Raw genomic sequence first — 57,671 nt, forward strand, 5'->3', positions numbered from 1 at the left:
GAGAAACAAGCTTTTCAATGACCAATACTTTTTTGAGTTCTGCTTTTGTCAATGTAATCTTCTCCTGTCCCATAGTGACATTTTCTCTGAACAGTTATAACATGACAATATCACAGAACAATAACAAACCTTGGAATTAAAACTTGAACTTTGTCCTGATTTATGTTAAATTACATATGTTAAACTCCTTAAGGAGGTGTTGATCGTGGCCATTTTTTTAAAAATTCTATTAGTCATTGTGTCTTTAGGGTTAATAGGTTCTGTTCTACTTCAGTCTGGTAAAAGTGCTGGATTATCTGGAAGTATTGCTGGTGGAGCTGAACAATTATTTGGTAAACAAAAGGCACGTGGTCTAGATGCGGTACTTGAGAAAGTAACCATTGGGTTAGCTGTAGGCTTTATTATTCTTTCCATTCTTGTTGCGTACATTGTGAAAGTGCAATAGATGATGTGTGAAAATATGAATACACTAAGATAACAGCAGGGTACTCTTGCTGTTTTTTTAATACTAAAGAAAGTAACTTTCTTTTAATTCCAAGTTTCTACATGAATCCTAAATGCTTTATTGAGAAGTTTCGTAAACGCTTAAAGATAGATGGAGATTTATTCCTTGATAAACGTTCCTACTTTGATCATTCAAGGTGAACAGGACGATCTGGTTGACCCCGAAAGAGGCAATACATCTATGAAACCATAAAGTTCCAGGAAAAGATACTTATTTTTTATCGAAATCGAGACATATCGTTTGCTGAGATGAGGAAAAAAAGAATTGGTAATCGAGGAGGCAAGTCAATTTTTACTTGGCGATGAGGAAGGTGGTATTGATGAAAATCACTAAAAAGAGTCCAGAACCTTTTTATTATCAAGGGGATAAAAGGATAGGGCTACTCTTGATACATGGATTTACAGGTTCTCCTGCTGAAATGAGATTATTAGGGGATTTTCTCCAGCAAAAGGGTTATGCTGTATATGCACCGTTATTAGCAGGGCATGGAACTTCTCCGGAAGAGATGGCAAGAACCAATCAAGAGGATTGGTGGAATAGTGTCTTAGAAGCTTATGAGTTTATGAAAAGCGAAGGATATGATCAGATAATTTCGATTGGGTTATCGATGGGAGGTATTTTATCTTTAAAATTAGCGATGGAAAAACCATTACTAGCAGTGATTCCTATGGCAGCACCCATTTTTGTCCATGACAAACGGATGGCTTTTGCTAGGTGGATTAAATACATAAAAGCTTATCAGGTTAAGGGAAAAAAGGTGGATCAGATTGAGGAAAATCTAGCAAGCTATGATCGGACTCCAATAAAATGTGTAGAAAGTCTCCATCGCTTGATAAAAGAAGTCAAACATGATTTACCCCGTGTTCATTGCCCTGTTTTCATTATGCAAGGAAAACGTGATGAAACGGTAATCCCTGAAAGTGCAAATTATATTTATCGACATATAAGCTCATCAACAAAAGAGATCAAATGGTATGAACAATCAACACATATCTTGACTATTGATCAAGAAAGGGAAAAAGTTTTTGAGGATCTTTACTTATTTATATCGCAAATTAGTCAATAATATAGGATACAACAATCTTCCTCAATTATAGGGGTGTTACGTTATGCAAGCGACGAAAGATAATATTTTAGATTTTATGCGAGAAAAACTATATAAACCAATGACGATCAGAGAATTAGAAGAGGTCTTCGCTATTGAAGGTGCTCAAGATTTTAAAGAGTTTGTTAAATTGATGAATGAATTAGAGGAAAATGGTGAAATTGTACGAACAAGGGCAAACACCTATGGTCTTCCTGAAAAAATGAATTTGATCAAAGGGAAGTTACAGAGTCATCCAAAAGGATTTGGTTTTGTCATTCCTGAGGATAAAGGGGAATCAGACGTCTATATTCATCTGAACGATATGCATGGTGCGATGAATGGTGACCATGTCTTGGCAAGGATAAGCCTAAAAACCTCTGGTACTCGTAGGGAAGGTGAAATCGTACGCATTCTAAAACGAGCAAATCGTCAAGTTGTAGGTACCTTTACCGAAGGGGAATATTATGGTTTTGTCATTCCAGATGATAAGCGAATTTACCAAGATATTTTTATTCCAAAAGCCGGTGTGAATGGGGCTGTTGAAGGGCATAAGGTAGTTGTTAGGATCACTAAATATCCTGAAGGAAGAATGAGTCCAGAAGGGGAAGTTATTGAGATTTTGGGCCATAAAAATGATCCAGGTGTCGATATCTTATCGATTATTCGCAAATATGGCTTACCAGAAGCTTTTTCCGATGAAGTGATGCAAGAAGCAGAAAAAGTACCTGATTCGATTTCAGAAGATGAGATCAAGAATAGACGTGATCTTCGAAATAAAAAAATGGTCACGATTGATGGTGAGGATGCAAAAGATTTAGATGATGCTGTCTCTATTGAACGATTAGAGAATGGAAATTATTTATTAGGAGTACATATTGCGGATGTTTCTTATTATGTAAAGGAAGGATCTCATTTAGATCGGGAAGCCTATTTTAGAGGAACAAGCGTCTACTTAGTAGATCGAGTCATCCCTATGTTACCTCATCGGTTATCTAATGGTATCTGTTCCTTAAACCCGCAAGTGGATCGTTTAGCGATGAGTTGTGAAATGGAGATTACTCCCCGCGGGGAAGTTGTGAATCACGATATCTTTACAAGCGTTATACGTACAAATGAGCGAATGACATATACCAATGTAAGAAAAATACTTGAAGAAGAACCGCCAGAATTAATGGAAAGATATAAAGGTCTGATCGATGATTTTAAAATGATGAGGGATTTAGCACTTATTTTGCGTAATAAACGAATGAGTCGGGGTGCGATTGATTTTGATTTTGAGGAATCAAAAATCATCGTTGATGAAGAAGGAAAACCAATTGAGATAAGAAAACGTGAACGCTCGATTGCCGAACAAATTATTGAAGAATTTATGCTAAAAGCGAATGAAACAGTGGCAGAACACTTTTATTGGTTACGAGTACCCTTTTTATATCGTGTCCATGAAGATCCAGATCCAGATAAACTATTTGCTTTTGCGGAGTTTATCACCAATTTTGGTTATGTGGTAAAAGGGTTAAGCAATCAAATTCATCCACGTGCATTACAAACCGTCCTTGAGGAAATTCAAGATACGCCAGAACAAACCATTATAAGTACAGTACTTTTACGTTCGATGAGGCAAGCACGATATGACGCAGAACCATTAGGCCATTTTGGTCTATCTACCGAATTTTATTCCCATTTTACTTCGCCAATTCGTAGATACCCTGATTTACAGATCCATCGAATTATTCGGGAAGTATTAGAACAAGGAGCTCTTTCACCAGAAAGACATGCATACTTGCAAAGTATGATGCCAATTGTTGCTGAACACTCCTCAGAAAGGGAACGAGTAGCGGTTGATGCAGAAAGAGAAACAGATGATTTGAAAAAAGCAGAATTCATGCTTGATAAAATTGGTGAAGAATTTGAAGGAATGATTAGCAGTGTCACCTCATTTGGTATGTTTGTAGAGTTGGAAAATTCTGTTGAAGGTTTAATCCATGTCAGCTATTTAATCGATGACTACTATTATTTTCACGAAAAACAGTTTGCCTTAATTGGTGAGAGAACAGGAAAAATATTCCGAATTGGCGATACGGTAAAGGTTCGTGTATCGAATGTAAATCTAGATGAGCACACAGTTGACTTTGAACTTGTAGATATGAAACCAAAATCCGCCAATAAAATGAAAAGGCCTAAATTAATTGAGAGTGGAAAACGAAACAGCAGAAAACCAAAAGGGAAACGATCTACTGATAAAACTGAAAGTAAAGTGATCGTGGCGAAAAATGATAAAAAGAAAAAGGCAAAAAAGAAAAGAACTCGATCATAACGAAGAATTAGATTTGAATAAATATGAAAAGAAGGGAAACGGACAACGGTTTCCCTTTTGATTTTACATTGTGGTTTTGATATAATATTTTTCTAACGATATTATATGTAAGAGGTGAGCACGAAATGGGGAAAAAGGATGGAAAAGTTGTCGCACAAAACAAAAAGGCAACCCATGATTATTTTATTGAGGATACCTATGAGGCTGGGATCGTGCTTACTGGAACAGAAATTAAATCCATCCGTGCAGGAAAAGCTAATTTAAAGGACAGCTTTGCTCGTATCTCTAATGGGGAAGTTTTTATTCATAATATGCATATTAGTCCTTTTGAACATGGGAATCGGTTTAATCATGAACCGACAAGAACAAGAAAATTACTTCTTCATAAAGAGGAGATTAGAAAATTAATTGGTAAGACTAAAGAACAAGGGTATTCTTTAGTTCCTCTTAAGCTATATTTACGCAATGGGTTTGCCAAATTAGACTTAGCTTTAGCTAAAGGTAAAAAATTGTATGACAAAAGGCATGACATTGCAAAAAGAGATGCTAATCGCGAAATGGCGCGTGCTCTGCGAGAAAAGCAAAAATATTGATGGTAAAAGGTTCAACTTTTAAAAGTATATCAATCATGATATACTATAGTATGTAGTAAGTGGTTGAAGTTAATCATTCACTTCTCACCTCTAATACGGGGGCGTTTTGGATTCGACGGGGATAGTTCGAGCATCAGTAGCGAGTCGAGGGGCAGCGGCCTCGTTAAAACGCGAAAGCCAATAATAACTGGCAAAACTAACAATAACTTCGCATTAGCTGCTTAATTCAGCTTGCGGCTCTACCACTCCATCGCCCATGTGGCGTGACTAGGGCTCAACTTTAGTGGGATACGCGGTTCACCTTCCGTCTGTAGGTGGCCGAAGAGACCAATCAGACTAGCTTATTCGAACGTTTGTTACTTGGCAGTCGGATAAGCGAATCCAAATCAAGTAACTGCACTCGGAGAAGCTGATGTGGCGTTATTTTCGGACAGGGGTTCGATTCCCCTCGCCTCCACCATACATATTAAGAAAAAAAACACCGCATGAGGTGTTTTTTTTCGCTTTTTCAGAATATTCATAGCGAATATTACCGATAATTGGTATATTATTAGTAATAGTTTCGAGTAAGTAATGAGAAGGTGAAGGATATGAGAACGATCAATTTTGATGAATATAATCAGAAAAGAAAATCCTCAAAGATAAACTTTTTGAAAATGCGAGATCAACTAGAAAGAAAACCAAGTTCTACATTTAGAAAACGTGATCCAGAAAAACAACTTCTTTTGTTTAAGATGGCGAAAAAGAGAAAAGATAGACTTTTTAAAAAGATAGGCGAACGCGAGTATGAACTTAGAAAAGAGAGGGGTACAAATGAACAATGACGTATTAAAAAGTAAGATTAAAAATATAGTTCGGTCGGATCATGACAACTTACACAAAAAGGTACAAATTATAGCAATTATTACAAAAGCTCTTGAAGTAAAAGGAATAACTCCTGTTATTGTTGGCGGACAAGCAGTTGAATTTTATACTTCTGGTGGTTATGCGACAATGGATATCGATATGCTTTGTGAGTTATCTATTTCAGAAATTGATTCTGTTTTAAAACCATTAGGTTTCTTCAGAGAGGGTAAATATTGGATAATAGAAGAAAAGGATTTTGAATTGGCCTTAGAAGTCCCATCAGGCCCCTTAGCAGGAAGTTGGGATAAGGTAATAAAGGTTAGAACGAATGAAGGAATGTTTGCTTATTTTATTGGAATTGAAGATATCATTATAGACCGTTTAAATCGATACAAATTCTGGCGAGAATTTTCAGATGAGGAATGGGTTCTTGGAATGATCATCTTAAACTATGAGGAGATTGACTGGGATTATACAAATAAAAGGGCTGAACAAGAAGGAACACTTAATGAATTAAGAGATTTTAAGGCTAAAGCAGAAGAAATATTGAACAAAAAATAGTTTTGTGTTAATACATAGACGGTATCTATCTTTGTGATAGATGCCGTCTTTTTGTTTTCTCTACCTTAAAAAGTGAATACTCTATAATGGACGAATGCGGATGGAGGAGATAAACATAGATGTGAATTATAAAACAATCCAGTGAACGGTACGAGATCAAAACAAATGGCTGTTGTTTCTAATATTGAAAACAGCAGTTTTCTCTTTGCATCATAATTTTATGTACCCATAGATTCATTATAACTTAATTTCTCGATTATGCTGTCCTAGTCTATGGGTCCATTATACTATGTTGGCTTTGCAATTTAATAATGAACTGAGGTTACTTTAATTAAAAGAAGAGAAGGCTTCCCATCTTCTTCTATTATTTAAAAGATTTTGCTTAAAAAGTCTTTTGTTCGTTCTTCATTGGGATTTGTGAATATTTTTTCTGAAGGTCCCTCTTCTATAATCATCCCTTCATCCATTACAACAACCCTATCTGCCATTTCTCTAGCAAAGCCCATCTCATGTGTTACCACAACCATCGTCATCCCATCCTTAGCTAAATCCTTCATGACCTGAAGAACCTCACCAACCAGCTCAGTATCTAAAGCAGAAGTTGGTTCATCAAAAAGCATTGCTTTTGGATGCATAGCTAGAGCCCTTGCTATAGCCACCCTTTGTTTTTGTCCACCGGATAATTGTGTTGGATAAGCTTGTTCCTTATCAGGTAATCCTACTTTATCTAATAAATCCCTGCCAATTGTCATTGCTTCATCTTTTGATATTCCTTTTACATGAATAGGAGCTTCTATAATATTTTCAATAACACTTTTGTGAGGAAACAAGTTAAAATGCTGAAATACCATTCCAACCTTTTGTCTAATTAAATTTAAATTTGTTTTTTCGGGGTCTATTACTTCCTTATCTATTTCGATCTTTCCACTTTGAGGATATTCGAGGAAATTAATACAACGTAAAAGGGTACTTTTACCAGACCCGCTTGCACCTATAAGTACCACTACTTCACTTTCATCAACATTAAGATTAATATCCTTTAGAACGTGTAAAGAACCAAAATATTTATTTAAATTCGAAATTTTAATCATATTATTTAATCATCCTCTCTTGTCAACGTCTAGCTTTGCTTCTAAAATTGAAACAATCCATGAAAAGAATAAGACCATAGCTAAATAAAAGATAGCGACAACTAAATAAGTAGGTAATTGCATAAAGATTCGTGACGCGATGCTTTGTCCAGTTCCCCATAATTCAGTTACACCGATAAAAAATACTAGAGAAGAGTCTTTAAGTCCAATAATAAATTGGTTACCTAAAGGGGGTATTGCCCGTTTAAAAGCTTGCGGGAGTATAATCCTTCTCATTGCTAATAAATATGTCATTCCTAGTGATCTTGAAGCTTCCATCTGACCCCTATCAATAGATTGAATAGAGCCACGAAATATCTCACCTATATATGCACCATTATGAATTCCTAATGCTATTACTCCTGCCCAAAAAGGAGATAAGGTTATAATTTTATAAATACCGAAGTAAAAAAGCGCAATTAATACAATCAGGGGCATACCGCGAATAACAGTTAAATATAGGTTAGCAATAGAATTAAAGATTTTTATATGAGAAATTTTAAGAAAAGCAATAATTAATCCAATGATTACTCCAAAAACTAAGGATGTTGCTGTAAGTTGAATGGTTATACCTAGTGCTTTAATTAATAAAGAAAGATTTTCATTTAGGATAGTATACATATTTGTAAAAAGTGTCATGGATGTAATTCACCTCCATAATATTTGAAAAGCGCACAGTAACATACTGTGCGCTTAAAAAAGTATTTACTCGCCTAAAATACTGCGCCCAAACCACTTTGTGCTTATTTTTTCATATGTTCCATCATTAATCATGTCATCTAACGCTTTATTTATTTTATTTAATAGCTCTGTATTCCCTTTGTTAACAGGTATCGCCATTTCATCAAGCCATAAAGGTTCTCCAATGTCCTTAATATTTAAAGTACCTTCCTTCATCACTCGGAATCCAACCATCTGATCTGTAATTACTGCATCTATACGTCCTGATGCAAGATCCTGTAATGCGGTTAAGTCACTATCATACTCTTGAACTATATCAGTAAGTTTCTTTGCTTCTGCTCCAAATGTGCTATTTTTAACTACACCAATTGCTTTACCTTTTACATCATCAACACTTTTAATTTCTGCGTTATCCCCATCAACGAAAATTTGGGCTCCTGAACGATAATATGGACGTGAAAAGTCTGCTTGTTTCTTTCTATCCTCTGTTATAGCCATACTTCCTATAATTGCATCATACTTACCAGATGTTAATCCCATAAGTATTGTTTCCCATGGATTTGTAACAGGCTCAGCTTTCATTCCCATTCTTTTCGCTATTTCCTTACCAATTTCAACATCAAATCCTACAAGTTTACCATCCTTATCTTTAAAGTTAAATGGCTTGTATAAGCCACTCATTGCGAAGCTGAATGTTTCATCTTCATTTGCTTGATCTTGAGATGTGGTGCCGCTACATCCGGTAAAAGCAAATATTAATGTTAAACTTAAAAGTACCAATATGATTTTTTTCATCTTCAAAAATTTCTCCCTTCTATTTTTGTATATAATAGAAAAACCTGAACACTCCAAGTCTTCCTTTACGGAAGAGATTAGAGTATTCAGGTTTCGCCAAACGACTCACCTTAAACCACGATATGTAGTCTACTTTTGATCCATTTGAACCAATAGGAATCCCAGTCTCTTTTATAACACATTTTTCAGATTAGATTTCAGCTGAAGCTTTAAAACTTATGTCATTGGTTGCTAACGAAAATCTACAATAAATAATAGATTCGTTGAATTTGCATACTTTCGCTCACAACCACTGCCTACCGACTAATCTTACTTCATGTCCAAAAGTAATTATAACATTTTAAAAAGATGCAAATAAATACTATATATAGCGAAATTCAATTTATTTATTAAATATATATATAATAAGTGCTACTGTCAAGAATTTTGTGTAATCGAGCTTTTTGCGTTGTGCCTTTTTCCTGTTTGGATTAATGCAGCTGAAAAAATCGTTTATTTAACGATTGAGTAGTTTTAAGCTTCTTCCTTTTGTAAGTCTAACATTCTTAGGTTCGTATAAAAGAACAAGTCATATCACATCCTAATAAAGCGGAGGTGTTGGTTTTGAAAGAAAATCAGGAAGTGTTAAATATAGACCAGCAAAATTTAGCTGAAGCATGGCAAAGAACGTTACCTCAATTATTACACTATGGAGATTCAGTTGAGGTTAAACCAATAAAAGGACGATCAAATGCCTTGATGATCCATATCAATGTAAAAGGGCGAACAGGGTACGACTTTGATTTTATGTGTACCTATAAGGATCCACGAGAAGTAGATGTGGACGTGATCAATGTGGGGACAACGGGTCTTATTGATGATCAGCATAAAAATGTAGCTAAAGAACTTATTCATGATTATACTCGACATATTCATGAATGTGCTCAGGCTGTACAATCTATGACGCACCAACCAAATTAGGTGGCAATCCATTAAGTTTGCTTACTCATTACGAATATATTTCAAGAGACCAAACTGGTAAATCAGCCTATGGACAAGTTCCAGCTTCTATTAGTTTAAGTACGATTGATCAGAATAGAACAACAGGTGAATTAGAGGTTGTTGATTTGAAAAAAGTAGATTTTTCAAAAGTAGATGGATTGTGGATACCATGTAATGGTTCTGTAACACCTTGGAATACTCACCTAAGTAGTGAAGAATACGATGCAGATGCACGTGCTTATGAAGCAGACCAAAATAAAACCTTTGTTAGTTCTTTTACAAAAAATTATTTTCAAGACGAAAATAAAGTAGGTAATCCTTATGCATATGGATATATTCCTGAAGTAGTGGTACGCCCTGATAAATCTACAACAGTTGTAAAACATTACAGCATGGGAAGATTTTCTCATGAGTTAGGTAAAGTTGCTCCAGATGGAAAAACCGTATTCTTTGGTGATGATGGTACAAATACTATGTTGTTTATGTATGTAGCGGACAATGCTCAGGATCTATCTGCTGGTACCTTGTATGCTGCAAAATGGATCCAAACAAGTGATCAAAATGGTGGGGTTGCTAATCTAAAATGGATTAAATTAGGTCATGCAACAGATGAAGAAATTAAATCATACATTGATAAAGGAATAAAGTTTAGTGATATTTTCGAAACCGCTGATCAAGATACAGAAGGGTTTAGTAAGATTAAAACGTACCCAAGCGGAAATGTAGAATGGTTAAAAGTAAAACCAGGAATGGAAAAAGCTGCAGCATTTCTAGAGTCCCGCCGTTATGGTGCGATGTTAGGAGCAACTTCCGAATTTAATAAGATGGAAGGAGTTGCTGTTAATGTTAAGGATAACAAAGTGTATATTGCTATTTCCTATTTAGAAAAAGGTATGTTAAAGGATGAAAATGGATTAGATCCACAAGATGATATTCAATTACCAAAATTAAAAGCTGGTGCCACTTATGAACTTGCTTTGAAAGCTGGACAAAAGGACAGTGAGAATAATCACATTGATAGCAGTTATGTTCCAGCAACAATGAAAGGTTTAATCATAGGTGAAGATTTGCTAGTCCCAGATGAAAAGGGAAACACTGCTGTCGTTGATAAGGTAGCAAATCCAGATAACTTATCCTTCTCTGAAGAATTAAGAACTTTATTCATTGGCGAAGATAGTGGACTTCATACTAACAACTTTGTATGGGCTTATAATGTTGATACGAAAAAGTTATCCAGAATTCTAACTTTACCTGTCGGTGCAGAAGGAACTCGTTTGCAAGCTGTTGATAATTTAAACGGATTTAGTTATATCATGAGCAATTTACAACATCCTGGCGAAGAACTTGAAGAAAAGCAAATGTCTGATTCTTTGAAAGCTGAAGTCGACAAATATATTAACGAGAATTTTGAAAATAAAAATGCAGGAATTGTAGGTTATATTAGTGGATTACCATCTCTATCCAAGGTGGTTGCAGATAGAAATAAAGAGGTTTCAAAGGTAACCGATAAAGAGAATGTTTTTGTTCCGGTTCGTCAAGTTTTTGAAGATTTAGGCGCAACTGTACAATGGAACGGAAAGACAAAAATGGTAACCATCAAAAAAGGAGAGAATACTATTTCATTTAAACTTGGTGAAAATACAGTCACCATAAATGGACAAAAGAAAACATTATCTGAAAATACAAAGCTTGTTGATAATAAAACTATGGTACCAAATGAATTGATGGAATGGTTTAAAGGCCTTTAATTAAAAGTAAATATACCATAACTACCTAAACAAAATTACATTTGCAGATTTATTAGAAAAGGTATAAGATAGAATCAAATAAGTTAAATAAATCCTTCGGGGTCGGGTGAAATTCCCAACCGGCGGTAATCAGGGATAACCTGTAGTCCGCGACCCAATACGTTTTTTGATGTGTTGGCTGATTCGGTGAGATTCCGAAACCGACAGTAAAGTCTGGATGGGAGAAGGATATGATAAGGTGAATTCTATCCATAGATGTGTAAATTCAGAAAATGCCGCTTTGTCTTTTTTTGAATTGCATTTTTTCTTGTTTTTATGGCTATATTCTATCCATTTGAAAATTCACATTATCTATCTTACTTAACATAAGACCCTGAAGCATGATGCTTTGGGGTCTTTTTTTCTAAATTTATGGGACCTACAAAAGTAATCGGAGTATGCATTTTAAAGGAAAAGGAGATAAACATGAACGATCGGGATTATATGAAAATAGCCCTTGATTTGGCAAAGGGAACCAAAGGGCAAACCTCCCCCAATCCAGTTGTAGGAGCGGTGATTGTTAATCAGGGTCGTATCGTTGGAATGGGAGCACATTTAAAAGCAGGCCAACCTCATGCAGAAGTTCATGCATTAAATATGGCAGGTTCACTTGCTAAAAATAGCACACTTTATGTAACACTTGAACCTTGTAGTCATTTTGGTCGAACTCCTCCATGTGCAGAACGAATCGTTGCTGAACAAGTCAAAAGAGTAGTTGTGGCCACCTTAGACCCGAATCCGTTAGTTTCAGGGATGGGTATTGATTTATTAGAAAAGGCTGGTATAGAAGTTACTGTAGGAGTCTTAGAACAAGAAGCAAAACAGCTTAATGAAAGCTTTAACAAATATATTACAACCCGTATGCCATTTGTTACCGTAAAAACCGCGATGACCCTTGATGGGAAAATCGCTACTTATACGGGAAGTAGTAAATGGATCACAGGGGAAAAGTCGAGAGCATATGTTCATCAACTAAGACATGAACATGATGCGATTATGGTTGGGATTGGGACGATTTTAAAAGACAATCCTTCCTTAACGGTACGAACTGAAGTAGAAGGACTTAACCCTATTCGAATTGTGGTCGATTCAAAATTGAGAATTCCATTAGATGCAAAGGTAGTAATAGATGGAAAAGCACCTACATGGATTTTCACAACGAATCAGGTATCAGAGCAGAAAATAAATGAGTTAACAAAAATGGGTATCCAAGTCATCGTAACAAAAGGGGAAGAAAGTGTTCTATTGCAAGAAGTGCTTCAATATTTAGGTAAAAATCATGTAACATCCGTATTTGTTGAAGGGGGATCAACCTTAACGGGTAGTTTGTTTGACCATGGATTGATAGATAAATATATAGGATTTATTGCTCCAAAATTAGTAGGAGGGTTTCAATCCCTAACCAGTATTGGTGGGGAAGGAAAAACAATGATGACTCAAGCCGTTCCCTTAACCAACATTTCTATCCAACAGTTTGAAGATGACTTTTGCATCACGGGGTATCCTATCTTTTCATCAAGCGAAGGGGGGGAAGGTTAATTGTTTACCGGATTGATTGAAGAAGTAGGAAGGATTAAAAACATAACTCGTTCGGGGGATGCCATGGTACTCACGATTGAAGCAAAAGAAATTTTAGAGGAGGTGTCAATTGGGGATAGTATCGCTGTAAACGGAATTTGTTTAACGGTGACCTCTTACCAATCTTTTTCCTTCACTGTCGATGTCATGCCTGAAACCATTCATCGTACGAATCTGAAGGATTTAAAGACAGGTAGTTTAGTAAATCTAGAAAGGGCAATGACACCCAATCGAAGGTTTGGTGGACATTTTGTTGCAGGACATATCGATGGAGTAGCCACCTTGCATGAAAAAAAGCCAGTAGATAATGCGATTTATTTTACTTTTCATGCGAATCCCTCTTTAACAAAATACATGGTTCCCAAAGGATCGATCGCAATTGATGGGATTAGTTTAACGCTTGTTGATGTAGAGAAAAACCAATTTTCAGTTTCGATCATTCCTCATACCCTTCAACAAACCAATTTGGTATCAAAACAGATCGGGCAAACCGTAAATATTGAGGTGGATATGATTGGGAAATTTGTAGAGAAATACGTGACCAATCTGTTGGAACAGCGATCAAATGAGAAAACTAATTTAACTGAAGATTTTTTAAAAGAGAATGGATTTGCTTAAAAAGTAGGGGGGCTTAAAATGTTTGCTACTATTGAAGAAGCAATAGAAGAGTTACAACAAGGAAAAGTGATTATTGTTGTAGATGATGAAGATCGTGAGAACGAAGGAGATTTTATCGCATTGGCAGAAAAGGCAACTCCAGAAATAATCAATTTTATGATTAGGCATGGTAGAGGCTTGGTTTGTGTACCGATTACAAAAGAAAGAGCAAATGAATTAAATTTATCACCTATGGTAGAGAATAATACGGATCCCCATGGTACTGCATTTACTGTATCTATTGATTATAAAGAAAGTACAACAGGTATCTCTGCATATGAACGTTCACAAACGATACAAGCATTATTAAATTCTAAAACAAGGTCAGAGGACTTCCGAAGACCTGGTCACGTTTTCCCGTTGATTGCACGTGAAGGCGGTGTGTTAAGACGTGCAGGCCATACCGAGGCTGCTGTTGATCTAGCAAAATTGGCTGGCGTTTATCCTGCTGGAGTGATCTGTGAAGTTATCAAGGAAGATGGAACGATGGCAAGAGTACCAGATTTACAGCAAGTTGCAAAAGATCATGAACTAAAAATGATTACGATTGCTGATTTGATTAAATATCGCAAAGAAAAAGAAACATTGGTTCAACGTGAAGTAGAAGTCAATTTGCCAACCGAATATGGAACTTTTAAAGTGATTGCTTACACTAATAAGGTGGATGATAAGGAACATCTAGCCTTAGTGAAGGGCGAGATCAATCAGGATACACCGACACTCGTTCGTGTACATTCCGAATGTTTAACAGGGGATATTTTTGGGTCATTTCGCTGTGATTGTGGTCCACAGCTTCATGCTGCATTAAGACAAATTGAAGAAGCTGGCCAAGGTGTTCTACTGTATATGCGACAAGAAGGAAGAGGGATTGGACTAATCAATAAGTTACGAGCTTATCAGTTGCAAGACCAAGGTTTTGACACGGTTGAAGCCAATCATAAGTTAGGTTTTCCTGCTGATTTAAGAGACTATGGCATTGGAGCACAAATTTTAAAAGATTTAGGAGTAGGAAAGATACGCTTATTAACCAATAACCCAAGAAAAATAAAAGGGTTAGAAGGTCATAGCTTAGAAGTCGTGGAACGTGTTCCCTTACTGATTAAGCCCAATAAAGATAATCTTCGTTATTTACAAACGAAAAAAAGCAAATTAGGCCATTTATTACATGTTTAAGAGGAGGAATTCAAATGGGAAAAGTATATGAAGGTCATTTAGTAGGAACAGGATTAAAAATGGGAATTGTGGTTTCGCGTTTTAATGAATTTATAACTAGTAAATTATTAAATGGAGCTAAAGATGCACTCATTCGTCACGGAGTGGAAGAGAAACAGATTGAAGTGCTTTGGGTACCTGGAGCTTTTGAGATTCCACTCGCTGCGAAGAAAATGGCTAATTCTAAAAAGTATGATGCAGTCATTACATTAGGAGCAGTGATTCGTGGGGCCACACCTCATTTTGAATATGTCTCTTCTGAGGTTGCAAAAGGAACGGCAGCGATTAGTTTGCAAGCAGATGTTCCAGTAATCTTTGGTGTGTTAACAACTGATTCGATTGAACAAGCGATTGAAAGGGCAGGAACGAAGGCTGGGAATAAAGGTTGGGAAGCTGCGATTTCTGCAATTGAAATGGCAAATGTGTTAAAGCAAATCTAATACCTATAAGAACAGATCGAAGCACAGAGAGTGAAAATGGCTACTACCATAACGAATTTGGTAGTAGCCATCCATATTTTTATCATATTTTTTAATTTGTAGTTTCAGGCTTCGTTTCCTTGCCAACAAACCATAAAACGATGATTCCTACCATAATCGTGATTGTGAAAATAAGGAAGATACTTTGATAACTCATTTCTTCACCTATCAATACACCTACAAGTAAGGGAGCAATAATACTACCGATTCTACCAAATCCAGCGGCTGCACCAGAACCAGATCCGCGAATAACTCCAGGGTAATTTTCAGGCGTATAGGCATAAAGTCCACCCCAAGCCCCTAAATTAAAGAAAGATAATAAGGAACCCCATATTAGTAATGAAGTGGTTTCTGAACTTGAACCAAAGAACCATGCACTTAGTGCTGTGCCTAATAAGAAAATCATCAGTACTGGTTTTCTTCCCCATTTTTCAATCAAATAAGCAGCTGTAAAGTATCCGGGAACTTGTGCAAGAGTCATCATCAACACATACTCAAAAGAACGAATCATATCAAAGCCTTTATCAACAAGGACAGAAGGTAACCATAAAAACATGCCATAATAGGAAAAGGCGATGACAAACCATAAAGTCCATAAAGTAACCGTTTCTTTGCTATATTGGGTAAATAAGAGTTTGATATTTTTGTTTTTTAATTGTTTCTTATTCTGTTGCGCTAAAAAGACAGGTGACTCAGGTACCTGTTTACGGATTAAAGCAGCATATATAGCGGGTAGACCACCAATGATTAATGCAGCTCGCCAACCTAAATTTGGATTAGGAATAACGTAATAAGCAAGGATAGCGGCTAAGATCCAGCCAATGGCCCAAAAGCTTTCTAGCAGAACAACTGCCCTTCCTCTACTATGTTCTGGAGCATGTTCACTCACTAAAGTAGAGGCAACAGGTAATTCGGCACCAATTCCTAAACCAATAAGAAAACGGAATATTAACATAACAACAAAAGTAGTCGCTAATGCACTAGTGGCTGTCGCAATACCAAATAATAATAGAGTATATAGAAAAATGGGTTTTCTTCCTATGCGGTCAGCAAGTATTCCACCTAACGTAGCACCTATAGCCATACCGATTAAATTAATCGTACCAAGCCAGCCTGATAATGATGGAGTTAGACCCCATTCTTTAGATAAAGCCACCATAATAAAAGATAATAGCCCCACATCCATCGCATCAAACGCCCAGCCAATCCCAGCAACACCAATCAATCTTTTGTATTCTTGATTTGATTCAGTCGCTTCAAATGCAGATGTACTCATTTAATCCCCCTCATTTCTATTGCTATATGTATATTTATGTGTCTTTACACATGATATTACATGATGATGAGGATATTGTCTAGTATTAAGTTGGTTTTTTTTCAATTTTTTTATTTTTCTTCATATTCTTTAGAAGCAGATTAAGTGTTATCTAACACCAAAAACAATATAAATAGTGTTAAAATAGTATTAAAAACAATAGTTTGTTGATGTAGGAGGATTTATGAAAAAAGGAATGAACTATGGGTTATTTATGATGACAACAATGGGACTAAGCCATATTCCTAATCAATCTATTGTGCTCCTTTCTTATGGAATTGGTTTTATTTGGAGTCTAACTATGGTATGGAGCAATTTGTCTAAAGTGAGATGGGATTGGTTTTTTTCAAGTACATTAACTTGGCATTTAATCGGTCTTGGCTATTATTTATTTACACGTGATATTTTTTCTGTTGTAGATTATACTGGTCAAGTAGTATCTTTTTCTTTTGCAATCAATTCTGTCTTTTCACTATTTACAAACTTGCCATTTACTTCAATGTTTGATCGTAGTTATCAGGAAAGGTATGTTCCTGTAAAAGAAGTGTTATTACATAGGCAAGCAACTATGTTTTGGAGTGTTATCATTTTTTGTAATGGAACCTTCACACTATTTCTTCAAAGATTATTGCATCATAATGTATCACTCTTATCGATGGTGATTGTTGTGATTGGTATCTTTGTGATTAAAAAATGGCTAAACTTTCGCCTTCAAAATTAATTTTTTATCTTATAGGGACTTCACTAAAGAAGGATTCGACTACGTTTTTGAGAAATCCTCAGAATAAGCAATCAGGACAACGTGATCACCTAACACATGATTTATTTTTTCTTCAAGTTGGGTGATCTCTTTTAATAGTTCGGGATGGTTTTTTAAATTAGTAAAATGGTAATTCATTAATATCCCTCCTTAGAACTAGTATGGTGGGAATTTCTAGAATTATACTTATGAATGAATTGGAATAGAGGGAATGTATGTTAAAAGTAATCTTAATGCGGCATGGAGAATCGGAATGGAATGTGTTTAACCGAATTCAGGGAATTCAGCAAGTTTCTTTAACCGATAAAGGGAAAAAACAGATTGAAAAAGCATGCTTCGATTTACTTTCGAACAGAAATATACAAGTTACCAAAATTATAACCAGCCCATTACATAGAGCAAAAGAATCGGCAAGTATTTGTCAACGTATATTAAACCTTCCACTGGTTGAGCTTGATTATTTTCGGGAACGTTCATTTGGTGAATTAGAAGGGAAAATATTACAGGAGATTCGATTACAATATAAAATCAGGGATATTGAAGAACTGGAAGACAACCGATTTAGTATCGAACCGGTCCAGAGTTTACTTGATCGAATCCATACAGGGCTCAAAGAATTAAAAGTAACTTACCCAAATGAAAACCTTTTGATTATCACCCATGGAAGTGTCATCAAATGGATCTTTGAAAAATACCAAGCTGAGAATATAGGTATTATTCCTAATGGGGAATATCGATGTATCAAGATATAATTATATTTACATGTTCGTTCCACATTTACTTGTTCTCTTCTTCAAAGGGATTATTCTCTATGGAATTGTATGCTATAAGTACATGCTTGCCCTCAAGTACTTTATTTAGTTTTTGCTCAAGTTCAGTAATATTTTGAATGAATTCAAGATTTCTTTGTAAATCAGCAATTTTATATTTCATTGTTATCACCTCCATCCAATAGTATGCACTTAACAATTATCAAAGATTCCCTAATAAAAAGGATACCCGTTTATTTTAGGTATCCAATGGCTTGAGCTTTCTAGATTTTGGAATGAGAGATGTCTAGAAACTCATTAATTCTATATTCCACTTGAGTATGATAATTTTGATTGAGTGTTTTAATGTAATACTCAATTTCTTCAAAAAATTCATCGCTTAAAATAGGATATTTTACTGTTCTGATTTGGCTATAGGGGCTATTTTGTTGAATGACGATTTCAATAGATGTGAGTAGTTTTTCTAAAAAATGTTGAGTTGGTTCAATACCCATAATGGCTTGAAAAATCTCTTTGTCTTCATTGATATCTAATAAATGATAGGGCAATTTCATATCAATATGAAAACCATCAACTAGTTTTTGATTGATTAATGTCCTCATTTTATCTGGGAAAGTACCGTTGGTATTGATAATAATCAATCCATGAAATATACTTCGGATTCTATTTAAGAAGTTGATTATGGGTTCAATCTTTTCTAATAAAAATTCTCCACCACTGAAAATAATTGCATCAAAAAAATAGCCGTTCAACTGAATTTGCTGGATCATGTCTTCTTCTGTAAAAAATTCTTCATGTTTTTTTGCTACGATTTCATCATAATTATGACAACCAAAACAGTGCATGTTACAACCAACGAGGGAATGGATAAGTAGAGAATGGTGGCTTGGTAGATCAACAAATGTTCTCATCACTTGTTTATAAAACTTCATACGCCATCCCTCTTTAAAATACCTCTGTTAAAATATCCTCGTGGTGTAATTCCTTTAAATGTTCAGATTTTATACGTTTTCGTGTATTCCAATCAAATCGTCTAGCTTTACTCCAAAAATTTTGTTCACCATTATAAAAACCCTCTTGATCTACTTTTATCTTCTTTCGAGCGATCATGCGAACATATCCAATCACTCGACTAAATGTGGCGATATCATCACTACCACAAACCGGGCATAATTCAATGTTTTTCCCATCTTCGGCCAATAATTGCTGACCACAAGTCATGCAACTTGTGATGGTGGGTGTTAAAGTAATATAATTGATCGGCTTTTGAAATAACTTGTCGATATAATCTGCTAATAGATTAGGCTCAACTTTTGTTTCTAGAAAATGATGAAGAATACTTCCTGAGGTAGCATAAGCTTGAAATTCTGCAGCATTCTCTATCTGGGCTGAAAAGTCTTCTTCACTATAGGGAAGCATACAACCAGAAGTTAAATAAACATCTTCCCCTTTTCCTTGAACAAAAATTTCTCGGTTATGTTTTTTTGCCCATTTCATATCATGGCGAGCCAGTTTGATTCCGGCATTTTCAGCAGGAGCATATTCTATTCCGCAAGCAACTTGGTCACGAACGATGAATTCATTTATGTCTTCAGTCATATATTGCATGATTTCATGGGCAAGTTTTCTTCCTTGTTCATCTTTGATTCCATCTTTAAAACCAATATTGATCAATCCTTCGTGCATACCAGTGATGGCAAATACATTAAAATAATTTTTAAGGTCTTTATTAAATGCAAAGAAAGTGGGATATAATTCTTTATTTGCTTCAATCCATTTTCTTTTCGCTTGATGACCTTTTTGCATGATTTCTAGGTATTCGCGCATTTTTTGTTTTAATAAATCTTTGTCATGGCCAAATTCCATTAGAAGGCGATTGGCGTTTAAATTAAGTACTTGCACGGCACCAGTTGATCCCGTGGAACTTCCAAAAATACCACTCCCCACTTTAGAGAGCAAGCTTAAATCGATCTGTAAACGACAGCATAAACTTCTGCTGGCTTCTGGATCCCGGGCCTTTATGAAAGGATTTAATTTTTTATAATAATCATTATCAAAGGGGAATGTACGAAAATTTTCAAAATAAACGCCGCCCCAATTATACATTTTGTCTAACAAATATAAGAATAAATCATTATCAAAGTTAAAATGATCATCAATCGGAACAGTGATTAAAGGAAAGGTAAAAGGAATGCCATTTCCTGTTCCTTCAGCCATCACATCGATAATCGCTTGATTAATACGATCAAAATATTCAGAGGGAATTTCTTTATATTTCATATTTCTTGCTTCTCCACCAATGACTATGTATTCATCTTTGATTTCTTCGGAAGGTTTGCCAAATTCCATCGTTATATTGGAAAAGGCAGATTGGGAACCGCTTCGAAGAGGCATATTCATTTCCCAAATTAAGCTTTGGAATAATTGTTTTAAATCGTTTTGGGAATACTTCTTTTGTGTTTCTGTTTCTTCAAAATATAAATACGATGCAGCCACAGTTGTCATTTGCGACAGCATAACCGCTCCAGAAACTTGTTGAGACATTAAAACAACCACATTACTAAAATGACGTAAAAGCGTATCTAGTCTCTTCGTTGGTTTAGAAGACAACATATTTTTGGCAAGGGTAGGGATTCCAAAAGTGGCGATATCTCTACACCCAACACTAACACAATAAGGACTTAGTTGTTTATCATGGATGTAGACTATTCCTTGATCATATAAATCTTTTAATTCTTTGAATCAATTTCATAATTACTTCTTTTAGAAATACAAAGACCTGCAGAATTTTAAAGATTATTTTTTAAAAACCCAATGTTGATAAATGTGTTAGTCGTCAAAACCGCTCGCTTTCCGCGGACGAACCATTGAGCCTCCTCGCTTGTTCCTCACTCGGGGGTCTCAATTGGCCCGTTTTTCCGCAGGAATCTCGCTAATTTGACTCCTTTTATTTTTATATCAACATTGAAATGGAAAAACGCCTATGAAAGAGAGATACTTCTAAGCAACTCGATCATTCACCAATAAAGCATTCATACGATCAACAGCTAATTTGGAAGCGTTATAAACTAGAATTACTAGGTCAAAATGAACTTTCGCACGCTTACCAGTACGATAACGTACATTGTTTAATTGAAAATATTCCTTTAGGTATGCATTTACGCGTTCAACAGCAGTACGTCTCTTAAAAATATCCTTCCAAGATTTTGAGCCTCTTGCTGGTGCTGTGTATTTTCTAAGATCTGTGGTAATTTTCACTTTATACACCTTTTGACAGAGAGCTTCGTTAGCTAAGGGACAGTCTTTACATTCTTTGGGTCGGGTGTACTTTAGTGTTTCATATTTAGGATCGAAACTATCATACCGATACGAATGCTCTCGAACACAAGTTGGTGCGAAATGCTTATCAAAGCCTAGAGGTTCAGGCTCATTTCGTTTATTATAAGCAATAACAGCCTGATGCCCCATTCGATGAATATGTGTATAGATTGGTTCGTAATCATACCCAGCATCCATGGTGTGATAATGCAGAGAAGGAAGAGGTAAACGTTCATGAATCCCTTTTAGTAAAGGAATAGCTGCTTTACCGTCATTCAGACTTCCAGAAGAAAAAAGGGATTGTAAAATGTATTGGCTCTTCGCTCCAACAGCTAAGTGAGCTTTATAGCCATACCAAAAGACGTTTTTCCCTTCACTATTCTTCTTTACGCCCCATCGGGGCTCTTGTGGAATTTTAGTACGCAGTTCAACTAAAGGAACATCTAACTGATCTTCAATTTTCTTTTCAAAAAGGGGAAGATTAGCTTCATGTTCTGCTTGTTCAACTAACCATTGTTCACGCTCAGCTTTTGACTTACGCCCACGTTTTTTAGGTTCTGTTTCAGGCTTTTCATCCTTTGGCGGTGCTTGATCACGTGCCTCAAAATGGGATGCATCAATAGCGATCGTATCATCGTTTATAAATTCTTCGGTGATCGCTTGAAGAAGAAGTGTTTCTTGAACTCTTTCAAGAACGTTCGATTTACTTATGATAGTAATTAACCTTGAATAGGCAGCTTCAGATGGCACCGAATCGGATACCAAAAAGCCACAGTCAAGACGGAAAATCATATCATTCTTTAATCGATGAACTAAATCTTTAACAAACGGTATTCTCTCAGTAATTCTGGCAATTAAAGAGTAAATCATCGCTGCATAATTAAGTTCCACAGGCCTACCAAAACGTGATTTCTTCGTTACCACAGCGAAGATTGGGTCAATGTCAATTGTTGAAAAAATAGATTCAAATCGTTGGGTAGGTTCTAAATCATATAATTCTTGCAGGTCAAACAGGCTTCCTTGTCGTATAATAGTCATAGGGAGTATTCCTCCAATCTCTTGTTTTTGTGTGGTAACTAAAACATTCGAGATTTGGGTAGGTACTCCTTTTTTTAGTTTTAAAAACCCTTGAGCCCGTTGGGCTCTGATTTATGAAATTCATTCTAATGAATGTTCTTTTTCGTATTCCGTTCCAGAAAGTTGAAAGTATTGTTGGGGAAAATGAGGGACTTACTATTAAAAGGATTTGGAAAGAAATACGGACGGAAGTTATTATCGTCTTTATTGCAACATTGTGGTTAGTTGGAGCGTTAATAACGGGACTTATTCAAATTCGAGCATTCAAACAATGATAATATCAGTGTTCTTCAATAAACGGTGGCGATTGTTGTACAATGGAAGTCGATTCTTATGCTAACGTGGCAGGTTTGTTTAAGAAGAATTATTTTTGAAATTGCTGGGAGGATAATATAATAGACTTTGATTTGTTAATTAGTCAAGCGTTTTTGTTAATATGGTTAGCCATATTTTATTTGGTTTTGTATTTGTTTCATAGGTTTATTCCATATGGATTTATTGTAGCACAGATAATATTTGTTTATATATGGACTTTACTGCCTTATTTCGATGTAAGTTATATAGGATATTTATATTACGATAAGGAGATACCAGTGTTTTGACTAGTTTCTTCAGTAATGCTTTTATTTTCGATTTATAAAAGAAAATAATGTTATTGTAACGGGGGCGTATCTTTACAAGCAGATACGCTTTTTTACTATTAGAGCAGAATAATTGGATAAGAACAACGGGGAAGATAAAGGTAATTTGTTAATGGAGTGAAAGTAATGGGTATTCTTGGTTGTTTGATAACAGTTGGAATTGTGATTTTAGTTATTTTACTTATGATGACTTTAGATGCAGGTTCTTGGTGGAAAGACCTAAAGGGATTATCGAACAAACAGAAAATTTTTGGATTAATTTTACTTATTATCATTTGGCTGATTGTAGGATTGTTAGTTGGTAATATTAATTTTTGATATTGAGCTAACGGGGGCACGCGACAAGTTCTGTAATAAGCGCTTGCAGCGTGAAATACAGGAAGTTTACTATATATAAACTTCAACTTTACAACGGAGGATGGGAATGATAGAACCATGTTTCTTGAAACCATCCCGTCAATACTCCTGCATGCGTCATAGTTGACAATAAAAAAGCTATATCAACAAGGGAAAATCCATGGAACGATGCATTTGTGTATTGGGCAAGAGGCAACTGCAGTCGGTGCATGTGCAGCATTAGCAAAAGAAGATAAAATTAGTGGTTGTGCGGTCGGGGCAGCAATGACAGGGATGAGGCCAATTTTAGAATGCGAAAAGAGTTGATTCCTTCTATTGAATAAATTAACGGAGTTGTTTGGTAAAAGACTTTCATTATGCAGCCATTGAGGTCGTTAATCTAGATAACATCAGATGAAAAAATTTAATATTGATAGGTATTTAAGCACTATTTAAATAAAAAGTCATCTTTTTATTGTTATCAATCGGATAAAGAGGATTTTAGAAGACCTGCTTGTACCACAAATTAGGAGAGAGGGTGAAATCGAGGTATAGATGAATACACCTTTTCTCACTGTTTTAAGAACTGAAAGGATAACGATTTCGGTCTACCACAGCTTTTAAGCCGTGGTATATTTCTGTTATGGTGGTATTGGAATGGCTTTTATTGTTTAATAAGAAGACAATAGGGACTCATAAAACTCCTCATTTATAAGGGAGAAGTCCCTTGTGCCACTTCTGTATCTCTCTCTGGAAAATTACAGGGTTACAATGTGTCCAAATAAATTCCAAAATATCCATAGTGATAACCAGCCTATATTTATGATAAAATTGTTAAAAAATTTTGAAAGGGGTGAGGGGGATGAAGGTAGAGGATGCTTTAAAGATTGGTGAACTGTCAAAAGGTGAAGTGATCACAGGGAGGGAAGGTCTTTCACGAAAGATTTTATCGATTGAGGTAATGGAAGTTCCTGAAGTTGGAAATTGGATAACGGAAGGAATTTTGATGTTGACAACGTTTTATTCGGTGAAGGATGATTTCGATAAGCAATATGACATATTAAAAACATTAATCGAAAAACGTGCTGCAGGTTTGGTTGTGAAATTGGGAAGGTTTCTTAATCATTTGCCCGAAGAAATGATTAAGTTAGCAGAAAAGAATGCTTTTCCAATCATATCAATTCCGAAAAATGTATCATATATAAATGTGCTAACCCCTTTGTATGAAAAGCTATATGAGGAAAAAGAAAGAGCTAAACAGAACTCTTTCAATCCTTTCCATGATTTTGTTATCGAGGATTATGCTATGGTGGTAGATGCGATTGAAAATTTATCAGAAATATTGGAAGCTCAAGTCTATATTGAGGATTGTGAAGGTCAATTACTTTACAGCTCAAAGACATTTTCATCAGATGGCTGGAGGAATTCCAATTTATTATTTTCTGCACCTTCCAACCCAAATTATAAGGAGCTAATAAAAGAATGGAAAAGCGATTTCCAGCACGGCTTATTAAGACGCGCGAAATTTTCGGATCAAAGGAATCGGCTGATCGTACCACTGTTATCAAAGAATGATATTTTTGCGTTTATACATCTTCCGTTTAAAGATCAATCTAAGTTTCAAGAGGTCAAACCCCAGCATGTGAAAAAGCTTAGTCGTAAACTCTCAGAAACAATTATAAGTGAGCAGTTAGATTTGCAAAAAGAACGGATCAAAGAAAAGGAAAAATTAGAGTCGTTTTTGGATAAGTATAATTCGGAAAATCCAAATGACAAATTTATCCTTTTGTACTTTTATACAAAATATAATGATAAACCTTCGATACAGTCTTCTCCGTTGTTAGACATCAATTGTTTAGTAAGAAAAAATATAAAAGAATGTGTGCAGTCCCTGTCTTGTGAAGAGAATATTTTATTCGAAAAACATAATCAATTTTTTTGCCTAATCCAATCTTCAGAAATCGAGCATCAGAACATGGTTTCCTATTTTAAAAGTGAATGTCAAAAATCAGTGCAAAATTCCTCTATTATAGATGTCAAAGTTTCTGTTAGTGCTCCTATTAGGAGTTTAAACGATTTTGATGTGAAAATAAAATCGGTCATGAAAATTATGGAAATTGGCCATAAAGTTCAACCAGATGAAAAAGTGTATACCTATGATAAATTAGGCATTTATGAGATTCTTATTAATTTGAGTACCAATCCAGCTGCTATGCTGTATGCGGATGAAGTGCTTTCACCCCTAACTAGTGGTGATGGAGAGCTTTTAGAGACTTTAATTGCCTTTTTAAAAGAGAACGGAAACGTATCGCGTACTGCTGAGACTTTATTTATTCATCGAAGAACGATGACTTATAGGCTTCAAAAAATTAAAGAACTGTTAAACATGCAGCTAGATGATCCAGAAAACCTTTTTATTTTGCGTTTTTGCTTGAAAATGAAAGAGTACATTTAAGTAGATTTTAAATTCATAAGTCCATTTAGTTTAATAGATAATGAAAGATTGATTCTGTTAAGAAATTTACTTTTGTCAGTCTAAATAGATTTCCCTAAGTAAGAGACGGAGGATATCCGTCTCAGGCTGTCTTGACAGCCTTTACTTATTTTGCTTATATTTTAGTGAATCACTGCGTTAATTTGATATATAGGAGTGAAAATTTTTAGGAGCTAAGTATTAGGCAGGCTACGGTTCTGCTTTCACCTAAAGGCTCGGCAATCGCCGAGTTTTTTTTAATTCCTCCTTCCATTTTATGAGAAAGGTGAAAATAGTGAGAAAAAAATCAAATAAAATCCTTCCCAACTTGTGCATGTGACGAAGTAATTAGAATTTTTATAATAATTTAAAAAGGGGGAATCACAATATGTTAGGAATTATTCGTGTTTTAACAACTAAAGAAGAGTCTGTTCTACAAGAACATGGAAATAAAATGAAGGAATATGCAGGGGTAGAATCAATTACAAAATGTATACAAGATCAACCTAATGGTATTTATAATAATGAATCTGAACAAATAGCCATTTCAAAAATAGTAGAATTGGCTAAAAAAATGGAAGAAGAGTTTAATGTCGATGCGATCACAATTAGCTGTGCGGCTGATCCAGCTATTGATGAGTCAAGAGCTGTTGTGAATGTTCCTGTTTTAGGTGCAGGAGTATGTGGAGCACATACAGCTTGTATGGTTGGAAATCGTGTTGGGATAATTGGTATCACAGATTTTATACCAGGCCGGATGCTAAAGGAACTTGGTGAACACTATCATTCACACGCTTATTCTGAAAAGTTAAGAAAGACTACGGATTTATTTAAAGAAGGTGCAAAAGAAGAATTATTAAAAGTAGCTCAAGGGTTAATTGATTCTGGAGCGGATGTCATTTTATTTGCTTGTACTGGATTTTCAACGATTCGCTTAAAGGATTATTTTGTTAAGCACTTATCTGTACCAGTCGTCGATTTAGTTGAAGCACAAGCAATTGCTTATCAATTGATTAGAAAGGAGACAAGGAATGAACCAAAAAACGTTTGATTTCTCGTTTATCATATTTTCAATAATCATCTCTATTTTTGGTGCAATCATCGGGATGCAGCTGATCACATCTCTTGGTATTACTCCGAACACATCCATTATTGGTGCTTTAATTGCGATGGTTATAGCCCGTATCCCGATGCAAATGTTCTATAAATACAAGTCCCTAGATAATCAGAATCTTGTTCAAACGACGATTTCTGCAGCCACGTTTGGTGCAGCTAATAGTCTTTTAATCCCTATTGGATTACCTTATGTTTTAGGGATGCCGGAGTTAATCATTCCTATGCTAATCGGAGCAGGGATTGCCTTATTTATTGATGCATTCATTTTATATAAAGTATTTGACTCTAAATTATTCGGTGCAGATGAAACATGGCCGCCAGGTGTTGCAACCGCTGAAGCCCTAAAAGCTGGAGATGAGGGTGGATCTAAAGCAAAGTACCTCGGTTTAGGAATTTTAGGTGGAATGGCTGGTTCTCATTTTGGTATTCCGATGTCCGCATTTGGTGTTGCATTTATCGGAAACATATGGGCATTATCAATGTTTGGAATTGGTTTGTTATTAAGAGGATATTCTGTTCAGCTGTTTGGTGTTGACTTAAATGAGTACTATATTCCACATGGAATGATGATTGGTGCAGGAGTTGTGGCATTGCTTCAATTTTTATTTACTCTTGCTAATTCTCGATCTAAAAAAGAAACTGATGTGGAAACAGATCATGAATACACACGAAATGAAAGTGATGTAAAACAAGGAATGGGAATTGGTTTCGTTCTTTATATTGCTGGGGCCCTACTTGTTGCTGTTATAGGAGGAATTATGGCTGAAATGCCTATCTGGCAGCTGTTATTATTTGTTTTATTTGCTGCGTTAGCTGCTCTTGTAAGTGAAATTATTGTAGGGATTGCGGCGATGCATTCAGGATGGTTTCCAGCATTTGCTGTTACGTTAATTTCACTAATCATCGGGATGATCATAGGGTTTCCGCCAGTCGCACTTGCCTTACTTACAGGTTATACAGCGGCAACAGGTCCTGCTTTTGCAGATATGGGGTATGATTTCAAAGCTGGTGTCATTATTAGACGAGGTGTTTCAAGTGCTCAAGAGCTTTTTGGACGCCGTCAGCAATTTAAGAGTGCAGCAATTGGTTTTGGGGTTGCGTTAGTAATGGTTGCTCTTTTTGCAGATTCTTTTTTCGCACAAGACTTAGTTCCTCCTGTAGATCGTGTTTATGCAGCGACAATTGAAGCTGGTATTTCAGGAAACGTAACAACGTTATTGTTATTGTGGGCGATTCCAGGAGCCATCATTCAATTAATTGGCGGACCAAAGAGGCAAATGGGAATTTTGTTAGCGACAGGTCTATTGATTTCATTCCCAATCGCAGGCTGGGCAGTAATCATTGGGGTTCTAATCCGTTTAATCGTACTAAAAGTTCGTGGTCCAGAGGCGGAAAAAACAATGTACACCACGGCAGCAGGATTTATTGCCGGAGATGCTATATATAGTTTCTTTACATCAATTTGGAAAGCTAGATAAAGAGGGGATCTAAATGACAAAAAAAATATTAACTAAAGATGATGCTAAGAAAGCAGTATATGGAGGTTGTATTCTAGGAGGCGGAGGCGGAGGATGGATTCATGATGGTCTTGAAAAGTCAGAATCTGCCTTTGAAATGGGCACTCCTAACCTGATTACAATCGATGAATTGCAAGACGATGACTACGTAGTGTGTGTGTCACTTGTCGGGGCACCTTCTGCAAAAGAACTATATGTTGACTCACAACAGCTAGTTGAAACGGTTCAACGTATGCAAAAAGAATTTCCGCATCCAATCAAAGCCATTATGACAAATGAAAATGGAGCTTCCACAACGATAAATGGCTGGCTACAGGCTGCTGGTACTGGCTTGCCGGTTATCGATGCGCCTTGTAACGGAAGGGCACATCCAACAGGATCAATGGGTTCTTTAAATTTAACTGAAGTGGATGGATACCTATCGGTTCAGGCATATTCAGGTGGAAAAAATGATAAAAAAGTGGAGGGGATTGTTTCAGCTTCCCTTGACAAAGCTTCAAATGCTGTCCGTTTTATGTCTGTAGAGGCTGGAGGTATGGTAGGGGTTTGCCGAAATCCAGTGCAAGTCGATTATGTGAAAAAAAATGCTGCAGTAGGTGGCATCACTCAGGCAATCGAACTTGGTGAAGTCTTCCTATCTGTACCTGAGGGTTCAGAGCGAATTGAAGCCGTTGCTTCATATCTGAAAGGCCGGGTTATTCATTCAGGAACGGTAAGTTCGTTTGAATTGAATGAAACAGGCGGATTTGATGTTGGAATTGTGAATATTGATGATTTAGAGCTTACTTTTTGGAATGAATACATGACTGCTGAGATGAATGGCGAGCGTAAGGGTACATTCCCAGATTTAATAATGACTTTTGATGCTAAAACAGGACGTCCATTAGTAAGCGCAGAAATTCAGGAAGGTCAAAGTATTGCGGTCATTTCAGTACCGAAAGAAAACCTGAAATTAAGCTCAACAATGTTTAATAAAAAGCTTCTAAAGTCAATTGAAACTATTATTCAGAAAAAGATTGTTTGAAGGAGAGAGATGTCATGTCACTGAAATATACAATGGAAGTAATGGAACTGTTGGATCATCCAAAAGCAAACGGAAAAATGGTTACCGATCTTTTTACAGATTTCTCAAATGTAGAGGCAACCTACGAAACTGTATCGGGTGATCGTGGGTCAACCGATTTTATAAAAATCGTTGTAAAAGGAACGGAAGGGAAATTAGCAGGTGGTAACGCCCCTTCCCTAGGAGTAGTGGGGCGTTTGGGTGGACTTGGAGCACGTCCCTCCCGAATTGGATTTGTTTCAGACGGCGATGGAGCTGCAGCCGCTGTCACAATAGCGTTAAAGCTTGCGAGCATGGCTGAAAAAGGAGATCGTCTACCAGGTGATGTCTATATCACGACACATATTTGTCCAGATGCTCCAACAGAGCCCCATGAACCAGTTGATTTTATGGGATCGCCAGTTGATATCCTTACCATGAATCAGTATGAAGTATTGCCAGAAATGGATGCCGTTTTATCCATTGATACAACAAAAGGAAATAAAGTCATTAACCATCGCGGGATTGCCCTATCTCCAACTGTAAAAGAAGGGTATGTGTTAAAGTTCAGTGATGATTTGCTACGAATCATGGAGATGTCTACTGGCGATTTACCTGTGACTTTTGCTGTAACGACTCAAGATATTACCCCTTATGGAAATAATGTTTATCATATAAATAGTATTTTGCAGCCTGCTGTTGCAACGGATGCACCAGTTGTTGGTCTTGCTATAACGGCTAAATCAGCTGTTCCAGGCTGTGGTACCGGTGCAAGTCATGAAGTGGATGTGGCACAAGCTGTTCGCTATAGCATTGAAGTAGCAAAAGAATTTACGCGTGGACAAATTGAATTCTACGATAAGCAAGAATTCAGCCATCTTGTGAAATTATATGGTTCAATGAAGAAGCTGCAAACTCTAGGAAGTGTTTCGTCATGACAAGAAAGTCAGTAGGTGTTTTGACGATCGGACAATCCCCACGAGAAGACGTAACTCCTTCTATTCGAGCTATTTTAGGGGATTCGATTGATATTAAAGAGGCAGGTGGACTTGATCGACTTGATGAGAACGAAATAAAGACTATTCATCCTGATGATCAAGAAATTACGTATATTTCAAAATTGAGAAATGGCCGATCTGTTAAGATTGGGAAATCGAAGCTTTTGCCATTATTACAAGACGAATTAACCAAACTTGAAGAGAAGGTATCTGCTGTTATTATGCTTTGTACAGGAGATTTTCCGACAATTCAGAGTAAGAAGCCGTTAATTTATCCTGATAAAATATTAAACCATACAGTCCAAGCAATCTTAAATAAGGGGAAGCTAGGAGTGATTGTTCCATTAGAGGAGCAACGAAATACTCTAACTAAAAAATGGGAAAATCCCAACCTGGAACTTTTCGTTGAAGTTGCATCTCCTTATGAAGAAAGTGATGTAAAAGGAGCTGCCCAAAAGCTAAAGGCCCAGGGAGCGGAGCTTATTGTTCTTGATTGTATGGGATATTCTGAAACTCATAAAAAAGATGCCATGGAGGGTAGCAACCTGCCAGTTCTTCTTCCGCGGACCTTAACTGCTCGTATTGCTGCAGAATATGTACAGTAGATTAGAGATCCGGTTTTCCGGGTCTTTTTTTTAGGGGAGAGGAATCAATAAATGCCAATCATTGCACTGTTTGTTTTAAGTCTTCTTTGGGGGTCTACTTTTTTTCTAACCAAATTATTGCTCATTGATTTTGAGCCGGTTTCAATCGTTTTTTATCGATGTTTATTTGGTATGTTGGGGCTTTTGCCATTTTTTCTATGGAAAAAAAAGAAAGAGGATTTTATTAGGCTTCCTATTCTTATTATGATTACCTTGATAAGTGCAGGTATTCCGTGGGTTTTCATGAGTTTTAGTTTACAAGGACTTGACACAACCGTTAGTGGAGTGTTGAATGCATCTGGTCCTGTAATTGGAACTATTTTGAGTATTGTAATCTTTAAAAAAATTATTCCTCGGCACGAGATTTGGAGCGTATTAATTGGATTTACTGGAATTTTTATAACAATCCTAGCGGGGATGAATGGAAATGGCCAATTCCACGTTGGGTCTGCAGCATTGCTTTTATTTGCTGTTTGTTTTTATTCGATGTCAGCTGTCTTCTCGTCTATGTATTTAAAGCATTGTTCTGTTTTTACTCTTTCTTTTACAACAATGGCGGTTGGTACTATTTATTCTGGTGTATTTATGCTGTTTATTGAGCCGATGAGTTTCAGAAATTTTGTAGATTGGAAACCTTTTTTATTGTTTCTTGCTATAGGTATGGTTAGTTCAGGATTCGGGAATATGATCTATTATTATTTAGTGAAATCAGGGGGTGCCCTATTCGCTCTATTAGTAACATATTTAATGCCGATAATGACAATTTTATTAGGGGTTCTTTTTCTTGGAGAAAATGTTAGCATCGGTATGGTGGTTGGATTGTTCTTTGTACTAACTAGTGTTTATTTGATGAATAAAAAAAAGGTGTATAAAAAAGGAGTGATAAAGGAATATGTTTCATAGTGTTGTTGCAAATATCATGTCAAACAACTTAGATGTTGCTAAAACGAGTTCAATATTAGTTTTAACAGATCATAGTACATCTTCTTTAGCCAAAAAGTTTAAAGATGCCTTAATAGCAAATGAGTGGAATGCAACTTTTTATGAGATGGAGGACAGAACAAAATCAGGTGAAGAGCCTCCAAGAGAAGCTGCTGATCAAATGCTGGAATATGATGTTGTTTTCTGCTTAACTAAGCATTCTTTAACACATACATTAGCTCGAAAAAATGCGAATATTCATGGAGTTAGTGTGATTACAATGCCAGGAATTACGGAGGACATGTTTTTGCATGGGGCAATGAAAGCCGATTACGGGCTGGTAGAAAAGGAAACAATGGAAATGACAGATAAATTGTCTCAAGCAGAAAGAGTAACGATTGAAACCGGAAGCGGGTATCGATTAAACATTTCCCTTTCTGGAAGAACAGGGGTCCCAAGTACAGGAGTTTTCAAAGGCAAAGCTGCTTCAGGCAATCTACCATCAGGAGAGGCTTATATTGCACCTGTTGAAGGGGCGGCTGAAGGGAAAATCGAAATTAATGGATCTATTGCTGGTATTGGGCTTTTAAATAAACCTGTTGTTTTAACACTTAAGCAAGGGAAGATTATTGAAGCCACCGGTGAACAAGGGGAAAAACTACTTTCTTTGCTAGGTGATGGAGACGGGAGATTACTATGTGAACTTGGAATCGGAACGAACCATGCTGCAAGAGTAACAGGAAATATATTAGAAGATGAGAAAGCTTATAATACGATTCATGTTGCGTTTGGCTCTAATCATACCTTCGGAGGGACGATAAAAACGAATGTCCATATTGACTGCGTGACGATTAACCCTAAAATTGAATGGGAATAAACGACTTAAATAGGTGACAGGATAGTAGAAGTAAAAGAGATAACTAAAATCTTTGAAGATAATTAATAATTAAATACCTTCGTTGGCACACTTCATTAAAGATATTACACACTCTCATCTTAGGGGCGGCATGATGTGATGGCTGCTCTATAAGGTTTTTCAAGAGGCTTGCTAACTAAATGCTAACATGGTGAAAAATTAAGAGGCTTCTCATTAGTTCACTTTATTTTTGGGAAGCCTCTTTTTGATTTTTTGAGTAAACATGAAGATATACATTCTTTGTAATTTGATAATCATTATGACCGAGCTGATTTACAATTTGCTCCAGAGTGTAACACCAGCCTCTACTAAGAGAGATGTATGCGTATGTCTCAATGATAAAATTTTTATTTAGCTAATCGAATCAATTTCATAATTATGAGCCATACGGGCTCAAGGCTTTTAAAAGCCGAAAAAGGAGTACCTCCCAAAATGTCGAATGAGTAAGTAACTACATAAACTCTAAGACTGGAGGAAGACTCCCCATGCCTTTTATAAGACAAGAAAGCCTATTTAGTATACAAGAATTATATGATTTAGAATCTACCCAACGATTTGCAGCTATCTTTTCAACGATTGACATTGATCCAATCTTGGCTGTGGTTGAGAAAAAATCAAGATTTGTAGACCAGTTGAGCTTAACTATGCAGCGATGATCTACGCTTTAATTGCCAGAATCACAGAACGTATTCCATTTATCAAAGATTTAGTAAAACGTCTCAAGAATGATATCGTCTTTCGCCTTGATTGTGGCTTTTTGGTTTCTGATTCTGTGCCATCTGAGGTCGCATTCTCAGTTATGATTTAACTCATCAAGGAATCGAACGCTTTAGAAAAAGTCTAAGAAGCTCTTCTTCAACAAGCAACTAGTGAAGGCTTTATTTCCGATGATATGGTAGTTATCGATTCAACCCATTTTGAAGCCCGTGATCAGGCGCCACCTAAATTCTGCAGGTCTGTCTTTCTTTAAAAGAAGGAATTATGAAATTGATTCCTTTAGGTAAAATTTCATTTAATAAGAATTCTTCTTCTGCAAAATTGGTTAAGTGGTGTCTTAATAATGGCAAAGAATATACATAATTACTGTTTTCCCTTTTTAAAAAATCTGTCTTTTTGTTTTCTACTTCTGATGTAAATGACCTGATAATTTGACTTGAACTGTTAAATATAAAAAAGCCTCCTTGTATATTTAAATAAAAAAATCCGCTCAATTTTGAGCGGATTGAACGATGGATAAAAAGGCAATTATAGAAAATATACCTGTTTATACAATCGTTCCATCCTCCCAACTCCCGAAGAAAATGAAACTTGAAAAGTAAGGCAGGTCTCCTGACTTGTGCTTCTTCCTACTTTGAATCCTTCCCGTACAAGAGCCATGAAGCATTCTTGCACAGTGGTTTTTACTCATTTCGTCCACACTTACAGTTGCGGGGACAGTTCTGGACTTTCACCAGATTCCCTTTTAAGTTTTAAAACACCTTACTTTTTTGCATAAAACACTATATATTGTTTTTTAAAAACGATTTTTTCTATATGTTGTATTCCTTGTTTGATATTAAATAACAAATTTTGCTTTTTTGCAATGATTATTTTTTATACAGTAACAAAATTAAAAATTTAGTTGACATGCTATCAGTCATGGGTTATATATAAAGTTAATAAAATTAAATATCGTTGGAAATAGGTTCCAAGTTATGCGATGATAACTTGGATTAAAAGGGAAGTCGGTGAAAATCCGACACGGTCCCGCCACTGTAACGAGGAGTCTGTATAAATCATTGCCACTGATTGAAAAATTGGGAAGGCCTTATACAGACGGTGAATCGAAGTCAGGAGACCTGCCTATTTTCAAAACACAAAACCCTACGGGAGATAGGGGAGTGTTTGTCGTTTCAGTGCCATATCAGCATTGATTACACATTAGAACACTTCAACGCTTTCCTTGTAAAACGAATAGAAGTGTTTTTCTTGTGAAATAGGTGATATGGTGGAGAATATTCACTAGAGCACATCAAGCACTTCTATCTTTAGGGTAGGGGTGCTTATTTTATTGGAGGGAGGAATTGATTTGCAAAATCGATCATTTAGTGTTGAGGTTTTGTTATTAACGATTTATTTTTTGTTCATTCCACAGTCTGCATATGCGATGCATATCATGGAAGGTTTTTTGCCGGTTAAATGGGCTGCTTTTTGGTGGGTACTTTCTACTCCGTTTTTCTTGTTTGGAGTGAAAAGGATTCGTATCGTTATCAAAGAAAATCCTCAGTTTAAATTACTACTTGGTGTAATAGGGGCGTTTACTTTTGCTTTATCTGCTCTAAAGCTACCATCAGTTACAGGGAGTAGTAGTCACATGACAGGTGTAGGATTAGGCGCGATCTTATTCGGTCCAGCGATCATGAGTGTAATTGGGGGAATTGTTTTACTTTTTCAGGCTCTTTTACTCGCCCATGGTGGAATTACCACTTTAGGTGCTAATCTTTTTTCGATGGCGATTACTGGGCCAATATTTGCTGTAGGTACGTATCATGTTTTTAAACGTTTGCTCCATAGAGATAAGCTTGCAATCTTTTTGGCAGCAAGTTTAGGGGATCTAATGACTTATGTTGTGACTTCACTTCAATTATCTCTAGCGTTTCCTTCACAAATTGGTGGAGTGATGGAATCATTTCAAAAATTTTTTACGATCTTTGCTGTTACTCAGGTGCCGTTAGCGATGATTGAAGGAATCATTACAGTTATTGTTATTCAACTTTTAAAGCAAAATCATCAGCAAGAACTGCAATTTCTTTTACAAAAAGAAAGGAGGTTTTTTACTTGGGGTAAATAAAAAAATACTACTTAGTGTATTCGTTTTGTTCCTTATTCTCTTTTTACAAAATTTTTTAGGAAATCTTGAATTTGCTGGGACGGATGATCAAGCACAAGGAGTAATTTCATCGATAGATCGAGATTATCAACCATGGATTACAAATTTGTTTTTTCAACCGAATGAGACAATGGAAAAGCTCCTTTTTTCCGTTCAAGCTATTTTAGGATTCGGTGTTCTCATTTATGGAATTGGTTTTTATCAAAGGAAGGATAAAAACAGGTGAGAAATTAAATGTTGAAAATTGATCAAATTGCGTATACCAATCGTTTCATTCGACTTGATCCTTTAATCAAATTGGCATTTGTGTTTGTAAGTTTTATTTTCTCTTTTTTGTTTCATTGGGTTGGCGATCTTATGATCTGGGTTATTACTGTCACGATCACTATTGGTTTTGCCAAAGTGCCATGGAAAGATTATCTAACATTATTGCTAGGGATGGGTCTTTTTCTAGGAGTAAGCCTAATTAGCATTATGGTATCCATTTCTCCATCACCAAAAATGATGTTGGGCTTTCTTTCCATCGGCCCTTATTTTATTGGTATTACGAAACAAGGAATAGAAACAGCAGGAACTATATTTTTTCAATCACTGTCTAACACGGCAAGTTTACTTTTTCTTATACTGACGACTCCTTTTCATGACTTAATAAAAGTAATGGAAAAATTGAAAATTCCTGTTGATCTTCTCGAAATTGCGAAGCTCATCTATCGTTTTCTATTTGTTTTGTTAGATACAGCCTATCAGATGAAAATGGCACAAACTTCACGGCTTGGCTATAAAAACTTTACTCGTTCACTTTATTCATTTTCAGCTTTATTATCACAACTTTTTATAAATTCTTTAGAGCGTTATCGAAAATGGGCGATCGGTTTAGAAAGCAGAGGAGTGATTGAAAGTTCTATTGTAGCTGATCAAGCTAATACCGAAGTATAAAAGGACGGAAAGCAGATGGAATCATCAATCATCGAATTGGAAAATGTATTATATCAATACCCGAATGGTACGGTAGCACTTGATCGCCTTACCTTAAAGATCTCGAATAGCAAAAAGGCGGCGCTAATTGGTCATAATGGCGCAGGGAAATCAACACTTTTAGGTCATATTAATGGCATTTTCCGACCAACAACAGGTAAAGTGATCGTCAATCAAAAAGAAATAAGGTATTCTCGTTTGGAATTAAATCGATTAAGAAGGAAGGTGGGGATTGTTTTTCAAGATCCAGAACAGCAACTCTTCTCGTCAAATGTTTGGGAGGATATAGCCTATGGACTCAAAAATTTGAACCTTCCCGATAAAATGATTCAAGAAAAAGTTCAGTTCATCATGGAATATTTACATATCACTCATTTAGTACAGAGGCCAATCCATTATCTTAGTTTAGGTGAGAAAAAATTAGTAGCCTTAGCTGGAGTCTTGGTGATGGAACCAGAGATTTTATTATTAGATGAACCTACAGCTTATCTTGAACCGAAGGCTATCGAACGATTGATCCAATTTTTAGAAGAAGAATCAAGCTCCAAGTTAATCCTTTTATCTACTCATGATTTGGAATTGGCTTATCAATGGGCCGATCATCTTATTGTTTTAAAAAATGGAAAAAAATTAAAAGAAGGAACACCTATGGAGATTTTTTCTGACGCAACAATATTAAGGGAATCTGGCTTAAAACCGCCAATTTTTTGGGAAATATACCAAGAGTTATTAAAACAGAAACGAATCGATTCTTCTATAAAACCACCAACTTCATCTACTGAATTATTATCTTTATTACATAACATCTGTAAATAAAAAGTGAAAGGAAATATGGACAAAATGGGAACGATTAGACATCTATTCATTGTTGGAATTGGACCTGGAAGTGCTGAATTAATGACAAAACAAGCACAACTTGCCATTGAAAAAAGTGAAGTTATTGTTGGGTATCGGACTTATATCGATCTTATCCAACCATATATACAGGGAAAAGAAGTGGTTGCCACAGGAATGACCAAAGAGATCGAAAGAGCAGAAATCGCGATTGATCTAGCAAAAAAGGGAAAGAAAGTAGCCGTTATCTCTAGCGGAGATGCCGGGGTATATGGAATGGCAGGGCTTATTTACGAAATGATCGCAGCAAGAGAGGAAAAAATATCTGTTCAAATTGAAGTCATCCCTGGTATATCAGCAGTCAACGCAGCTGCGGCTTTACTAGGAGCACCGCTTATGAATGATTATTGTACCATCAGTCTGAGCGACCTTTTAACACCATGGGAACAAATTGAAAAAAGAATTCGTCTGGCTGCAGATGCAGATTTTGTCATCGCCCTTTATAATCCAAAAAGTAAGAAAAGAATTCTATCGATCCAAAAAACGCAAGAAATTTTATTACAATACCGCTCGGTTGATACACCAGTAGGCATTGTGAAGAATGCGTATCGAGACGATCAAGAAGTCATCGTAACGACTTTAGGAGAAATGCTCCATCATGAGATGAATATGGTAACCACCATTATTATTGGCAGTTCGGACACTTTTAAATTTGATCAAAAAATCGTGACACCACGTGGTTATCAAAATAAATACAGTTTAACAGAACGCTAACAAAAAATGATAAATTTTGGGGGAGAAGAAATGGAAGCCATTTTATTTGTCGGGCATGGGAGTCGAGATTCAGAAGGAAATGAAGAAGTACTTCGTTTTACAGAAAAAGTAGCACAAAGAATCCGGGGAATAAAATCGGTACCGATTATTGAAACTTGTTTTTTAGAATTAACCACTCCCACAGTTTCTGAAGGAATGGATCAATGTATTCGTCAAGGGGCAACAAAAATCGCTCTCGTTCCTATTATTCTTTTTTCCGCTGGTCATGCTAAAATACATATTCCTAATGAGATTGATCAAGCAAAAGTGAAATATCCAGGTATCACTTTTACATACGGAAGGCCTATCGCGATTCATGAAGTAACATTACAAATTCTCACAGATCGTCTGAAAGAAATAGGTTTTCAAGGAGAAAGCGGGGAACAAAGAAAAGAGGAAGCCATTTTACTAGTGGGGAGGGGAAGTAGTGATCCCGATGCAAACAGCGATCTTTACAAAATCATGCGGTTATTATGGGAACGGATCCCAGTTAAGTGGGTGGAACCTGCTTTCATGGGAATAACAGAGCCGACGTTTACAGAAGGAATCGAAAGATGTATTGCGACAGGGGCAAAAAACATTTATATCTTACCTTTTTTCTTATTTACGGGGATATTGATCAAACGAATGGATCAAATGATCGAACATTATCAACAATTATATCCAAACCAAAAGATCAAAAGAGCTCCATATCTAGGGCTTGATCACAAATTAATCGATGTTCTCACTGACCGTGCCTTTGAAGCATTAGAGGGGAAACCAGCCCTTAATTGTGACCAATGTATGTACCGTATTAACTTCATCCATCATTCGCATCATGAACATCATCATGATCACCATGATCACGTACATCACCATAATGGTCATCATCACCATCATGAATAAGTGAACAAGAACCATAAGCAGAGGTTAGATAAAATGTTAGTATTAGCAGGAACAAAAGATGCAAGAGAACTAACTGCTTTTTTACTTCAACATAATAAGAAGGTATCCGTAAGTGTGGTCACAGAACAAGCTGCCCAAAAATATAAATCTCTAAACATCCCCATTAATATTGGAAGGTTAACGAAAGAACAAATGCTAGAAATGGTCCTTGCAAAGAAATTTAAGGCCATTATTGATGCGACACATCCTTATGCAGAACTCGTTTCAAAATATGCGATTGAAGTAGCAAAAGAAGTAAAAATACCTTATTTACGGTATGAGCGGCCGTCAACAGTTCTAAATGAGAACCAATACCTTCATTTCGTATCTTCCTATTTAGAAGCCATTGAATGGATCAGAGAAAAAAAAGGTGTTGTATTCGTAACTACAGGAATCAATAAAATTGATCGATTTGCAAAAACATTGTTAGGGGAGCCAAATATTCGGCTTATTTTTCGCATCTTGCCTACGGCAGAGAACCTACAAAAGTGCGAATCATTAGGAATACCAAAGGAAAATATCATTGCCATGCAAGGAACATTTTCAGCTGGATTGAACCAAGCCATCTATAAAGAATATGGAATCAATCTTCTAATTACAAAGGAAAGTGGGAAAGAAGGAGGATTTTTAGAAAAGGTAGAGAGTGCCATTCAAATGGGAATTGAGACGATCGTGATACAAAGGCCCAAACTACAATATCCAATTGTGTTTCATCATTTTGAAGATTTATTGAAATACCTAGAGAAACATTAGTAAATGAGTTGTAAATGAAATCAACGAAAGGTGAGGGATATGGATTTTTTCGTAGAATTTTCGCCAATAACGACTCAACCTCAGGAGATTGAGTTGAAAAGTTTTGAAATGATAGAAGAAGAAATCGGTAATCATTCCTTTTCAGATGCACAATTTCCAATTGTCAAAAGGGTGATTCATACGACCGCGGATTTTGAATTAGGGAGAAGTTTACGATTTCATCCAGAAGCAGTGAAAGCGGGTATCTTCGCAATTCGCCAAGGAAAAAAAATTGTGACGGATGTGGAAATGGTAAAGTCAGGAATCCATCAATCTCGCATCACTCATTTTGGTGGACAAATCATTTGTCATATACGGGATGAGGATGTAGTTAAGAAAGCGAAAGAACAAAACACGACGCGTTCGATTATTGCCATGCAAAAGGCAACAAGTCAAATAGAGGGTGGGATTTTTGCCATTGGAAATGCACCAACAGCACTTCTAGAACTGATTCGGCTGATAAAATTGGAAAAAGCAAAGCCCGATCTCATCATCGGCGTTCCTGTTGGCTTTGTATCTGCAAAAGAATCAAAGGAAGAATTACAGAAATTAGATGTTCCCTATATTACCAATCAGGGAAGAAAGGGTGGAAGCCCAGTGGCTGCAGCAATTGTGAATGCTCTCTCACTGATGGCTCAACAAGTTGATAAGGATGTAGAATGAGTAAGAAAAAAGGATTACGAAGCGGATATACCACAGGAGCCTGTGCAACTGCTGCAACAAAAGCAGCTTTACTTATGTTAATTGAGCAGAGCCAAATTCTTGATATTGAAATCCAGTTGCCGATTGGTGAGAAGGTTAGATTTCCCATTCAAAACTCTACGTATAGCCTAACCTTTGCAATGGCAGGTGTGATCAAAGATGCAGGCGATGATCCAGATGTCACCCACGGAGCGCTAATTTTGTCAACCGTTTCATGGCTTAATGAAGAAAGAATCGAGATAGACGGTGGAAAAGGGGTTGGTCGAGTAACCAAACCTGGATTACCGGTCCCTATTGGCGAAGCAGCAATCAATCCTGTTCCAAGACGCATGATCGAGAAAGAAGTAAAACAGCTATTAAATTTTTATCAACTTACAAAAGGAGTAAAAGTGGTCATTTCGGTACCCAATGGTGAAGAGTTAGCGAAAAAAACATTAAATCCTAGATTGGGGATTATTGGTGGGATTTCCATTTTAGGATCAAGAGGTACGGTGATTCCTTACTCTCATGATGCTTACCAGGCTAGTATTGTTCAAGCGATTCGTGTTGCCAGAATCAATGGGATTGACCATTTTATTTTAACGACTGGGAGTACAAGTGAAAAGATCGCGCAAAACATTTTTAAGGAAAAAGAGGAAATGGCCTTTGTTCAAATGGGTGAATTTGTTGGTTTTGCTTTAAAACAAGCGAAAAGATTAGGAACAAAAAAGGTAACCATCTTAGGGATGATTGGGAAACTATCCAAGGTTGCGCAAGGGAAAATGATGGTTCATTCAAAAGAGTCGAGTATTGATTTTCAATTTCTAGCTAATATTGCAAACCGGCTTCACTTTTCAGATTCTGTTCAAGAAAAAATTAAACAAGCCAATACGGCTGCATGGGTTGAGAAAATCATCATCGAAGAAAATAGACCATCTTTTTTTGCAGAAATTTGCCGTTTAGTCGCTTTAGAGAGTCTTTCTTATATTCAAGGAGGATTAATCCTAGAGGTCATTCTTGTTTCAAAATTGGGAAGAGTTCTTGGGAGGGTGGAGATGGATGAATGGAAAAAATGAAGATCATTGGTATCGGTGATGATGGAGAAAATGGAATTTTTCCTCACTACCGAAAATGGATTGCCGAAGCAGATATTTTAGTAGGTGGAGAAAGACAACTTTCCTATTTTCCCGATTTTCAAAAAGAAAAATGGATTTTAAGAGGGGATTTACCATTTATCCTACATCGTTTGAAGGAGAAAGCAATCAACAAAAAGGTGGTTGTTCTTGCTTCAGGTGATCCACTTTTTTATGGAATTGGCCGTTTATTTCTTGACATTATAGGGTGCGAAAATCTATCGATCTATCCTCACCTAAGTTCAGTTCAATTAGCATTTGCTAGGTTGGGAGATTCTTGGCAGGATAGTTATATTGAAAGTTTACATGGGAGGTCATTGACAGGGTTAGCCCAAAGAATCGATGGAAAAGCAAAGATTGCTCTGTTAACGGATGCTGTCCATTCACCAACAATGATTGCGCAGTATCTACTAAACTATGGATTTGATGAGTATGAAATGTTTATTGGTGAATACCTTGGTGGAAAAAATGAAAAGATTTATCTCTTATCTCTTGAAGAAGCGGCTGATCAAACATTCGCGCCGTTAAATATCGTCATAATGCGGAAACGAAAAGAAATTCCAGCCGTTCAAAGTTGGAATTTAGGAATCGAAGACGAAGAATTTTATCAAAAAAAGCCAAAAAAAGGATTAATAACCAAAAAAGAGATACGGGTATTAAGTTTAGTAGAAATGAAATTAAGACCACGAGATATTCTCTGGGATATTGGAGCTGGGTCAGGTTCTGTTTCCATTGAAGCATCCAAATATCAGCCAGATACTGAAGTTTATGCGATTGAAAAAGATTTTGAAAATGTAGACTTTATCAGAAAAAATATGAAGAAGTTTCGTACGGATTTTACAGTTATCCATGGAGAAGCCCCAGATTGTTTAAACGATCTTCCCGATCCAGATGTGATTTTTGTTGGAGGGAGCAATGGGAGGTTAGAAGAAATCCTCCAGCTAGGCTGTCATCGGCTGAAGCAAAACGGAAGGGTGATTGTGAACGCCATTACGATGGAAACATTGATAGAAACATTACATTTTTTTGAAAATAGGGGATGTTCACCGAAAATTACACTTGTGCAGATTGCTCGAAGTAAGCCGATTGCTAGTAAAACAGGATTTGAGAGTTTAAATCCAATCTATATTGTCACAGCAACGAATCCAAAAGGAAAAAGAAAGGAAGAAGTAGATGGAAGAGCATAAAATCGGACAATTTTTTGGTATTGGCATTGGCCCTGGCGATCCCGAACTTCTCACATTAAAAGCATTACGGGTGATCAAAAATTCACCGGTGATTGCTTTTCCAATAAAGGCGGTAAATGAGACGAGTTATGCTTTGTCGATTGTAAGGAACTTTATTGATACAAAACGGCAGCAATTACTTCCTTTACTGTTCCCGATGACCAAAAATAAAGAAATCATCGAACAGCAATGGAAAGAAGCAATAGAAGCAGTATTTCGCCACTTACAGCAGGGAAAGGATGTTGCCTTCCTTACAGAAGGAGACCCTTTATTTTATAGTACATTTATTCATCTTTATCGATATATGGGACTCCTTCATCCAGAGGTTACCGTCCAATCGATTCCGGGAATTTCTTCAATTTTTGGTGCCGCGGCTTCATTACATTTACCATTGGCTGATGGCGATGCACAGGTCGGAATTATTCCAGCTACGAGAAATAAAGATCACATGAAAAAAGCGATTGAACTACATGAAACGATTATTTTCCTAAAAATAGCAAAAGTCCTTGATTTATTGGTCGATGTTTTAATCGAAACCAATACCTTAGAAAAGGCTGCAATAGTCACAAAAGCAACTTCAAACGAAGAAATCATCTATAAAAACGTTTTAGATTTAAAAGGAAAAGAGTTGCCCTATTTGTCATTGATGGTGGTGAAGAGAACATGATGAAAGAAAATAAGGTTTATTTCGTTGGAGCAGGACCTGGAGACCCTGATCTCATCACAGTAAAAGGGTTAAAATTACTGCAACAAGCAGATGTGATTCTTTATACCGATTCTTTAATCCATCCTTCTTTATTAGATAGGGTAAAAAAAGGAGCAAAAACGATTAAAACAGCTGGGCTTACCTTGGAACAACAAATAGAGATGATCGTTGAAGAAGTTCAAAAAGGAAGTCTTGTTGTTCGCTTACATACTGGGGATCCTTCAATCTTTAGTACGACATCTGAACAAATGAGACGATTGCAACGGGAAGGTATCGATTATGAGATCATCCCTGGTGTAAGTTCCGTTTTTGCGGCTGCTGCACAAATCAAAGCGGAGCTTACCATTCCCGAACTAACTCAAACTTTAATCATTACAAGAATAGAAGGAAGAACCCCTGTACCAGAAAAGGAGAAATTAAGAGAATTAGCACGTCACCATAGTACCCTTGCATTATTTTTAAGTTCATCATTTATTGAAAAAGTCGTAGAGGAATTAAGATTCGCTGGATGGGCAGAAGATACACCGATTGTGGTTGTATATCGTGCGACTTGGGAGGATCAAAAAATGATCCAAAGTACATTGGCAAAAGTGGTAGAAGAATTGAAGAAAGAGAATATTCACTCCCATGCGATGATTTTGGCCGGCAACGTTTTTCAAAATCATCTGGATATCGATAAAAATCGTTCCAAATTGTATGATGGTCGATTTAGCCACGGATATCGAAAAGGGGAGTAAATGGTGAAGAAAGCATATGCGATTGTGGCAATTACAAAAAAAGGAGTAAGTCAAGCACGATTTCTGCATGAGCAATTACCTGATAGTGATCTTTATTATCCCAAAAAATGGGTTTTCGGAGATGAAGAAGAAAAGGGTATTTACGTAGTTGATGGTAGTATGGCAACGCTCTTATCTTCCTTATTTTTATCCTATCGAGGATTAATCTTATTTATGGCACTTGGAGCTGTTGTGCGAATCATTGCTCCACTTATCAAGGATAAAAGGACTGATCCAGCAGTTGTTGTCTTAGATGACATTGGCCAGTATGTCATTAGTGTCTTATCTGGACACTTAGGAGGGGCTAACCATTTAGCCAATCAAGTATCCAATTTAATAGGGGCTGTTCCAGTTATTACCACTTCGTCTGATGTCAACCAAAAATTAGCTGTTGATTTGCTAGGAGTTCAATATGGTTGGCAGCTAGACTCTGTACAACATGTTACTGCGGTAAGTGCAGCGGTTGTGAATGACGAAAAAATAGCGATGATTCAAGAAGTTGGAGAAAGGGACTGGTGGCCTTCTTCGATTCCTCGTTCTGAACAATTTACGTTTTATTCTTCGATATCAAGTGAAAGTAGAATTAAGGAAGATTATCAAGGGGCAATTGTCATTACCGATCGATTACTTCACCAAGATGAATGGAGTCATCTCCCTGAGAAGACCATTCTCTTCCGTCCGAAAACATTAGTGGTTGGAATCGGATGTAATCGTGGTACATCAGCTTCGGAAATCGAGTCTGTCATCTTTTCAACGTTAGAAGAGGAAAGATTGTCTTGGAAGAGTATTGACCATCTCGCAACCATTGATTTAAAAAGGGATGAATTAGGATTATTAGAGATTCGTCAAAAGTATCAATGGCCAATCGTTTTCTATACAAAAGATAAATTAAATCAGGTATCCATTCAACACCCTTCAGAAACGGTTTATCGTCATATTGGGGTTTATGGGGTGAGTGAACCTGCTGCTAGTTTATCTGCTACAACGAATCAACTTCTATTGCAAAAGAAAAAAGCAGGGAATGTTACGATTTCCATTGGTAGATTAGAGAAAGGAGGAAATCGATGAAAACACAGATTCCAAGAGTTGTCATTGCTGGGACAGGAAGTGGAGTAGGGAAAACGACGTTAACGATTGGTATAATGGCTGCTCTAGTAAAAAGAGGAATCACTGTTCAAGGGTTTAAAGTAGGACCCGATTATATTGATCCTACATATCACACTGCAGTGACAAAAAGGGAGTCAAGGAATCTTGATACTTGGATGGTTGATTCAGAAATCATGAAGGAAATCTTTATTCGCGGTTCACTTGGTGCAGATCTTGCAATAATTGAGGGTGTAATGGGTTTTTTTGATGGCAAAGACCCTCTAAGTGACAGAGGAAGTACTGCGGAAATTAGCCGATTATTAAACGCTCCAGTCGTTTTGGTCATCAATGCAGAGGGAGTAGCCCGAAGTGCTGCAGCGATGGTCCTTGGGTTTAAGCAAATGGATCCCCGGATAAATATTGCCGGAGTGATTGTCAATCAAGTAGGAGGATATCGACATTATCAATTGGTAAAAAAGGCGATCGAAGATGTGACAGGAATTCCAGTGATTGGTTATTTAATCAAAAATCAAATCATGAGTATACCGGAAAGACATTTAGGACTTGTTCCAGCAATTGAACGAGGGGAACTTAATCCATTATTTCAACAATTAGCAGGATCGATAGAAGAGCATATTGATCTCGATCAATTCATACAAATTGCCAAAAAAGCAAAGGAAGTCATTGTTAACCATAGTCCTATGTTCCAATCACTTTCTGAGCGACGTTATCCTGTCACCATTGCTGTGGCTAAAGATGAAGCATTTCATTTCTATTATCCAGAGAATTTAGAGCTACTAGAACAATACGGAGCAAGAATTCAATACTTTAGTCCCTTGGCCGGAGAAACCATTCCTGTTGATGCAGATGGATTGTATATCGGAGGGGGATTTCCGGAAGAATTTGCTGCTCAATTAACAGCCCAGAAAAAGATAATCGCGGATTTTCGGAAAAAGATCAGTCAGGGAATGCCAACATTTGCCGAATGTGGCGGTTATATGTTCTTAACTGAGGAGATTATTGATCACAATGGAAATTCGTATGAGATGGTTGGGATCATTCCAGCGAAAGTTCAAATGCAACAACGTTTGGCTGCATTAGGATATCGGGAAATCACAGCACTTATGCAACAAGTATTATTAAACAAAGGAGAGACAGCAAGAGGACACGAATTTCACTATTCTAGATTAATTCCAACGATTGAAAACTACCCATATGCGTATAAGGTAAAGGGATTAGGCGGAGAATTTTCGGATGGTTACCATCAGGAAAATCTAGTAGCTGGATATACACACTTCTACTTTCCTTCAAATCCGAATATGGTTATTCATTGGTTAGAAAAAGCAGTTGAATATCAAAAAAAAAGATAAATTCACTTGAAGAAAGGAGAGAAATTGATGAAAGAAACGAAAAAAGGCTTAACGATCATTTATACGGGAAACGGAAAAGGAAAAACGACAGCTGCAATTGGACTAGCCGTTCGAGCATTCGGTCAGGGTCTAAAGGTAGGCATCTTTCAATTTATCAAATCACCTGAAAGGGATTATGGAGAAAAAAAGACATTAGAGAAGTTAGGGATTGAGATTATTCAATTAGGTATCGGCTTTACCTGGACGAAAACGGCAGAGGAACATCGTCAAGCGTTAAACAGGGCTTGGGAATTAGTTAAAGAAAAAACAATGTCTGGTTCTTACGATCTAATTGTATTAGACGAGTTGAATAATGCTTTAGCAATCACTGATTTTCCCATCGATGATGTTCTTCCACTAAAAGAAGTGATTCAATTACTTCAACAAAGACCAAAAGCGTTACATGTGGTGATTACAGGTCGTAATGCTAAACCAGAACTCATCAACCAAGCAGATCTTGTTTCTGAAATTCAAGAAGTAAAACATTACTATAATGAAGGAATTCCAGCTGTCAAAGGAATTGAATATTGAGGAGGAAAGAACATGAATTGGCAAACGGCTATTGATAAGATTCAATTGTTAGATGTGAATGTAATGAAAGAAGCAGAGACCCATTTAGATCAATTGACAAAACCACAGGGTAGTTTGGGAATGTTAGAAGATTTGGCCATTCAATTGGCAGGCATTTATCAGACGACTCGTTTCCGTGTTGACCCGATTACAAGTTTTGTTTTTGTAGGGGACCATGGAGTAACAGAAGAGGGAGTTTCCGCTTTTCCTTCCGAAGTGACGACACAAATGGTTCATAATTTTCTTCATGGTGGAGCGGCGATTAATGTGTTAACACGCCAACACGATGTGTCGTTAAAAGTGGTCGATGTGGGAATGAAAGATTCCATCGATAATCCCCTCTTAATCCAAAAGAAAATTGGACAAGGCACCCGGAATTTTCTCAAAGAAAAAGCGATGACCAAACAAGAAGCAATAGAGGCGATTCAAGTCGGATTTGATTTAGGGGTGATGGAAGTAGAAAATGGTGCAAAAGGATTAGCAATTGGAGAAATGGGGATTGGAAATACCACATCGAGTGCAGCGATTGCAGCTTCATTGCTAAAAAGACCTCTTGATGAAGTTGTTGGTAGAGGGACTGGTTTGAATTCAGATCAGTGGTTGCATAAAAAAAAGGTCATTCAACAAGCATTACAATTCCATAACCTACAGTCTAATGATCCAATCGAGGTTCTTGCTACATTTGGTGGTTATGAAATTGCAGCGATGACAGGGATGATTTTGTCTGCTGCTTATAAGCGAGTTCCTATTCTGCTCGATGGTTTTAATACGGGTGCTTCGGCATTGATTGCAGCAAAGATTGAACCAAAGAGTGTACTTTATATGATTGCTTCCCATCAATCTGAGGAGCCAGGACATCGACATACGTTACAAGCGTTGCAAATTTATCCATTATTACAATTGAACCTACGACTAGGGGAAGGAACAGGTGCAATCCTAGCTCTTCCAATACTTCGTTCTGCTCAACATCTATTTCAAGAAATGGCTACTTTTGAAGAGGCAAACGTAGCAAATAAAATCGTATCTCAAAACTAACGACAGAGGATAGAGTATGGATCAATATCTTTATTGGCAAGTGATCGCTGCATTTCTCATTGATTTGTGGATTGGTGATCCAAAGCAATTGACACATCCCGTGGTGTTGATTGGCAAAGCTATTCGAAACATGGAAACATTTTTACGAAGATTTACTTTCCATTTTTCAGAGCGGTTATTAGGGATTATTTTAGTCATTATCATTGTTGGCAGTAGTTATGGATTGGTATGGCTCATTTTATTTGTAATGAATCAGGTTCATCTTTGGTTATCGTTGTTGGTAGGCGCTTGGCTCATTTCAACCACCATTGCAACGAAAGGTTTAGCAGACGAGGGGAAGAAGTTGTTCTCTTTATTAAAGGCAAAAGAACTAGAAGAAGCGAAAAAACAGGTTGGTTATATCGTTAGTCGGGATACTGATCATATGGATGAATCGGAAGTGATTCGGGCAACGGTTGAAACTATTGCAGAAAATATTGTCGATGCAGTAATTTCTCCACTATTTTACGCCATATTAGGTGGACCTGCGTTGGCAATGGTATATCGAGCAGCCAACACCCTTGATTCGATGTGTGGGTATAAAAACGAACGTTATCGTGATTTTGGCTTTGCTTCCGCAAGATTTGATGATCTACTTAATTATATCCCTGCAAGGATCACCGGTGTTCTCATTGTTTTAGCAGCTTGGTTGTTACAATTGGATGCAAAAAAGTCTCTTTCTATTTGGTTTCGAGATGCACATTTACATCCTAGTCCGAATAGTGGCATCCCAGAAGCGAGTGTTGCTGGGGCTTTACATATCCGCTTAGGAGGGGTCAATATTTATTTTGGCCAACCCAAAAAAAGAGCGTATATGGGGGATGATCTTATACCGCTTCAGGTTGAGCATATTCAACAAACGATTCAGTTGTTATATAGTGTAAGTGGAATCTTTATTGGCTTGTACACGGTGATCTTTTGGTCGCTTTATTTTACCAATTAGGTTGGTGATTTGGTGAAAGAATGGTTACAGGAACATATCCCTTTATTGAGTAAAAGGGAACATGGAAGTAAGTCTTGGGCAAAACTAGATTTTAGTATTAATACCAATCCATTAGGGCCTCCAGCTTTGATTATGGATTTCTTACAGCAAAGTGATCGACCGTGGATTTGTAAATACCCATTGGAACAAGCGTATCTTTTTAAGGAACAAATTGCGAAAAAGTTAAAAGTGAATCAAGAACAAGTCGTGATTGGAAATGGCGCTGCAGAACTTTTCTTTCTTTTACCAAGGGTACTACGTGTGAATCAAGGAATTGTTGTTCATCCTACTTTTTCAGAATATGAAGCATCATTACAAGCGGCAAATGTTCCAATAAAACGGATCTTTTATGAGATAGATGGAGATCGATTTATATTTCCCCTTGAAAGATTAAAAGCGATTCTATCTAAAGGGGATTTACTGTATATTTGTCGTCCGAACAACCCAACAGGTCAAATGATTTCTTTAGAAAAAATGGTAGAAGTGATCCAACTTGTGAAAGATCGGCAGGCCCTTTTAGTGGTCGATGAGTCGTTTATTGAATTTACAAGTGAGCCATATGGGTTAATACAACTGTTTCAAGAAGATACTCCCCTTATCCTCGTGCGCTCTTTGACTAAATTTTACTCCATTCCCGGGATTCGACTAGGATATGCGATTGGACCTTCGTGGTTGGTTCATTCCATGGAGTTGATACGAGACCCTTGGACAGTCAATGCGTTGGCACAACAGGTAGGGATAATTTTACTTGATGACATTTCATTTAGGGAAGAAACGCGGGCATGGATTCATCAGGAACAAAAGTGGTTTTACCAAGAAATGAGACAAATCGATGGGTATCACATTTACCCCACAACGACGAACTTTTATTTGGTACACACTTCTTTTTCCGTAGATCGACTTGAACAAGAGTTAAAGAAAAAAAGAATCGCTATTCGTTTGGCTCATTCTTTTCCAGGACTAGATGATCATTTTATCCGCTTAGCCATCAAAACACGGGAAGAAAACCTTGAGCTTTTAAAGGAGTTGAAACAGTTTGACATATCCTCAAGCTAACGTCACCTTGATTACAGGTGGAGTAAGAAGTGGCAAATCTAATTTTGCCCAATCTTTAGCCAGTCAATATGAAAGGCATGTTCGTTATCTTGCAACTGCAGAAGCTAAAGATGAAGAAATGAGAAGAAGAATTCTCCATCATCAAAAAAATCGCCCAACAAATTGGAAGATTATCGAAGAGCCAATATGGATTGATCAATACTTTGCTCCAAAGAAAAAGGCTTCAGCTGATACTGTCACTTTACTCGATTGTGTTACAGTGTGGGTTTCTAATCTTTTATTACAAAAAGATCCAATGGGAAAAGAAATGTGGGAATCAGAACAAGGGGTCAAAATAGTAGAAGAGCAAATTGATCGCTTTATTCAGACACTTATGAAAACGAACCAACCTACAATTCTTGTAACGAATGAGGTCGGGTTTGGTGGAATTGAAATGAATGTTTTAGGCCGAATCTATCAGGATTTGCTAGGTTGGACCAATCAAAAATTAGCAAAGGTAGCAGACCAAGTCTATTTAGTCGTAGCTGGAATCCCGATGTTGATCAAAGACGATATGAAAGGGGTGATGCAAAATTAGGCGATTAATGAATGAAATTGATTCGTTTTGGATGGCAATCCAATATTTTAGCCGTATTCCGGTTCCATATGCCATACATTATGATCAAGAGAGGATGAAACGTTCGATTCTCTACCTTCCTGCTGTAGGTTGGATGATTGGGTTTTTCCTTTATTTATTTCAGCAAATCACGATTGATTGGTTCCCAAGAACGGTTCATTCGATCCTGTTGGTTTCTTTCCTTTTATGGATAACAGGAGGGTTACATGCAGATGGTTGGATGGATGTTTTTGATGGGATTGGGAGTAGCCGAGATAAAGAAAAAATGCTTGCGATTATGAAGGATAGTCGTGTCGGAGCTATGGGTGTGATCGGATTTGTTATTTTATTTGCGTTAAAGGCATCGAGTTTGCTAAGTATTGATGCGAAGTTTTCCCTAGAAGCATTTCTTTTTGCTCCTTTGCTGGCCCGCTTTGGTGTTGTATTGGCGGTATATCGTTTTCCCTATGCGCGCAAGGAAGGGATCGGAAGGATGTTAAAGGAAGCTCTAACACTGAAAACTTTCATAGTCACTTTTGTTTGGATTCTACCATTATTTTGGCTGAGTACTTATTCCCTATTGATGTTGCTCCTGATTATGGGGTTTGTCCTTTTATTTGGCGTGTATTTTACAAAAAAATTAGGGGGACTAACAGGGGATGTTTATGGCTGGTTCATTGAAGGGGGAGAAACACTGCTTTGGCTTATGTTTGTTCTGTTATCGAGGTGAGACATGAACTTTTATTTACTCCGACATGGATTGACAAAATGGAATGAAAAAGGAATATTGCTTGGAAGCAGTGATCCGCCTTTACTTGATCAAAATGATGATCAGATCTTAAAATGGGTTCCTTTCTTGCAACAACACCGGGTTGAAATGATGGTGCATAGCGGAATGAAAAGGACAATAGAGACGATGCAGATCATTCGTAAACAACTGAACATGAATATTCCTATTATGCAGGATGAGCGGCTGAAAGAACTGAATTTTGGCGATTGGGAATTGAAAGATTATGATGGGTTGTACCAAAATCAACAAGAGTTATTTGTCAAATGGCTTCATGACCCTTGGCAAATTTCACCGCCAAATGGGGAAACCTTACAGCAATTAAAATCACGGCTGATTTCCTTTTTTGATCAATGGGTAGAGGAAAGTGCTAGTCAATCGATGCTTGTTATCACACATGGAGGTCCGATTCGGGTTCTTTATTCAATGATTCACCATACGTCTTTTTATGAATTAAATGTTCGACCTGGCTCTCTTTTTTATCTGAATTGGCAGTACAAAGAAATGAGAGAAGTCGATGAAGGGGAAAGTAAAGATGGCTAAGGCTTTAATGATTGTGGGTACAGGTTCTGATGTCGGGAAAAGTAGGATTGTCACAGCATTATGTCGTTACTTTTCGCAAAGAAATGTTTCTGTTGCTCCCTTTAAAGCGCAAAATATGGCTTTAAATTCCTATATCACAGTAGATGGGAAAGAAATAGGACGAGCCCAAGGTTTGCAAGCCGATGCGGCTGGGATCGTGGCCTCAGAACATATGAATCCGATTCTACTGAAACCAAGCAATCCATACGCATCACAAGTGATTGTTCACGGGAAACCGATCGCACAAATGAATTTTCGGGATTATCGTGAGACAAAACATGAAGAACTAAAAAAAATCGTTCAAGACTCATTAGCGAAACTACAAGCGGAGTACGATTTGATCCTCATTGAAGGCGCAGGTAGTCCTGTTGAGATGAATTTAAAAGATCGGGACATTGTGAATATGAAGGTCGCCGAGTGGGCCAATGCAGATGTGATTTTGGTTGCTGATATTGATCGTGGGGGAGTTTTTGCCCAAATCGTAGGGACTCTGCAATTGTTGACAGAAGAAGAGCGAAAAAGGGTGAAAGGAATTTTTATTAATAAATTTCGTGGAGATCTTCAGTTGTTTCAATCGGGAATCGAGTGGATTGAAAAGTACACAGATATTCCGGTCCTTGCTGTTTTTCCTTTTTATCCATTACCAGAATGGGAAGAAGAGGATTCGGTGGCTTTACAGCAAAAACAAAAGGCAAAAGAAAACGCGGACTTAGACATTGTCGTTGTGAAGTACCCGTATATATCGAATTACACCGATTTTATTCCATTAGAGCTAGAAGAGGATGTTCAAATTCGCTATGTAAATAATGTGAAAGAGTTTGGTAATCCTCATGTTGTGATTTTGCCAGGAACAAAAAATACAATGGAAGACCTGCAGTTTTTGCAGCAATCTGGATTTTGGCAAAAAATAGTTGATCATGTAGCACAACAGCGAGAATTAGTCGGAATATGCGGTGGATACCAAATGCTTGGTGAGAGATTGTTGGATCCAGATTTGATCGAATCAAATGTTTTATCACGAGAAGGGTTTGCCTTTTTCCCAATGGTTACAAGATTTGAGAAGGAAAAGAAAACCGTCCGTGTGAAAGGGAAAAAGGTTCATTCTAAGCTACCTATTTTTGGCTATGAAATTCATATGGGGATGGTGGAATGGACTGAAAAACAAGAAGGTATGTTTTTATTAGAAAATGGAACTCTTGAAGGGTTTCATCATCCGAACTTACCAGCTTGGGGAACTTTTATTCATGGAATCTTTGATTCAGATCATTTTCGACATGAGTGGTTAGAACGACTACGAGAGAAATATGGATTACCACCAAGAAAAGATAGAGTCGCATTTTCAAGACGAAAAGAAAAGATGTTTGAGAATCTAGAAGATTGGTTCATTCATTCTCTACGACCAGTATATGTTCAATTTTTCGATCACTATATTTTTTAAATCATTCATGATACTATGAACAAGGGAGAGATTAAGATGTTGAAAAAAAGTTTTATGAAGAAAAGTTTGCTTTTGTTAAGTGCTATTTTACTATTGTTGGGTGTTCTTACCGGATGTGGGCAACAAGCTGCAAAACCACAAGAACAAACGATTCAAAATCAAGCTCAAAAACAAGAAGAAACATTAAAAACAACCTACCCATTAACCATTATAGATGATACAGGAACAAAGGTTACGATCACAAAAGAACCGACGCGTATTATATCCTTAATTCCTAGTCACACAGAAACACTCTTTGCCTTAGGTTTAGAAGGAAAAGTTGTTGCAGTAACGAAGTACGATAATTATCCGCATGATGTTCAGAAAAAAGTAGAGTATGTTTTTCAAGAAGGTTTAAATCCAAACATCGAGCAAATCGTTAAATTAAACCCAGAGTTAATTTTGTTAGGTTCTCATAACAAAGAAATGACAGATAAAATTCGTGAATTAAAGATACCTGTTTTACAATTTAACCCACAAAGTTTAGATGCCGTCTATCAAACGATTGAAAAAGTTGGTCTTGTCACCAATACGCAACAACAAGCGAAAGAAGTCGTCTCTAAAATGAAGGAAAAACAAAAATCGATAAACGAAAAATTAGCTACTTTGAAACCAGAAGAAAAAGTACGTGTGTTTGTAGCTGTTTCTCCAGATTTATACACACCGGGAAAAGGAACGTTTATGGATGAATTAGTAATGGAAGCTGGAGGAATCAATATCGTTGAAGACCAAGGTTGGATAAAATATAATGAAGAAAAAATTATTTCAAAAAACCCACAAGTGATCCTTACTACATATGGATACTATGATAAGAATGCCGTAGCAAACATCATGAAAAAAGAAGGTTGGCAAAACATTGATGCGATTAAAAATAAACGAGTGGTAGATCTAGATAGTGACATCGTGAATCGACCAGGACCACGGATCATCGATGGTTTAGAAAGCATAGCAAAAGCGCTATATCCAGATTTAATGAAATAAATTTTAGTAACATCAAAGCAATTGAAAAGGAATGACTATTTGACGAAGGTAAGTGAATAAAAGATGGATCGAACAGAGATTATTCGTAGACGGTATAATCGTGTAGCCCATGTGTATGATTGGATGGATGTCATCATTCGAGATAAATGGAGACAAGAGGTGTATAAAGGACTTAGTGGACATATTTTAGAAGTGGGAGTAGGAACAGGAAGGAATATTCCCTTTTATCCCAAGGATGGTTTTGTAACGGCTATTGATTTTAGTCCCAATATGCTTGAAAAAGCGAAAGAACGGTTAAAACAGTATCAAGCAAATGCTGAACTGTTACTAATGGATGCACAACAAATGGAATTTGAAGATAATTCATTTGATGCAGTGGTTACCACCTGTGTATTTTGTTCTGTCCCTGATCCAATTAAAGGATTAAAGGAAATTCGTAGAGTTGTTAAACCAAATGGAACAATTCGAATGTTAGAGCACATGCGAAGTGATCAACCGATGATGGGAAAAATGATGGATATGATAAACCCGTTAGTCGTAGGAATGATCGGGGCAAATATTAATCGAGACACAATGAAGAATTTAGAATTGGCAGGGTTCAAGCTCAAAAATGAGCATCGAATCTTAGGAAGTATATATCGACTAATCACACTAGACCCAAACAAATAAGAGAACTAAGAAAAATAGTAGAGGTTTGTATATTCCTAAACAGCGAACTTTGGAGTGCGTTGGAATATACAAACCTTTTCTTATTCAGTAACTTTTGGTCCAGCTGATTTAATTTCTTCAGATACTTGTGAGAACTTATTAAAATTAAGGATAAAACGTTTTGCCAATTCATTGGCTTGACGATCATAGGCTTCTTGGTCTGCCCAAGTATTTTTAGGCTGCAAGACTTCTTCAGGTACACCATGAATCTGGGTAGGAATACCAAAACCAAAAATAGGATCCTTTATGAAAGCAGCTTCTTCGATTGAACCATTTAAAGCCGCTGTGACCATTGCCCTTGTATAAGCGATCTTTATTCGTTGTCCAACACCATAAGGTCCACCTGACCAACCAGTATTCACAAGATAGACTTTTGCTTGGTGTTTAGTGATTTTCTCTCCTAGCATCTCCGCATAGATGGTTGGAGATAATGGTAAGAATGGTTCACCAAAACAAGTGGAGAAAGTGGCCTCTGGTTCAGTAACACCCCGTTCTGTGCCTGCTAATTTACTCGTATAACCTGATAAGAAATGATACATTGCTTGTTCTTTTGTTAGTCTAGAGATAGGAGGTAATACACCAAAAGCATCCGCAGTAAGAAAGATGACTACGTGAGGATGTCCTGCTTGGCTAGGGATGACTGCTCCCGGGATATAATGTAGCGGATAAGCAGCACGGGTATTTTCTGTAAGAGCATCACTATCAAAGTCTAAATTACGGTTATCATCAATTACCACATTTTCTAGTACACTACCAAATTGGATGGCATTCCAAATTTGTGGCTCATTTTCTTCAGAGAGGCGAATACATTTCGCATAGCATCCACCTTCAATATTAAAGACTCCATCATCAGACCAGCCATGTTCATCATCGCCGATTAAATAACGATTTGGATCTGCTGAGAGGGTGGTCTTTCCCGTGCCAGATAAACCAAAGAATAAAGCCACATCGCCGTTTTTCCCTACATTGGCTGAACAGTGCATCGATAGGACATTTTTCTGTGGTAATAAGAAATTCATGACACTAAAAATCGATTTCTTCATTTCACCTGCATACTCTGTACCACCTATTAAGACGATTTTTTCCTTTAAATTAAGCATAATAAAAGCTTCAGAGTTTGTTCCATCAACGGTAGGGTTTGCTTTAAAACCGGGGGCCGAGATAACAGTAAATTCAGCTTGATGGCTCTCTAATTCTTCTTTAGTGGGGCGGATGAAAAGCTGTTGTACAAATAGATTATGCCATGCGAATTCATTTACAACACGAATCGGTAATTGATATTTCTTATTTGCACCAGCATACCCATCAAAAACAAAGATCTCTTTATCTTGAAGATATTGTAATACTTTTTGATAGAGTGAATAGAAAATTTCTTCATTGATCGGTTGGTTTACAATACCCCAGGCGATTTTGTCGTGATTTTCTTTTTCATCAACGATAAATCGATCTTTTGGAGAACGTCCAGTATATTTGCCAGTCGTCGTCAATAATGCACCTGTCTTTGTTAAAATTCCTTCCTTACGTTGAATCGCTAGTTCAATAATCTTTGGTACCTCAAGATTAAAATAAACGTTTGTCCCCTTTA

At 36.8% G+C, this 57,671-nt stretch carries 56 protein-coding genes, 1 other RNA gene, 3 pseudogenes and 3 riboswitches (1 of these 63 running past the window's edge); of the genes and pseudogenes, 50 read left to right on the top strand and 10 right to left on the bottom strand.

Annotation, left to right across the window (positions count from 1 at the left end):
* Nucleotides 1-205: 205 nt before the first annotated feature.
* The 7 genes from secG to BEN26_RS06085 all read left to right on the top strand — a co-directional run bounded on the left by secG (nt 206) and on the right by BEN26_RS06085 (nt 5,906).
* On the top strand, nt 206-445 hold the full coding sequence (secG, locus tag BEN26_RS06055) for a preprotein translocase subunit SecG (protein WP_068726000.1): 240 nt from the start codon (nt 206-208) through the stop codon (nt 443-445).
* A 379-nt stretch (nt 446-824) separates the two neighbouring features.
* On the top strand, nt 825-1,571 hold the full coding sequence (locus BEN26_RS06060; RefSeq protein ID WP_069800878.1) for an alpha/beta hydrolase: 747 nt from the start codon (nt 825-827) through the stop codon (nt 1,569-1,571).
* A gap of 43 nt (nt 1,572-1,614) precedes the next feature.
* Entirely contained in the window at nt 1,615-3,906 is a 2,292-nt protein-coding gene (gene rnr, locus BEN26_RS06065; protein ID WP_084818894.1) for a ribonuclease R, read from the top strand.
* Nucleotides 3,907-4,031: 125 nt separating this feature from the next.
* Entirely contained in the window at nt 4,032-4,499 is a 468-nt protein-coding gene (smpB, locus tag BEN26_RS06070; RefSeq protein ID WP_068725995.1) for an SsrA-binding protein SmpB, read from the top strand.
* Between the two features lie 97 nt (nt 4,500-4,596).
* Nucleotides 4,597-4,959: a transfer-messenger RNA gene (gene ssrA / locus BEN26_RS06075) on the top strand.
* 130 nt (nt 4,960-5,089) lie between these two features.
* On the top strand, nt 5,090-5,323 hold the full coding sequence (locus BEN26_RS06080; protein ID WP_069800875.1) for a hypothetical protein: 234 nt from the start codon (nt 5,090-5,092) through the stop codon (nt 5,321-5,323).
* A complete protein-coding gene (locus BEN26_RS06085; RefSeq protein ID WP_069800873.1) occupies nt 5,313-5,906 on the top strand; it encodes a DUF6036 family nucleotidyltransferase in 594 nt (197 codons plus the stop codon). Before BEN26_RS06080 ends, BEN26_RS06085 begins: the two co-directional genes overlap by 11 nt.
* Nucleotides 5,907-6,274: 368 nt before the next feature.
* On the opposite strand, the gene BEN26_RS06090 is transcribed toward BEN26_RS06085, so the two are convergent.
* The 3 genes from BEN26_RS06090 to BEN26_RS06100 all read right to left on the bottom strand — a co-directional run bounded on the left by BEN26_RS06090 (nt 6,275) and on the right by BEN26_RS06100 (nt 8,512).
* Nucleotides 6,275-6,997, bottom strand: a complete 723-nt coding sequence (locus BEN26_RS06090; RefSeq protein ID WP_069800871.1) for an amino acid ABC transporter ATP-binding protein — start codon at nt 6,995-6,997, stop codon at nt 6,275-6,277.
* A 9-nt stretch (nt 6,998-7,006) separates the two neighbouring features.
* On the bottom strand, nt 7,007-7,657 hold the full coding sequence (locus tag BEN26_RS06095; RefSeq protein ID WP_069801075.1) for an amino acid ABC transporter permease: 651 nt from the start codon (nt 7,655-7,657) through the stop codon (nt 7,007-7,009).
* Nucleotides 7,658-7,741: 84 nt separating this feature from the next.
* On the bottom strand, nt 7,742-8,512 hold the full coding sequence (locus tag BEN26_RS06100) for an ABC transporter substrate-binding protein (RefSeq protein ID WP_069800869.1): 771 nt from the start codon (nt 8,510-8,512) through the stop codon (nt 7,742-7,744).
* Between the two features lie 603 nt (nt 8,513-9,115).
* Between BEN26_RS06100 and BEN26_RS06105 the strand changes: the two genes are divergently transcribed.
* The 6 genes from BEN26_RS06105 to ribH all read left to right on the top strand — a co-directional run bounded on the left by BEN26_RS06105 (nt 9,116) and on the right by ribH (nt 15,167).
* Nucleotides 9,116-9,472 (top strand): hypothetical protein, encoded by a 357-nt coding sequence (locus tag BEN26_RS06105; protein WP_069800867.1) that lies wholly within the window; start codon nt 9,116-9,118, stop codon nt 9,470-9,472.
* Between the two features lie 17 nt (nt 9,473-9,489).
* Nucleotides 9,490-11,241 (top strand): stalk domain-containing protein, encoded by a 1,752-nt coding sequence (locus tag BEN26_RS06110; RefSeq protein WP_069800865.1) that lies wholly within the window; start codon nt 9,490-9,492, stop codon nt 11,239-11,241.
* A gap of 88 nt (nt 11,242-11,329) precedes the next feature.
* Nucleotides 11,330-11,474: riboswitch (FMN riboswitch) on the top strand.
* Nucleotides 11,475-11,706: 232 nt separating this feature from the next.
* Complete coding sequence (ribD, locus tag BEN26_RS06115) at nt 11,707-12,819, top strand: bifunctional diaminohydroxyphosphoribosylaminopyrimidine deaminase/5-amino-6-(5-phosphoribosylamino)uracil reductase RibD (protein ID WP_069800863.1); 1,113 nt, start codon at nt 11,707-11,709, stop codon at nt 12,817-12,819.
* Nucleotides 12,820-13,476, top strand: a complete 657-nt coding sequence (gene ribE / locus BEN26_RS06120) for a riboflavin synthase (protein ID WP_069800861.1) — start codon at nt 12,820-12,822, stop codon at nt 13,474-13,476.
* An 18-nt stretch (nt 13,477-13,494) separates the two neighbouring features.
* Complete coding sequence (locus BEN26_RS06125) at nt 13,495-14,688, top strand: bifunctional 3,4-dihydroxy-2-butanone-4-phosphate synthase/GTP cyclohydrolase II (RefSeq protein ID WP_069800859.1); 1,194 nt, start codon at nt 13,495-13,497, stop codon at nt 14,686-14,688.
* A gap of 14 nt (nt 14,689-14,702) precedes the next feature.
* A complete protein-coding gene (gene ribH / locus BEN26_RS06130; protein WP_069800857.1) occupies nt 14,703-15,167 on the top strand; it encodes a 6,7-dimethyl-8-ribityllumazine synthase in 465 nt (154 codons plus the stop codon).
* A gap of 91 nt (nt 15,168-15,258) precedes the next feature.
* On the opposite strand, the gene BEN26_RS06135 is transcribed toward ribH, so the two are convergent.
* Nucleotides 15,259-16,482: an MFS transporter gene (locus tag BEN26_RS06135; RefSeq protein WP_069800855.1), complete on the bottom strand. Its 1,224-nt coding sequence runs from the start codon at nt 16,480-16,482 to the stop codon at nt 15,259-15,261.
* 223 nt (nt 16,483-16,705) lie between these two features.
* On the opposite strand from BEN26_RS06135, the gene BEN26_RS06140 reads away from it, so the two are divergent.
* On the top strand, nt 16,706-17,242 hold the full coding sequence (locus BEN26_RS06140; RefSeq protein WP_069800853.1) for a hypothetical protein: 537 nt from the start codon (nt 16,706-16,708) through the stop codon (nt 17,240-17,242).
* A 39-nt stretch (nt 17,243-17,281) separates the two neighbouring features.
* Here the strand turns inward: BEN26_RS06140 and BEN26_RS06145 are convergent, their stop codons facing one another.
* Entirely contained in the window at nt 17,282-17,419 is a 138-nt protein-coding gene (locus tag BEN26_RS06145) for a hypothetical protein (protein WP_181482221.1), read from the bottom strand.
* 77 nt (nt 17,420-17,496) lie between these two features.
* Between BEN26_RS06145 and BEN26_RS06150 the strand changes: the two genes are divergently transcribed.
* Nucleotides 17,497-18,033, top strand: coding sequence for a histidine phosphatase family protein (locus BEN26_RS06150; protein ID WP_069800851.1), 537 nt, complete (start codon nt 17,497-17,499; stop codon nt 18,031-18,033).
* A gap of 25 nt (nt 18,034-18,058) precedes the next feature.
* On the opposite strand, the gene BEN26_RS06155 is transcribed toward BEN26_RS06150, so the two are convergent.
* The 4 genes and pseudogenes from BEN26_RS06155 to BEN26_RS06170 all read right to left on the bottom strand — a co-directional run bounded on the left by BEN26_RS06155 (nt 18,059) and on the right by BEN26_RS06170 (nt 22,407).
* On the bottom strand, nt 18,059-18,214 hold the full coding sequence (locus BEN26_RS06155) for a hypothetical protein (RefSeq protein WP_181482222.1): 156 nt from the start codon (nt 18,212-18,214) through the stop codon (nt 18,059-18,061).
* 100 nt (nt 18,215-18,314) lie between these two features.
* Nucleotides 18,315-18,983, bottom strand: a complete 669-nt coding sequence (locus BEN26_RS06160) for a 4Fe-4S cluster-binding domain-containing protein (RefSeq protein ID WP_069800849.1) — start codon at nt 18,981-18,983, stop codon at nt 18,315-18,317.
* Between the two features lie 13 nt (nt 18,984-18,996).
* Nucleotides 18,997-20,778: pseudogene (nrdD, locus tag BEN26_RS06165) on the bottom strand (anaerobic ribonucleoside-triphosphate reductase); the annotation flags it as partial.
* Nucleotides 20,779-21,051: 273 nt separating this feature from the next.
* Complete coding sequence (locus BEN26_RS06170; protein WP_069800848.1) at nt 21,052-22,407, bottom strand: IS5/IS1182 family transposase; 1,356 nt, start codon at nt 22,405-22,407, stop codon at nt 21,052-21,054.
* An 806-nt stretch (nt 22,408-23,213) separates the two neighbouring features.
* Between BEN26_RS06170 and BEN26_RS06175 the strand changes: the two genes are divergently transcribed.
* From BEN26_RS06175 to BEN26_RS06345, 35 genes and pseudogenes are all read left to right on the top strand, one after another.
* Nucleotides 23,214-23,405 carry a hypothetical protein gene (locus BEN26_RS06175; RefSeq protein ID WP_069800844.1) on the top strand — a complete coding sequence of 64 codons (192 nt, stop codon included), beginning with the start codon at nt 23,214-23,216 and terminating at the stop codon, nt 23,403-23,405.
* Nucleotides 23,406-23,570: 165 nt separating this feature from the next.
* Nucleotides 23,571-23,684, top strand: a pseudogene (locus BEN26_RS14275) (thiamine pyrophosphate-dependent enzyme); the annotation flags it as partial.
* Nucleotides 23,685-24,285: 601 nt separating this feature from the next.
* On the top strand, nt 24,286-25,878 hold the full coding sequence (locus tag BEN26_RS06185; protein ID WP_069800842.1) for a PucR family transcriptional regulator: 1,593 nt from the start codon (nt 24,286-24,288) through the stop codon (nt 25,876-25,878).
* A gap of 406 nt (nt 25,879-26,284) precedes the next feature.
* A complete protein-coding gene (locus BEN26_RS06190; protein WP_069800840.1) occupies nt 26,285-26,947 on the top strand; it encodes an aspartate/glutamate racemase family protein in 663 nt (220 codons plus the stop codon).
* Nucleotides 26,928-28,490, top strand: coding sequence for an OPT/YSL family transporter (locus BEN26_RS06195; protein WP_069800838.1), 1,563 nt, complete (start codon nt 26,928-26,930; stop codon nt 28,488-28,490). The genes BEN26_RS06190 and BEN26_RS06195 overlap by 20 nt, the downstream gene beginning before the upstream one ends.
* Nucleotides 28,491-28,503: 13 nt before the next feature.
* Nucleotides 28,504-29,553, top strand: coding sequence for an S-methyl thiohydantoin desulfurase family protein (locus BEN26_RS06200; RefSeq protein ID WP_069800837.1), 1,050 nt, complete (start codon nt 28,504-28,506; stop codon nt 29,551-29,553).
* A gap of 14 nt (nt 29,554-29,567) precedes the next feature.
* Entirely contained in the window at nt 29,568-30,509 is a 942-nt protein-coding gene (locus BEN26_RS06205; RefSeq protein ID WP_069800835.1) for a DUF1177 domain-containing protein, read from the top strand.
* Nucleotides 30,506-31,174 (top strand): AroM family protein, encoded by a 669-nt coding sequence (locus BEN26_RS06210; RefSeq protein WP_069800834.1) that lies wholly within the window; start codon nt 30,506-30,508, stop codon nt 31,172-31,174. The genes BEN26_RS06205 and BEN26_RS06210 overlap by 4 nt, the downstream gene beginning before the upstream one ends.
* A gap of 51 nt (nt 31,175-31,225) precedes the next feature.
* Entirely contained in the window at nt 31,226-32,116 is an 891-nt protein-coding gene (locus BEN26_RS06215; protein ID WP_069800832.1) for a DMT family transporter, read from the top strand.
* Nucleotides 32,106-33,011 (top strand): aminopeptidase, encoded by a 906-nt coding sequence (locus BEN26_RS06220; RefSeq protein ID WP_069800830.1) that lies wholly within the window; start codon nt 32,106-32,108, stop codon nt 33,009-33,011. Before BEN26_RS06215 ends, BEN26_RS06220 begins: the two co-directional genes overlap by 11 nt.
* A 524-nt stretch (nt 33,012-33,535) precedes the next feature.
* Nucleotides 33,536-33,996, top strand: a pseudogene (locus tag BEN26_RS06225) (transposase); the annotation flags it as partial.
* 356 nt (nt 33,997-34,352) lie between these two features.
* Nucleotides 34,353-34,547, bottom strand: a riboswitch (cobalamin riboswitch).
* Nucleotides 34,548-34,715: 168 nt separating this feature from the next.
* Nucleotides 34,716-34,910: riboswitch (cobalamin riboswitch) on the top strand.
* Between the two features lie 286 nt (nt 34,911-35,196).
* The gene (locus BEN26_RS06230; protein ID WP_082732594.1) at nt 35,197-35,880 is read left to right on the top strand and encodes an energy-coupling factor ABC transporter permease; all 684 of its coding nucleotides are present in this window, start codon (nt 35,197-35,199) and stop codon (nt 35,878-35,880) included.
* Between the two features lie 4 nt (nt 35,881-35,884).
* The gene (locus BEN26_RS14280) at nt 35,885-36,145 is read left to right on the top strand and encodes an energy-coupling factor ABC transporter substrate-binding protein (protein ID WP_068725971.1); all 261 of its coding nucleotides are present in this window, start codon (nt 35,885-35,887) and stop codon (nt 36,143-36,145) included.
* Between the two features lie 8 nt (nt 36,146-36,153).
* Entirely contained in the window at nt 36,154-36,855 is a 702-nt protein-coding gene (gene cbiQ, locus BEN26_RS06240) for a cobalt ECF transporter T component CbiQ (protein WP_069800828.1), read from the top strand.
* A gap of 15 nt (nt 36,856-36,870) precedes the next feature.
* Nucleotides 36,871-37,710 carry an energy-coupling factor ABC transporter ATP-binding protein gene (locus tag BEN26_RS06245; protein WP_069800826.1) on the top strand — a complete coding sequence of 280 codons (840 nt, stop codon included), beginning with the start codon at nt 36,871-36,873 and terminating at the stop codon, nt 37,708-37,710.
* A 15-nt stretch (nt 37,711-37,725) separates the two neighbouring features.
* Complete coding sequence (cobJ, locus tag BEN26_RS06250; protein WP_308789524.1) at nt 37,726-38,502, top strand: precorrin-3B C(17)-methyltransferase; 777 nt, start codon at nt 37,726-37,728, stop codon at nt 38,500-38,502.
* A 30-nt stretch (nt 38,503-38,532) separates the two neighbouring features.
* A complete protein-coding gene (locus BEN26_RS06255) occupies nt 38,533-39,426 on the top strand; it encodes a sirohydrochlorin chelatase (RefSeq protein ID WP_068725962.1) in 894 nt (297 codons plus the stop codon).
* Between the two features lie 33 nt (nt 39,427-39,459).
* Nucleotides 39,460-40,218 (top strand): precorrin-6A reductase, encoded by a 759-nt coding sequence (cobK, locus tag BEN26_RS06260; protein ID WP_069800822.1) that lies wholly within the window; start codon nt 39,460-39,462, stop codon nt 40,216-40,218.
* A gap of 39 nt (nt 40,219-40,257) precedes the next feature.
* On the top strand, nt 40,258-40,920 hold the full coding sequence (locus tag BEN26_RS06265; RefSeq protein WP_069800820.1) for a precorrin-8X methylmutase: 663 nt from the start codon (nt 40,258-40,260) through the stop codon (nt 40,918-40,920).
* Nucleotides 40,917-42,014, top strand: a complete 1,098-nt coding sequence (locus tag BEN26_RS06270; RefSeq protein ID WP_069800818.1) for a cobalt-precorrin-5B (C(1))-methyltransferase — start codon at nt 40,917-40,919, stop codon at nt 42,012-42,014. The genes BEN26_RS06265 and BEN26_RS06270 overlap by 4 nt, the downstream gene beginning before the upstream one ends.
* Nucleotides 42,002-43,258 carry a bifunctional cobalt-precorrin-7 (C(5))-methyltransferase/cobalt-precorrin-6B (C(15))-methyltransferase gene (locus tag BEN26_RS06275; RefSeq protein ID WP_069800817.1) on the top strand — a complete coding sequence of 419 codons (1,257 nt, stop codon included), beginning with the start codon at nt 42,002-42,004 and terminating at the stop codon, nt 43,256-43,258. Before BEN26_RS06270 ends, BEN26_RS06275 begins: the two co-directional genes overlap by 13 nt.
* On the top strand, nt 43,245-43,964 hold the full coding sequence (gene cobI, locus BEN26_RS06280) for a precorrin-2 C(20)-methyltransferase (RefSeq protein WP_069800814.1): 720 nt from the start codon (nt 43,245-43,247) through the stop codon (nt 43,962-43,964). The genes BEN26_RS06275 and cobI overlap by 14 nt, the downstream gene beginning before the upstream one ends.
* Nucleotides 43,961-44,740, top strand: a complete 780-nt coding sequence (gene cobM / locus BEN26_RS06285; RefSeq protein ID WP_068725949.1) for a precorrin-4 C(11)-methyltransferase — start codon at nt 43,961-43,963, stop codon at nt 44,738-44,740. Before cobI ends, cobM begins: the two co-directional genes overlap by 4 nt.
* Nucleotides 44,741-45,847, top strand: a complete 1,107-nt coding sequence (locus tag BEN26_RS06290) for a cobalt-precorrin 5A hydrolase (RefSeq protein ID WP_069800813.1) — start codon at nt 44,741-44,743, stop codon at nt 45,845-45,847.
* Nucleotides 45,844-47,235: a cobyrinic acid a,c-diamide synthase CobB gene (locus BEN26_RS06295; RefSeq protein ID WP_069800811.1), complete on the top strand. Its 1,392-nt coding sequence runs from the start codon at nt 45,844-45,846 to the stop codon at nt 47,233-47,235. Before BEN26_RS06290 ends, BEN26_RS06295 begins: the two co-directional genes overlap by 4 nt.
* A gap of 27 nt (nt 47,236-47,262) precedes the next feature.
* On the top strand, nt 47,263-47,805 hold the full coding sequence (cobO, locus tag BEN26_RS06300; RefSeq protein ID WP_068725942.1) for a cob(I)yrinic acid a,c-diamide adenosyltransferase: 543 nt from the start codon (nt 47,263-47,265) through the stop codon (nt 47,803-47,805).
* 12 nt (nt 47,806-47,817) lie between these two features.
* Nucleotides 47,818-48,879 (top strand): nicotinate-nucleotide--dimethylbenzimidazole phosphoribosyltransferase, encoded by a 1,062-nt coding sequence (gene cobT / locus BEN26_RS06305; protein ID WP_069800809.1) that lies wholly within the window; start codon nt 47,818-47,820, stop codon nt 48,877-48,879.
* Between the two features lie 16 nt (nt 48,880-48,895).
* On the top strand, nt 48,896-49,861 hold the full coding sequence (gene cbiB / locus BEN26_RS06310) for an adenosylcobinamide-phosphate synthase CbiB (protein WP_069800807.1): 966 nt from the start codon (nt 48,896-48,898) through the stop codon (nt 49,859-49,861).
* A gap of 12 nt (nt 49,862-49,873) precedes the next feature.
* On the top strand, nt 49,874-50,956 hold the full coding sequence (locus BEN26_RS06315) for a pyridoxal phosphate-dependent aminotransferase (RefSeq protein WP_069800805.1): 1,083 nt from the start codon (nt 49,874-49,876) through the stop codon (nt 50,954-50,956).
* Entirely contained in the window at nt 50,937-51,533 is a 597-nt protein-coding gene (cobU, locus tag BEN26_RS06320; protein WP_068725933.1) for a bifunctional adenosylcobinamide kinase/adenosylcobinamide-phosphate guanylyltransferase, read from the top strand. Before BEN26_RS06315 ends, cobU begins: the two co-directional genes overlap by 20 nt.
* 7 nt (nt 51,534-51,540) lie before the next feature.
* Nucleotides 51,541-52,281 (top strand): adenosylcobinamide-GDP ribazoletransferase, encoded by a 741-nt coding sequence (cobS, locus tag BEN26_RS06325; protein WP_084818889.1) that lies wholly within the window; start codon nt 51,541-51,543, stop codon nt 52,279-52,281.
* A gap of 3 nt (nt 52,282-52,284) precedes the next feature.
* Nucleotides 52,285-52,881 carry a histidine phosphatase family protein gene (locus BEN26_RS06330; RefSeq protein WP_069800803.1) on the top strand — a complete coding sequence of 199 codons (597 nt, stop codon included), beginning with the start codon at nt 52,285-52,287 and terminating at the stop codon, nt 52,879-52,881.
* On the top strand, nt 52,874-54,358 hold the full coding sequence (locus tag BEN26_RS06335) for a cobyric acid synthase (protein ID WP_181482223.1): 1,485 nt from the start codon (nt 52,874-52,876) through the stop codon (nt 54,356-54,358). Before BEN26_RS06330 ends, BEN26_RS06335 begins: the two co-directional genes overlap by 8 nt.
* Before the next feature lie 36 nt (nt 54,359-54,394).
* A complete protein-coding gene (locus tag BEN26_RS06340) occupies nt 54,395-55,378 on the top strand; it encodes an ABC transporter substrate-binding protein (protein WP_201024186.1) in 984 nt (327 codons plus the stop codon).
* Nucleotides 55,379-55,441: 63 nt separating this feature from the next.
* Nucleotides 55,442-56,047, top strand: coding sequence for a class I SAM-dependent methyltransferase (locus BEN26_RS06345; protein ID WP_069800799.1), 606 nt, complete (start codon nt 55,442-55,444; stop codon nt 56,045-56,047).
* A gap of 80 nt (nt 56,048-56,127) precedes the next feature.
* Here the strand turns inward: BEN26_RS06345 and pckA are convergent, their stop codons facing one another.
* Nucleotides 56,128-57,671 carry the 3' portion of a phosphoenolpyruvate carboxykinase (ATP) gene (pckA, locus tag BEN26_RS06350; protein WP_069800797.1) on the bottom strand. 40 nt of this gene lie beyond the right edge of the window, so 1,544 of the gene's 1,584 nt are visible here — the last part of the coding sequence; the start codon falls outside the window, past its right edge — the gene reads right to left on this strand; the stop codon is at nt 56,128-56,130.

The organism is Tepidibacillus sp. HK-1 (genome assembly GCF_001748485.2).
GTDB classification, from domain to species: domain Bacteria; phylum Bacillota; class Bacilli; order Tepidibacillales; family Tepidibacillaceae; genus Tepidibacillus_B; species Tepidibacillus_B infernus.

Coding starts and splice junctions, on each gene's coding strand:
- BEN26_RS06060 (WP_069800878.1), top strand. CDS start 825: ATGAAAATCACTAAAAAGAGTCCAGAACCTTTTTATTATCAAGGGGAT.
- rnr (WP_084818894.1), top strand. CDS start 1,615: ATGCAAGCGACGAAAGATAATATTTTAGATTTTATGCGAGAAAAACTA.
- smpB (WP_068725995.1), top strand. CDS start 4,032: ATGGGGAAAAAGGATGGAAAAGTTGTCGCACAAAACAAAAAGGCAACC.
- BEN26_RS06080 (WP_069800875.1), top strand. CDS start 5,090: ATGAGAACGATCAATTTTGATGAATATAATCAGAAAAGAAAATCCTCA.
- BEN26_RS06085 (WP_069800873.1), top strand. CDS start 5,313: ATGAACAATGACGTATTAAAAAGTAAGATTAAAAATATAGTTCGGTCG.
- BEN26_RS06090 (WP_069800871.1), bottom strand. CDS start 6,997: ATGATTAAAATTTCGAATTTAAATAAATATTTTGGTTCTTTACACGTT.
- BEN26_RS06095 (WP_069801075.1), bottom strand. CDS start 7,657: ATGTATACTATCCTAAATGAAAATCTTTCTTTATTAATTAAAGCACTA.
- BEN26_RS06100 (WP_069800869.1), bottom strand. CDS start 8,512: ATGAAAAAAATCATATTGGTACTTTTAAGTTTAACATTAATATTTGCT.
- ribD (WP_069800863.1), top strand. CDS start 11,707: ATGAACGATCGGGATTATATGAAAATAGCCCTTGATTTGGCAAAGGGA.
- BEN26_RS06125 (WP_069800859.1), top strand. CDS start 13,495: ATGTTTGCTACTATTGAAGAAGCAATAGAAGAGTTACAACAAGGAAAA.
- ribH (WP_069800857.1), top strand. CDS start 14,703: ATGGGAAAAGTATATGAAGGTCATTTAGTAGGAACAGGATTAAAAATG.
- BEN26_RS06135 (WP_069800855.1), bottom strand. CDS start 16,482: ATGAGTACATCTGCATTTGAAGCGACTGAATCAAATCAAGAATACAAA.
- BEN26_RS06140 (WP_069800853.1), top strand. CDS start 16,706: ATGAAAAAAGGAATGAACTATGGGTTATTTATGATGACAACAATGGGA.
- BEN26_RS06145 (WP_181482221.1), bottom strand. CDS start 17,419: ATGAATTACCATTTTACTAATTTAAAAAACCATCCCGAACTATTAAAA.
- BEN26_RS06150 (WP_069800851.1), top strand. CDS start 17,497: ATGTTAAAAGTAATCTTAATGCGGCATGGAGAATCGGAATGGAATGTG.
- BEN26_RS06155 (WP_181482222.1), bottom strand. CDS start 18,214: ATGAAATATAAAATTGCTGATTTACAAAGAAATCTTGAATTCATTCAA.
- BEN26_RS06160 (WP_069800849.1), bottom strand. CDS start 18,983: ATGAAGTTTTATAAACAAGTGATGAGAACATTTGTTGATCTACCAAGC.
- BEN26_RS06170 (WP_069800848.1), bottom strand. CDS start 22,407: ATGACTATTATACGACAAGGAAGCCTGTTTGACCTGCAAGAATTATAT.
- BEN26_RS06175 (WP_069800844.1), top strand. CDS start 23,214: ATGGGTATTCTTGGTTGTTTGATAACAGTTGGAATTGTGATTTTAGTT.
- BEN26_RS06185 (WP_069800842.1), top strand. CDS start 24,286: ATGAAGGTAGAGGATGCTTTAAAGATTGGTGAACTGTCAAAAGGTGAA.
- BEN26_RS06190 (WP_069800840.1), top strand. CDS start 26,285: ATGTTAGGAATTATTCGTGTTTTAACAACTAAAGAAGAGTCTGTTCTA.
- BEN26_RS06195 (WP_069800838.1), top strand. CDS start 26,928: ATGAACCAAAAAACGTTTGATTTCTCGTTTATCATATTTTCAATAATC.
- BEN26_RS06200 (WP_069800837.1), top strand. CDS start 28,504: ATGACAAAAAAAATATTAACTAAAGATGATGCTAAGAAAGCAGTATAT.
- BEN26_RS06205 (WP_069800835.1), top strand. CDS start 29,568: ATGTCACTGAAATATACAATGGAAGTAATGGAACTGTTGGATCATCCA.
- BEN26_RS06210 (WP_069800834.1), top strand. CDS start 30,506: ATGACAAGAAAGTCAGTAGGTGTTTTGACGATCGGACAATCCCCACGA.
- BEN26_RS06215 (WP_069800832.1), top strand. CDS start 31,226: ATGCCAATCATTGCACTGTTTGTTTTAAGTCTTCTTTGGGGGTCTACT.
- BEN26_RS06220 (WP_069800830.1), top strand. CDS start 32,106: ATGTTTCATAGTGTTGTTGCAAATATCATGTCAAACAACTTAGATGTT.
- BEN26_RS06230 (WP_082732594.1), top strand. CDS start 35,197: ATGCATATCATGGAAGGTTTTTTGCCGGTTAAATGGGCTGCTTTTTGG.
- cbiQ (WP_069800828.1), top strand. CDS start 36,154: ATGTTGAAAATTGATCAAATTGCGTATACCAATCGTTTCATTCGACTT.
- BEN26_RS06245 (WP_069800826.1), top strand. CDS start 36,871: ATGGAATCATCAATCATCGAATTGGAAAATGTATTATATCAATACCCG.
- cobJ (WP_308789524.1), top strand. CDS start 37,726: ATGGACAAAATGGGAACGATTAGACATCTATTCATTGTTGGAATTGGA.
- BEN26_RS06255 (WP_068725962.1), top strand. CDS start 38,533: ATGGAAGCCATTTTATTTGTCGGGCATGGGAGTCGAGATTCAGAAGGA.
- cobK (WP_069800822.1), top strand. CDS start 39,460: ATGTTAGTATTAGCAGGAACAAAAGATGCAAGAGAACTAACTGCTTTT.
- BEN26_RS06265 (WP_069800820.1), top strand. CDS start 40,258: ATGGATTTTTTCGTAGAATTTTCGCCAATAACGACTCAACCTCAGGAG.
- BEN26_RS06270 (WP_069800818.1), top strand. CDS start 40,917: ATGAGTAAGAAAAAAGGATTACGAAGCGGATATACCACAGGAGCCTGT.
- BEN26_RS06275 (WP_069800817.1), top strand. CDS start 42,002: ATGGAAAAAATGAAGATCATTGGTATCGGTGATGATGGAGAAAATGGA.
- cobI (WP_069800814.1), top strand. CDS start 43,245: ATGGAAGAGCATAAAATCGGACAATTTTTTGGTATTGGCATTGGCCCT.
- cobM (WP_068725949.1), top strand. CDS start 43,961: ATGATGAAAGAAAATAAGGTTTATTTCGTTGGAGCAGGACCTGGAGAC.
- BEN26_RS06290 (WP_069800813.1), top strand. CDS start 44,741: ATGGTGAAGAAAGCATATGCGATTGTGGCAATTACAAAAAAAGGAGTA.
- BEN26_RS06295 (WP_069800811.1), top strand. CDS start 45,844: ATGAAAACACAGATTCCAAGAGTTGTCATTGCTGGGACAGGAAGTGGA.
- cobO (WP_068725942.1), top strand. CDS start 47,263: ATGAAAGAAACGAAAAAAGGCTTAACGATCATTTATACGGGAAACGGA.
- cobT (WP_069800809.1), top strand. CDS start 47,818: ATGAATTGGCAAACGGCTATTGATAAGATTCAATTGTTAGATGTGAAT.
- cbiB (WP_069800807.1), top strand. CDS start 48,896: ATGGATCAATATCTTTATTGGCAAGTGATCGCTGCATTTCTCATTGAT.
- cobS (WP_084818889.1), top strand. CDS start 51,541: ATGAATGAAATTGATTCGTTTTGGATGGCAATCCAATATTTTAGCCGT.
- BEN26_RS06330 (WP_069800803.1), top strand. CDS start 52,285: ATGAACTTTTATTTACTCCGACATGGATTGACAAAATGGAATGAAAAA.
- BEN26_RS06335 (WP_181482223.1), top strand. CDS start 52,874: ATGGCTAAGGCTTTAATGATTGTGGGTACAGGTTCTGATGTCGGGAAA.
- BEN26_RS06340 (WP_201024186.1), top strand. CDS start 54,395: ATGTTGAAAAAAAGTTTTATGAAGAAAAGTTTGCTTTTGTTAAGTGCT.
- BEN26_RS06345 (WP_069800799.1), top strand. CDS start 55,442: ATGGATCGAACAGAGATTATTCGTAGACGGTATAATCGTGTAGCCCAT.